Below are 57,671 nucleotides of genomic sequence, written 5' to 3' on the forward strand. Positions count from 1 at the left end.
CCGGTAGTCCAAGTTTTTCAGAAACATAAGCTGCCGTCGGTGCCGCCGGATCAGATGCATATGCTACGATACCATCTATTTTTAATCGCTTTGCCAATGCAAGCACTCCCTCTAGATCTGTGGTACTTACATTATAAAATTCATCAGAATATTGATGTCCCGGATTATCTGGAAGATAATCACATGTAATTACATAATGACCCATTTTTTTTGCCTGTTTAATTGCTGGAATTTGTTGCATGGACCCACCTAGCATTAGTAATCTCTTCATTATATTTCTCCATTTCTCGTATATTTTTTATTTTCACTATAAACTGTCTACAAATTGTTTTATTCTTCGAAGACCCTCTTTGATTTTATCTTCATGCATGGTATAAGCAATGCGCACATACCCTTCACTCGCCTCTCCATATGTAATTCCCGGAACAACAGCTACTTGAACAGATTGTAAAAGCTCATAAGCAAACTCTTCACTTTTCAATCCCGTCTTTTGGATATTCACCATTGCATAGAAAGTTCCCTTTGGATATTTACAACTAAGTTTATCAATCGAATTAATTCCCTCTACAAGAACATTACGGCGTAACTCATAGCCATTACGCATATCATCAGAAGCTTTATCATCTCCTGAAAGCGCTGTAATTGCAGCGTACTGTGATGGAAGAGGCGCACATGCCGCTATGTTCTCTTGCAATTTAGGTAAATTTGTAATCAGTTCTTCAGGTCCTGCAAGATATCCTAATCTCCACCCAGTCATAGAATATCTTTTGGAACAACTATTTACAATTACCGCATGTTCTTTCATTCCCGGACAATCCAAAATAGATACAAATTTTGCTCCATCATATAAAATGCTTTTATAACATTCATCAAATATTATCGTAATATCGTTTTCAATAGCTATCTGGCTGATTGCTAAAAGGGTGTCATAATCATAAACCGTTCCCGTCGGATTATTAGGCGAATTAATGATAATTACACGAGTTTTATCTGTTATAGCAGCTCTGACAGCATCAGCCGTTACAATAAAGTCATGTTCTTCATCCGCAGCTACAAACACTGGTACCCCATTTAATATTTCTGTCATATGTTTATAATTCACCCAATACGGTGTCGGAATGATGACTTCTTCTCCTGGATTAATCAGACAACATAGGGAAAGATATATTCCTTCCATTGCCCCTACTGTAATCTGAATCTCTTTCTCTGGATTATATACTATATTTGTTTCTTTTTTTATTCTATCTGAAATCACATTTCTTAATTCTTGCAGCCCAGCATTCGCAGAATATTTTGTTTTTCCACCTAGAATAGCCTCACATCCTGCTTTCTTTATATAATCCGGTGTCTCGTAATCAGGGTCACCCAAAGTAAAATCAATTACATCATCATATTGCTTTGCCATATCAAATAGTTTTCTTGTAAGCGAAGGCTGAATCCGATTCGCCATGTCTGATATTCTCATTATTTTTCTCCTAGTACTTCTCTATAATATTTCTCTGGAATATGATTAGAGTCCATAACTGTCCCATCTTCAAAATATCCCATAAATGTTCCCTCACTAAATCCATCTGCTCTAGTAGTCTTATCCTTTCCAAAAAGGGTTTCTCTAAAAAGTAACCATAACAACTTCATATCTGTCATAAAGCTAATATGTTCTGCATACCACGCATCATTTTCCAAACGATTCTCCCATGTCATAATCTTAGATGGATCACGTAATGGACAATCTAATCCAGGTTTTACCATATGCCGTGCCTCATGATAACGATTAAATCTTCCCTCATATACCAAAGGCAAAGGGCGTGGGCCAATAATTGACATATCACCTTTAAAAATATTTACGAAATTCAACAACTCATCCAAAGAAGTAGAACGTACAAAACGTCCCCACTTTGTTACTCGTAAATCAGCTCTCAACAGATTACCATTTTCATCTGTTTTGTTTGTCATATTACGAAATTTTATCATGGTAAATGGTTTTCCATTTTTTCCTATTCTTTTTTGTTTAAAGAAAATTGGAAATCCAACATCAAACATTGTAACAATGCCAATGAAAAGATTTATAGGGAAAAACACAAGTAATGCAATCCCTGAAATAAAAAGATCTATTAGTCTTTTTCCAAAACAGGTATAAAATGTGTTTTTCACATTAAGATTCGGATATTTTTCATTGGATTTTTGAAGATTATCCTGTTTAATTAAATTTGCAATCTCAAGTTTTTTTTCTTCAGAAAGTTTATCGTAATCAAAAAGTTTCATATTTCCCCCATTTTCTAACTCTTTTTAATAATTAATCTAAGATACAACAACAATAAAATAAATAAAGCACTACTCATAAATCCGATAAAACTGTAAACTATAATCATCGCAGAAAAGGCTTTTTCTTTAAGTACTAGAAGAATGCCTATTGCTAGGCAAATTACAATGGATGTCACACAAACCATCCTTCTATTTCTTTTAATCATTTCTTTATACGTTTCTATACCACAATCTCTCGCCGTAAAAAATATATATAATTTTTTCTGTAACCAATCTTCCTTTTTTGTATAAGGACTTTCTTCATAATCACAAATTAAAATATATGCTATAAAAAATCTAAGAATTGGATATGTCGTAACAGCAGTAATAAAATATAACAATAAATACAATGTTTCAAAAATAAATTCATTATATTCTCTTGTTTTAAATGCATGGATTCCGCTCATGATATATGGAATCACTATCAGACTTGTCATCAAAATACCACCACAGGCAATAAAATATACCAGTCCCATGCTCATTCCTTGCTTATATTCAGCAAAAGCCAACACTGCTTCTTGATTTTCAAACCCCACACCAATAATAGGGGAATCCAACCATGCTTTGAAGCATGCCATTATATGATCCGTTCGAACATTCATTGATCCCGCCCCTGATGGAGTCGTCAACTTATTCAATAAGATACCTACTACCAAAACAACTCCCAACAAAACTAAAAGCAAAAATGCAAGTTTATGAATAGATTTTTCCTTTTGAGAAAAAACTATTTTTGCTAAATATAAAACAAATACCGCGATGAGAAATACATAAGTTGTAGTTGAAAAAGTAGTTAATGCTGTAATTCCCAATAAAATCACTTTCCACCAATGTGTTTTTTGTAAAAGAAACATTTCACCTGCCAAAGCAACACATAAAACAAAATTATACATTGGTCCTTCCGGAAAAATACCGCAGTTTCTTGGTATATAAAGTGTTTCATTTAGATAAAGCTTTTGAGACTCATAATATATATTGTGAAACGTGCGTATATCCTCAGTCCAAGTTCCCCATATCAAAGAAGTTCGTCCACTTTCCGGAATAAGTGTTAGACATGTCCCTCCTAAATAAAAAATCAATGAAATTATAGCATATATCACAGCAATATTTATGAACGCTTTCCAAACAATATTGGAATCCTCTGCTTGATATAAAAAAAACATAAACCAAACAATTAATAAAAAGAAAAAAGAAAAATACCAATTAAAGTTTCCTTGAAACTGATATATATATGTAATACAACATATAAAAAATAAAAAAATCTTTTTCTTATTATTAATTGACAAATGATTTACTTTATTTGTATTTAGCAAGAACAATCCTAAACTTACAATAATCGTAGCAGCTAACAGCCACCAATAAAGTTGTTCTTGTTCTAATGATAATGAAACATCACATGCCCATGCCCCTCCAGTACTTACAAGCAGAAAAAAAGCAATCATGTACGCGCCAAAAACGGTAATTATTTTCTTGAAATTCAATTTATGTTTACTAAACGTCATCTAATTTCTCCTACTTCATATATGTAATATTATTTTTTAGACAAAATCACATCACAAATTTTATCCACATCTGTCAATTCTAAGTTTTCATATAACGGTAATGTCAAAATATTTAAAGAAACATCCCTTGCAATAGGTGTCTCATATTTACTATATTGATCTTTATAACAAGTCATATCATTTACAGCCGGATAAAAATATTTTCTTGCATATATTTCATTCTTTTTAAGCAATTCATCTACTTCATCTCTATTTTTCCCAAATTGTTCTTTCGAAAAATATACCGGAAAGTAAGCGTAATTGGGTTCTACATCTTCTTGAAGTGAACATAATTTAATTCCATCTATTCCTGATAGTCTTTCTATATATCTTTGATAAACTTGCTTTCTCTTTTCAATACAAATAGCAATTCTATTTAGATTACAAATACCCATTGCAGCACGAAACTCATCCAGTTTTGCATTTCCTCCAATACTGACTACATCATCTGGTCCATGGATCCCAAAATTTTTCAAATCATGTAAATTGATTCTGTAGGAAGAATCTTTAAATGCTACCGCACCACCTTCTATCGAATGAAAACATTTTGTCGCATGGAAAGAGAACATTGATGCATCACCAAAATTCCCAATTCCTATCCCCTTATAAGTACATCCAAAAGCATGTGCCGCATCATAAATAACCTTTAGATTATATTTTTTTGCAATTTGTTCTATCCTCTCTACATCACAAACATTTCCATACACATGCACTGGCATAATTGCCACAGTTTTATCTGTAATCAATTCTTCAATTTTATCTGGATCCATTGTATAATCATCCGGCTTAATATCACAGAATACAGGTGTTAACCCATTTCTTGAAATTGCATGTGTTGTGGAAACAAATGTAAAGGGTGTTGTAATCACTTCTCCCTCCGGAATATTTAATCCCATAGCTTGCATTCCCATCTCTAATGCCATGTGCCCATTCACAAATAAAGATAAATACGGAACCTTTAAATACTCAATTAATTGATGTTGAAACCTTTTATAGATTGGTCCCATGTTTGTTAAAATTTTACTTTCAAATATTGGTTTAATTTCTTTAATATAATCTTCTAAGTCAGGCATAGAAGATTGAGTCACATAAATAGCCATTTTTCCCTCCATCTTTTGTATTTACTTTATGCTCTTAACTTCCTCCATAATTTAATATATTAAGTCTGGTAAAACGGATACTTCAAGTCGAATATTTTACTCCTATAAGGGAATCAACTCTAAATATTTCGCACAAGAAAAGCACCCCATTCTTTCTGAATGCTGTACAATTGAACTATCAACAATAATCTACTCCCTCAAACAAGTGGTTACTTATTGAAACCATTATACCTCATTCCAATAATCTTTACAATTTATCCTCATTCTTCCTCATCCCCTATTTTCTCCATATTTTTTTAAATAATGACTCTACAGTATCAGATACAAAGTCTTCTTTTAATATCAGCAAAATGACCCCATATACTCCAAAAAATAAAATGGCTGATACACATAATGTTCCAAACACATTCATTGTTATTTTATTCTGGAATATTACTCCAACTATAGATGCGAACATAATTGCCACAACTATTTTCCACACTTGAACATGTCTTACCATTTCCCACAACTGCTTTCTCAAATATATACACTGCACAATCAATACAAGTAATTCTGCCATAGTTGTTGAAAATGCAGCTCCTGTTGAACCAAACTTCGGAATTAATACTAGATTTAAAACGAAATCTAATACTGCTCCCGCTGCAACTGAACATACAACGTTACTTTCTCTTCCTAGCGGTGTTAATATCTGAATTCCCGTTATATTAGACAATCCAATCAAAATCAATGTAGGCATTAAAATAATCATGGCTGCTGTCGCTGGCAAAAATGATTCTCCCGCAAGAAACAGTATAGATTCTTTTACATAAATAATAAAATATACTGTCATAGGAATTGAAACAACCAGTACGAACTGAAATGCTTTTGTAACCATTCTTTGAAATTCTTCTTTCTTCTTTTGTTGAATATAATAAGAAAGTCTCGGAAGAAGAACTGTTCCCAATGATGTTACACTTGTTACAAGGACTGTTTTTACTTTTATCCCTGCATTGTAATAACCTACTTCCACATCCCCCTTCATGAACCCAAGCATCACCAGATCTAAATTCAAATATACGCTTGTTGCAACAGAAAGTAAAAAGAATGTCAAAATCCCTTTTCCATGTTGTCTTAAATTATACTTATTCTGCTTTTTTAATGTAATAAACTTTCTCAAGCGCAAAAAATTAAGTATATAAGATCCAAAGCTTCCGACTACATGAATTGATCCATAAATAATATAGTCTTTGGGCTCTTTCACTAATAAAAACATTAGAATAAGACCTATGATTTTAAACAGAACCGCACAGACCGTAATATAAGAATATTGTTCCAGAGCACTATAAAACCACTGCACCCCTATTGTTGTTAACCCTATGCTTACTCCCATGACAATGAGAAGTTCTTTTTGTCCTGCAAATTGTGGTATAATAAATAAAAGAATAAAAAATATAGCATATGTGATTGCTGTTGTAATCCCACTAATGATTAATAACTCCTGCACAGTTTGCGAGAGTTTTTCCTTATCATCTCTCACTCGTGCACAAGCCCGAATTCCATAAGTCGGAATTCCCAATGTTGCAAACATTGTAAAATAAGAAACAACGGATGTCGCAAATGCCACTTTTCCACTTCCCTCTACAAGAAGAACTCTTGATATGTACGGAAATGTAATCAGCGGAAATAAAATGGACGAGACCGTCAAAATAGCATTCATAATGAAATTAAATTTTACTGTTCTGATTCTCATTTATTGTTCTTTTTCTCCTTACTCTTTGAAAAACGAAATTTCTCAAACTTCCATTTTTCATTAATATATACAGTGAATCCACCTCTGAATTTCACCTTCATTGTAACAAAAAACCAATACATAAGTGCAAGCAAAATCAGTGTTGTCACAAAAGTCTGGCTAACTCCCTGCAAATAGAAGTATCCATCGATTGGATGAAATACAATCGTATAAACTATGTAAGAATACAATACTAACCAAAATCCCGTATTCTTAAAAGTTCTATATTTTAATTTGTTGTAAAAAACACTCATTGTTCCTGCCATCACTCCCTGCAGGATCATCGCTCCGATATACCCAAAATCATAGATCCACCTGCGGTATGCTGTATAAATATTTCCAACCATGACATCCCCATAATATCTAAATTCCAAGTGAATCGGATAAAATTTATCTAAGTTCAATAAGCCTAAATTATACAATTTTAAATTTAAGTTATAAAAAGTTTCTTTTCCAAAGATTTCTGAAGCTGCGGGTGGATGTTTGAAAAACTGATTCAAACACTCAATAGAACAGCCACAGTAAAAGGTAATATACTCCAGCAATCCTTTTGTGTTAATTCTTCCTACGAGGCTGGCACTTAAATAGAAAAGAACCAATCCTCCACAAGCGGCAATTGCTAATATTCCTATTGTTTTGATAGAGATATATGCTTTCCCGGTATGGTATGACCAAATCAAAAAGTAAATAACAATTCCTCCAACTAGAATTTGAAGCATCTGTAATCTGTCTGAGACTAAAAATCCATTACAGAGATGCAGCAAAACCGGAAGAAGACACGCCCCTAACTTTAAAGCTTTTTCTTTTGTCATTCTTCTCCCTGTTGCAACAAGATTATTGACAAAAATATACAAGAAAATATACGCGCATAACATAGCGATTCGCTCTACCTGTCCAAGCCACCATGGCAATGATTCTTTTAAAGTAACTGAAGTTACTTCTTTAAAAATATTAAGTGCTTGCGAAAGTGTGTTGAATTTTCCATTTCTGCTTGCAATTTCAATCATGTTAAAATACAACAATGCAATATAAACCGCACAAAATGCACTTGCAGCTATAATTTTCCACCATGGAAGATCAATTTCTTTTACTGCGATTTTTTTTCTGGTACCCTCGTATCTTTTCTTATATTTCCTGTCAATCGCAACACCAATCACAACAAATTCCGCTGCTCCGATTAAAAGCACAAAAAATGTCATTGGAATCATAGAAATTCCCCATCGTTCTACATTAAATAATGCACATCCCACACTCACTATGTACGCCAACAAAAATAGCAGCGCCGGAGTAAATATGTCTTTATTCACTTTTACATAGAGTATTCCATATAAGACTACTAAGAGTCCAAATAATAAATAAATCAACATAGGTTCTTATTTCCTCCTATTCTAAGTTCTCTATCTCTCTCAGAACTTTTCTCAACATCTCTCCTTTTCGCAATTTTTCTCCCATAGCAGACACGTTCTGAAGCATCTCGTCATATGTTTCCCCAGTAAGCGCAGCCAGTTTCTCTGGAATCTCTCTTAAAGACCCCACCTGTATTCCCAGCTGATTCTCTCTGATAAATTCTGCTATCGCTGCTTTCTCCCATACAATAACCGGAAGCTTACTTGCCAAATATAGTGATGTTTTATGCGGATTATTGTACTGCATATATTGCCCAAATTCTCCGCCACACTCGTCAATACTTTTTCCATCCCACACAAGTCCAAATTTCCCGTGCAATACACGCGGAAGGTCATCTGGAGGGAAAGAACCTTTGTAAGTAATATTGCCTGTTCCAATCGCCTCTGTGTTCAGATTTGGGCCATATAAGCGAAAGTCTGCATTCACCTGATCCAGCTGATACACATATCCCGCTTTTTCTTCCGACAAGTTCCCTGCAATAATAACTGCATTTTGATTCTCTTTTGTTTCGGCTTTTTGGATACTTTCCGCTTCCACCAGATAATCAAATATCTCAAGAGCATGTATTCTCGTATCCAACCCTATTTTTTTGAGATATCCGATCATCTTTTTGTTATGAGCGATGACATCATCTGCCAGACACAGAAATGTCTTTTCTGCATGCTGATACCATTCTTTTTGCTTTTTATCTTGTGTCCTAAGACTTTCTATATCATGAATCAAGATAATAATCTTTACTTTTTTTCTTTTTAACTGTTTGATATATCTAAGCGCCAACATTGCAACCTTTGGATACATCTCCAATGGATACTGGATCAAAATCTGATCTTCTTCCTTAACTGTTTTTGTAACCTTCCTCCAGTCTTTCATCAGAACCAATCCCATCCGGATCCGCTCTGCATAACTTACATTCTCCTTTACGACCGGAGGGCTGACACGCAGAGGATTCCATCCTTCTTTGATCAGTGTATCTGCCACGTCATTTCTTGCTTTAGAACCTGCATGCTGTTCGTTTAATCCCTTTTCTACAATACAATATTTTTTCACACTGATACTCCCCATATCTTAAAATTTCTTTTTTAATTGCTCTATTTTTTTCTCCTGATGATTCAAGTCATATCCCGCACAGATGATCTCCTGCAGACGAGATTTTCTTTCTTTTCCCCGGCTTTCCAATATTGCATTTCTCCACAATCTAGTATCGCCAAGTTTCAAAAATTCCACAAGATCTGAAAGCTTTGTCTCCTCACTGATCTGATCTGAGAGAAAACACGGAAGACCTGCTGCCTGAGCTTCGACTGCAACAATCGGCAGACCTTCATAAAAGGACGGCAACAAAAAGCAATCTGCCGCCTGCATCAGTCTTCGAACATCTTTTCTGACTCCCAGAAATTTTACTTTGTCGGCAACCCTTTTTTGTGCTGCATAATTTTTTATTTCTTGTTCCAGTTCTCCTGTTCCGACATATAAAAGTACACAGTCTTTTTCTTCCTCCAGACAGCTGCTGAAAATATCGATCACACCTTTCGGATTTTTTTGATGTGCAATTCTCCCCACATGGCAGATTACAAAGTTCTCTTTGATCCCCAATTCTTGCCTGACTTCTTCCCGAACGATTGGATCATATGCATATGTTTCTGCTTCAATCGCATTTGGCATGATCAATACATCTTTGTGCTCCATAATTCTTTGTCCAAACATAAAACTTCCCGCAAGCTTTGAGCAGGCGACAAATTGTTTTGCAATACCATTGAGAAACGGTCTGCAAATTTTATGAAGTCTTTCATTATCTGCTGCCCCATTATGACTGTGAATCACAATCTTTCTTCTGTGGATCCATGGAATGATCAAAGTAAAGACAGCACCTGCATTCAAAATATTTCCATATACCGTCTGATACTCTGGATGTTCCCTTAGCAACTTTCTAAATTGCTTCCACTGTTTTAACAATCCCTGACTTTTGGCTCCAATATAATAAATCCTAGAGCCATAACTTTTCAACTCCTCTTCATATGCAACTCCCGGAAAATCTGTGACAAAATCCAGGACGATTTCCGGCGCAAGCTCTTTTGTCAGATTCCGCAGATAAGTCTCAATTCCTCCTGGATTATCTGACATTCCATATACCAATACTCTTTGCTTTTCACTCATCTTAACGCCCTGCCTTCACTTTGGAATAAAAAATCGGAAATTGATTTCTGGCAATATGAATTGCTCTTGCAAAACTCAGACAGAGAAATCTACTTTTTGTTCTCAGGATCCGTAACGCAATTTTTAACATTCTGCTGTCAGATGCCTTGGCATCCATCACTAAGTCCAAAAATAATGGATCTACAAATAACTTCCTACACCAGTCTTTTCGATCCCGATGCGACATCCCAGAACGTGGATCGCAGTTTCTCTCCATGGCAGATAAAATATACCTTCCATACAGGCTCCCAAGAATCTGTCTGTTTTCTTCTGTATCTGCTTTCCAGTAAGTGCATTGCTCATACAACTTCTGAATCCGCTTCCGCAAAAAATGATAGTAATCTGGAACAAATTCATTTGTCAGGCTGCCGTTCACTCTCTTTGCATAGTGATAAGGGGCAAAATCCAGCAAGTTCATACTGTCTATCTCCATACAAAATTCAATATTAAAACAGATATCCTCTATAAACTTTGCATTTCTATAATCGTCAAAAGTAATTCCCAGCTGCTTCAGGTATTGAAGATCATATACCTTATTCCACGGATATCCATACAGTGTCTCTCTCTCCATATAAATCAACTGCTGATGAATCTGTTCTGGATCTGTTAGATACATTTCTTCAGGAACCCTGATTTCATTGTAAGAAAAATTCCCCTGCCGGTCATAATATTCCACAACAATTCCAAACAGTACAAGCTTTGCCCGGTTCTTCTGCAACGATTGATATACTTTCTCAAGCAGGTCTTCATCGACCGTATCATCTGCATCTGCAAACCACAGATATTCTCCAGTAGCCTCTCGGATCCCTCGGTTTCTCGCCTCGCTGACCCCACAATTCTTTGGCTGTTCAATTAAGCGGATTCTGGAATCTTTTGTTGCGGCTTCTCTTACAATCTCTTTTGTACGGTCCGGAGAACCATCTTCTACCACAATACATTCCCAATCTGAAAAAGTCTGCTTTCCAATGGATGCTAACGTGTCTGCAATATATTTCTCGGCTTTATATGCCGGCATTACAATACTAAAAAATGGTTTCATACTTACTTCTCTGTCAACTCCCTAATTAACTCTACAATCTTCTTATAAGACTCTGGTCTGTCAAACTGCTCTTCGGCAATCTTTCTCGCTTGTTTTCCCATTTCTTTCCGCACATCTTCATTCTCGTAGAGCTTCTCGATCGCATCTGCCAGAACTTCTTCATCTTCCGGCATAATATTGACTCCAAATCCATCTGTCTCTACTTTCTTTCGGAACTCCGGACTCATGCAAGTATTGATCATCGGATGTCCGGAAGCAAGGTAATCACCGATTTTTGTGACGATACTCTGTGGCGCTTTCTTTACAAACGAATTGACAACAATATCTGACTTTGCAAGATATGCCGCCATCTTTTCGTATGGCATATAGCCGACAAACTCTACATTTTTGCAGTGATGCTCTTTAGCCAGCTGCTCCAGTTCTTCTTTCAGCGGGCCTCCGCCTAGAATTTTGATCTTGATATTCAGCCTTCTTCTTCGGATCAGTTCTTCTCCTGTCAGAACAAGTGTCCGGATATCATAACTTGTTCCGATCGTTCCCGCATAAGTCACCCAGAATTCGTCCTCTTCTTTTTCGATCTCCGGACTGTATTTTTCCACACCTGCATCAAACTCTTTGATTTCATTCCCGACATAAACGGTCACTTTTGGAACATCCAACTTCTGGTTTTTTAACGGGCGATCCCGGTATTCATCAGAAGTTCCCACGATTCCCGATACAAGCGAATATACTTTCTCCGCATCTCTCTGTAGCGGATGAAAGATCATGCTGCTCACAACCGGAATATCCAATACCATACGCATCGCTTCCGGCCAAAGATCATTGACATCCGGCACAAATGGAATTCCTTTTTTCTTTGCATAAGATGCCGCAGCAAGCGCCACATCGTTTGGAGGAATCTCACAGTAGATCAGGTCGTAGTCTCCTTCCTTCTCTAAAAGTGCTGTCAGATTCTTTGCCGCAACTCTGTGACTGTACACCCTTTTAAGATCAATGTTTTTCTTATATCCCGGTTCATAGATAAATTTTAAATGAAATTTATATTTTGTTTTCTGTATTTCGGAAATATTTCTCTGTGCCTTTTCCCAATGCTGAAACGTTGTCGTAATCAGATCGACCTCATATCCGGCATCCACAAGGAACTCTGATAAAAACTTAAACCTCGTGTATCCCTTCTCATTGTTCAGCTTCACTCCCATTGTAATCACTGCAATTTTCTTCATATTTCTGCTCCAATAAACTTTATTTTATTACTGCCATTGCTGTCCGCAGCATAATCTTCATATCACTGAAAAATCCAAATGTCTCTATGTACTTCAAATTGTATTTCATCTTTTCCGGAAGAATATAGTTGAGATAAATCTCATCTACATCTGTGATTCCTTTTGCCCGATAGGCATCCATGATTTCATCTTCATCTTTATATTCAATACTCGTATTCGATGTGATTCCTGCCGGAAGAAGAAGCGTCGCCTGCATCTCATCCGTATAGCAGTCCACATATTTTTTCACTTCCGGTCTTGTCCCTACAAAAGTCATATCCCCTGTCAAAATGTTAAACAACTGTGGAAGCTCATCCAAGCGCAGTTTGCGCAGTTTCTGTCCGACCTTTGTGATTCTGCTGTCACTCTTTTCCGTGACAAGAGGTCCTTTTTTATCGGCTCCTGTCACCATTGTACGAAACTTAAAAATACGATATGGTTTGCCATAACTGGTGATTCTTTCCTGACGGTAGAATACCGGTCCTTTGCTGTCTATTTTGATCCAACATGCAATAAAAATCATGACTGGGGACAATAAAATCATAAAAATAAAAGCAAGAAACACATCTGCTATGCGCTTGATGCGCAGGGCAGACTTTTTCTTGCTCAAAATTTTATAATATTTCTTTACCTCATCATTTCTCATCTTTTCTGGTAATTCCGACCAACTCTTTAGCATAATCCGTGTTCCCTCAATAACCTCTGAAAAGTATCTATTACATGTTGCTGCTGTTCATCTGTCAGACAAGAATGCAGCGGAAGTGAAATTTCATTTTCGTACATTCTGTAAGCATTTGGAAAATCCTCGATGGCAAATCCCATATTTTTGTATGCGGTCAAAAGCGGAAGTGGTTTGTAATGTACATTTGCCGCAATTTCTGCTTTTGCCAGTTCCTGGATGATCTGATTACATTCTTCCCTCTGTTTGCCATTCAGCCGCACAAGATACAGATGTCCATTTGACTGGCTTCCTTCTCCATAATGGTTAAGCACCTGCACTTGATATGGACGAAAAGCCTCATCGTATCTCTCGATCAACTGCCTTCTTCTCTGTAATATTTTCGCATAACGCTTCATCTGCGCAAGTCCGATAGACGCCGTAATATCTGTCATATTCGCTTTATAGTACGGTGCAACAATGTCGTATTCCCATCCCCCTGCTTTCATCTTCGCCAAAGCATCTTTTGATTGCCCATGCAATGTCAGCAACATATACTCTTTGTATAACGCTTCATCCTCTTCAGGCGTCAAAGACTTCCATGTCACAGCGCCTCCCTCCGCAGTTGTAAGGTTTTTCACTGCATGAAATGAAAAACAGGTAATATCTGCAATCTGTCCACACTTTTTCCCTTCACGCTCTGCGCCGAAAGCATGTGCCGCATCTGCAAGAATCAAGATCCTTCCCAGCTTCTCCTGTCTTTCGGATGACGGCTGAAACAATCCTTTCTTCTCTTCTACAATTTCAAACAGTCTGTCATAATACGGATAAATAATCCCTGCAAGATCAATCGTAAGAATTGCCTTCGTCTTCTCTGTGATAGCTTCCCGTACTTTCTCCGGATCCATATCGATGGAATCCGGCATCGTATCTACCAGCACAGGGGTTGCCCCCACATGGCAGATGACGCTACAGGTCGCTGTAAATGTATATGCTGAGGTGATCACCTCATCTCCCGGTCCAATTCCCATCGCCCGCAATGTCATCTCCATACAGGTTGTTGCAGAACTTAAACATGCCGCTTTAGTCGTTCCACAAAACTGTGCGATTTCCTGCTCAAACTTTTTTGTCTTCGGTCCTGTTGTAATCCATCCACTTTTTAAAGTATCGATCACCTCTGCAATTTCTTCCTCTGTAATATCCGGGGGCGAAAATTCTACTCTCATACTTACCTCTCTCCATGTTCTCTGTTTAAAAATTCACTCGGAAGTGTTGAGCGCGTATCTGAAAAATCTTTCATCAATTCACTCGCAATCTTCCTGTCTCTCTCCACATCTTCCTGTCTGATATGATAGGTTGGAACGATTTTGTGGACAATCTCTTTCATTCCCTCTTCTTCTGCGTAAGCTGCCCGGTACAAGTCTTCCAGGTCTTTCAGAAATTGATCTTCATCAAAATCAATCGGTTTTCCAATATGAATCAACTCATTCGCAGTACTTTGCAGACCTTCCTCGCTCATCAATAATTCTTCATAAAGCTTTTCTCCAGGTCTAAGTCCTGTAAATTTAATCTCAATATCTTCTCCTACCGTGTATCCGGATAAACGAATCAGATTTTTTGCCAGATCCAGAATTTTCACCGGCTCTCCCATATCCAGTACAAAGATCTCTCCTCCCTTTGCACTTGCTCCGGCCTGGAGCACAAGAGATACCGCCTCCGGAATTGTCATGAAATATCTGATAATATCCGGGTGCGTAATCGTTACCGGTCCGCCTGCTGCAATCTGCTTTTTGAAAAGCGGGATGACACTTCCATTGCTTCCAAGCACGTTTCCAAAACGTACTGCCACATATTCCGTCTTGCATCTGTGGCTGAAGGTCTGTATGATCATCTCACACATCCTTTTAGAAGCTCCCATGATGTTGGTCGGATTGACTGCCTTATCTGTAGAGATCAGAACAAACTTCTCAACTCCGTACATATCTGCCGCAAGTGCAGTCTTATATGTTCCAAATACATTGTTTTTAATCGCCTCGTTCGGACTGTCTTCCATCAGCGGTACATGCTTATGCGCAGCTGCATGATAGACAATATCCGGTCTGTATTTTGCAAAAACACTGTTGATTTTTCTACTGTTTCGCACGGAACCAATCAAAACAACCAAATCCAGATCCGGATATTTATGCTTCAGTTCCTGTTGGATATCGTATGCATTATTTTCATAGATATCAAAAATGATCAGTCTCTTTACTCCATTTGCTGCAATCTGACGGCACAGCTCACTTCCGATGCTTCCGCCTCCTCCAGTGACAAGGACAACTTTATCATACACATATCTTCCTATGGTCTCTGTCTTGATATCGATCGGTTCTCTGCCAAGCAAGTCTTCAATCTCCACATTGCGAAGCTTCTGAACGCTGACATCCCCATTCACAAGCTGATATACCCCAGGAAGAATCTTCAAATCTGCATCGGTATTCTTACAAATTCCAAGAATCGCCTGGATCTCTTTCTTTTTGGCACTTGGCATTGCCAAAATAATCTCATTAATCTTATATTTTTCTACATTTTCCAGAATTTTATCTCTGCCACCCACTACTTTTACACCGTGGATATAAGTTCCGGCTTTTCTCGGATCGTCATCGATGATACAGCAAATCTTTGCATCGAGCTGTTTACTCATTTCAAGTTCCTTCATCACAACATTGCACGCCTCTCCCGCACCGACGATCATCGTGCGCCGCACGTTCTCACTATGAACACTGCTTCGATAGATCATTCTGACAAATCGATAGGAAAATCTGCCAATACAAGTGCATAAGAACAGACCAATAGTGTAAATCACAAAGTAACTTCTGTAGATTTCTTTGTAAGTCAGAAAATAGGCTGCCGCATTAAAAAGAAAGGAACCTATACATGCCTCTCCAATATAGAGGAGCTCTTTCGCACTTGCAAATCTCCAAAGACTTCGATAAAGCCTGCATACGGTAAAAATCCCGATTGTCACGATCGTATTGGGAATCATCATACTTCGAACCGACTCCCAATATTCCACCGGAACTGCTGACAGTTCGAAGCGGACAAGCAATGCCGCAACGGAACACAGGTTAATAAAACATACATCTAAAATCACTAATGCAATCTGGTAGATTGCCGATAAATCCCATTTTTTTAAAAACTCTCTCATTTGCCCTTATCTCACTCTTTTCTCTATTGTGCAATCTCGGAGCCTTCCAATGTCTCCCCATTTTCTACACGGTCGATCAGTGATCGAATCGTATCAACCGATGCCTGATCCGGCTGCATCACATAAAGTGCTCCTCCGCCATAAGAGAAGCAGACCTGCTCATCTCCTGTTCCTGCAGCAGCCACAGAATAAATATTCCATGCTTTTCCCTGGGCGAGCTGATCTTTGATCAAATCCTGAATCTGATCCTGAGACATATTCGTCTCTACATTTCCACTGACACTGTTGATAATACCGTTGGCATTGACCAGCATCGCCGGTGAAATCATCTTTTTGATCAGACCTGTGATCACTGCCTGCTGATTTTTTCCCCTCTGATTGTCTCCGCCTTCGATATTCTGTCTTTCCCGCGAAAATGCCAGCGCCTGCTGCCCGTTAAAATGGTTTGTTCCCTGAGCAACATCCATGACAAGTCCAGAATCTTCACTGGTTGTAAATGCAAACTCGGACTCTACGTCAACCCCGCCAAGCTGATCTACGATCTCGATCAGGGACGTAAAGTTTACACGCGCATAGAACGGAATCTCTGTATCATAAAGCTGCGATAACGTTCTCATGGAAGCATCTACTCCGTAGATTCCTGCATGTGTAAGCTTATCTTTCTGTCCACCACTGATTCCCGGTATCTCCACATAGTAATCACGCGGTGTTGTCGTCAAAAGGATCTGATGTGTCGTCGGATTGATTGTCGCAACAATATTCACATCGCTTCGACTGTTTGTCTCAATTGGTCCAAACACATCAATTCCACTGATAAATACACTGAAAGTATCTTTCTTCACCTCTACCTGAGCTGCTGTATTGTCCAGTTCTTTTTTGATACTGTGCTGATAAATGACCTTCACGTTCTTTGAATAATTTTCAAATGCTTCTTCCAGAATTCCGGTATATCCTTCATTATAAATAATCGCCTGTACCTGTCCATCGTGCAGTGCCTGCGCCTGCTCACTTAAACTTCGATACTCCACGGTCTGGATCTCTGTTCCCAGCTTTTCATTGATATCTGCAACTGCTGATCGGACATCGTCTCCACTCATCGCATACTGAACACCAAAGGTATACGATGCCGCATCTTCAATCTTGTCTGCTCCGTCGTCTGCCAGCACTGCAACTACCATATTATCTACTTTATAAGAACCACCTGAGATTTTACCCAGTGCTCCATTTGCCTTTCCTATATAATATGTCGCAAATAACAGTAGAATCATAATGAAAAAGCTAAAGATCTTTCCTCCGATATGCCTTCCCTTCTTCCGGAGCTGGGTTGCTAGCGTAATTCCAAAAAGAAGCAGTAATATCACAGCAATGATTCCGAGATATTCTATCGGCAGCATATCCAGAATAAATAACATGACCATAAATACTACTGAGACCAGTCCCTGCAGTCCTGCCAGAATCAAGCCAAGCACATCCTTTTTCTTACCTTTTCTTACAGTTTCTTTCCGGTTTCCCGATGATTTTTTGTTAGTTCCTGATCCTCTTCTATCTCCTGCCATGGATTTTGCCGGATTATAGTAAACTTCCTCCAGCTCCTCCCGGCTTTTTTCCGGTCTTCTATTTCCCTGTGGTTTTCTACTATCTTGCATCCGCCTGCTGTCCCGAGGTCTTCTGTTATCTTGAGATTTCCTGCTATCCTGAGGCCTTCTTTGTGTTCTATGCTCTTTTGCGGGCATTTCTCTTTTTCCCATAATCCATCCTTTCTTCCAAATTTCCTTTTTTCATCATCACTCTGTTTTCTTCTAACACATCTAATATCGTGTAATCTATTGCTATCCTATGAGGGTTTCTATCTAACCCCATATCCAAATGAGTATAGCATAAACTATAGTAAACTTCAAATTCTTTCCAAAAAGCTCAGACCTTGTACCTGCCTTTCATTTTTCAAAAAAAGTGGTCTTCTTTTCGGTCTTAAACTCTCAGACTTCTCTATTCTGCCTCTACCGAAATAAACTGGAATGTTGTCACATCAAACAATCCCATATCTGTCAGTTTGAGCTCCGGGATCACTGCAAGTGACATAAAGCAAAGTGTCATGACCGGCTCGACTTCCCCACAGATTCCAAGTTCTGCATAAGCTTTCTCATGAATCTCTGTCAGTTTCTGGTCCACCCATTCCCCACTTCTGTCACTCATCAGTCCTGCGATCGGCATAGGCATTTCTTCGATGATTTTGCCTTCTTTTACAAGGACAATGCCGCCTTCCTGTTTGATCAGACTTTCTACCGCAAATGTAATCTCCTCATCACTGACACCGACTGCAATAATGTTATGGGAATCGTGGGCCACAGAAAGCGCCACCGCTCCTTCTTTGATCCCGTATCCTTTTAAGAAACCACATGCGACGTTTCCGGTTCCCTGATGTCTCTCCACAACCGCAATCTTCACGAGATCTTTTTGAGGATCCCGGATAAATTCTCCGTTTTCATCTACTTTGATCTCCTCAACTGTCTTCTTTGTGACAACACCACCCGGCTGTATCTCAATGACATTTACCCGGTCCGACTTCAAGTGCATTTTTAATTTCTCTTTCGAAAAATCTTTGACGATCACACTTCCTCTGACTGGCGCAATATCTGCATACGATGTCTCCGGAAGATATCTGCCGTCTTCTGCGGTCAGTTTCCCGCCAATCCACACTTTTTCTGTCTCAAATTGTTCCAGATCCTTCATCAGAACAATATCCGCCTGATAGCCAGGTGCAATCGCTCCCTTTTCACGCAGCCCAAAGCATTCTGCGGCATTTAATGTTGCCATACGGATTGCCGTAATCGCATCTATTCCCTCTTCGCGACAGATCCGCAAATGATTGTCCAGATGTCCCTCTTGCAGAATTGTCTTTGGCTGGCGGTCATCCGAGCATAGCAGACATCGTCTGCTGTTCTGCCCTGTTACCCCGCGAAGAAGCGTCCTCAGATTATGACATGCAGAGCCCTGTCTGAGTAAAATGTACATCCCTCTTGCCAGTCTGTCATCCATCTCTTCCACCGTAGAGCATTCATGATCTGCAAGAATCCTTGCCGCCGCATAAGCATTCAGCTCCTTGCCACTGATTCCAGGTCCATGTCCATCGATCACCTTTCCGGCCCGCTTTGCTACAAGCAGTTTCTCAAGGACACTATCGTCTGCCCCAATGACTCCCGGAAAATTCATAAATTCTCCAAGCCCCAGGATCCCCTCTCTCTGAATTGGCTCCTCCATCTCTGCTGCACCGATCACAGCGCCTGCATGCTCAAATGGCGTCGCCGGAACACAAGACGGAACCACATACTGAATATCCAATGCAGTCCTCTCCGCCGCCTCCATCATATAATCCAGCCCTCGGATCCCACAGACGTTTACAATCTCATGTGGGTCCGCAATGATTGTTGTCGTTCCATGAGGTACTAAAAGCCGCCCGATCTCCTCCGGTGTAACATAAGAAGATTCAATGTGAATATGACTGTCAATCAGACCCGGAACCGCATAAGAGCCTTCTGCATCCACAACCTCTCGCCCTTCATATTCTCCAATTCCCGCAATCTTAGACCCACTGACTGCAATGTCTCCGCTGATAATTTCTCCCGAAAATACATTTACCACTTTACAGTTTTTGATCACAAGATCCGCCGGAATCCTTCCTGCTGCTGTATCAATCAATTTTTTCAATTCTTGCTTGTCCATGTTTTCTTCCTTTTCTATCTATTTTGCTGTTTTTTGCATGCCTCTGCGTAAATTATAGCATATCCTTATTTCACCCTCAACCGTTGGCAGATAACGGTTATTTCTTTTCACAACTACTTTTTACATATCTCTGATTTTTACTCTTCGGCGCATTCGGGATCGTCATTTGGATCTGCCCACTCTCAAGCGCCGGATTCAGATAATTTTTTCTCAGAGCATCTTTGGATTTCAAGTGAAGCAACTCTAAAATTTCATTCGCTGTATAAGGAATATCTTCTTCCATCGCTTCCAGGAGTTTCTTTACATATTTTGAAAGACTTTCCACCGGTTCCTTCGGTTCCTTTTTGATCTCATCCAGTGCAATCTCAATCTGTTCCAACATAAACTCAATAAAACCCGTAATGGTTCTCTCCATCTGGCAGATAGAAATCGCCTCATAATATCCTCCCTGCACCCTCTCCATCTGGGTTTCCAACGGAAGATAGGAAAAGAAAGGTCTCCACTTTGCCAAAATCGCTGTCTGCCACAACTGTGCCAGTCTGCTGTTACCGTCCGTAAATGGGTGAAGAAACAGGACTTCATAATGGAAGATGGAAGACAGAATCAGCGGATGGATTTTTTCCCTCTGACTTTCCACCCATGCAAAAAGCTCCTGCATCTGCCCCTCAATAAACCTCGCCGGCGGTGCCATAAAAAACTGATTGTGATTAAACACACCTTTTTCCGTCTGGCGAAATTCTCCGGATTCGCTTGCAATATCCTTCGTCAGAATTCCGTGAGCCTTCTTAAAGTCCGCAATACTATAAGTCTCCACTTCCTGCATGTATTCATAAACCGCGTACATGTTCTGAACTTCCCGGATCACTCTTTCACTCACCGATACCGACCGACCCTCTACAATCTCCTTGATCTCCGGAACCGAAAGCTGATTCCCTTCCATCCTTAAAGAAGCGTGGATTGCACGAATTCTTCTTTCCCGGTTTGTTCCCGACATCCCTACTTTATAATATTCCATAATCCTTCCGGATTTCTCCGCAATCGATGCCACCAGCATTACTATTTTATCTGTAATTTCATATGGCGGATTGTAATTTCCCATAAAATCTCTCCTTTATCTTACATCTTTTCTTACGCATTATCTTACATGTTTTTAAGTTTTCTTTTTGTAATATAATATGCGCTTTTTCTGTTTTTCTAATTCTGATTTTTCTCATAAACATAGATGTAATGTTACTTATTGTTTCTATTTATCTTGCATGTTTTAAGTTGATTTAGCACAAAAAATAACAGGTATCGTATTCCTGTATTTTGTTTCAAACACTTTTCATTCATCTATGTAAACCGCTGTAATCATTGGTATTTCCATCTTTTCTACTTCTTTTCAATGGTGAGAAAATCTAACCTATTACTTTCATTAACTTTTTAAGAAAGCAAAAAAGCACCTCATCTTACGCACTTATCATACCACACTTCACCTCATCTGTCTAAGGCTAAAGAAACCTGTCACATGCCATTTGCATCATACATACTTTTTAGCAGATTACTTTTATACCTTCATAGACGTTTCAAATTCAGCAGCAACATTGTGCAACAAATTTCAGACCATTTTGCAAAGCGGCAATACGAGTTTTCTTTCAGATCAGGCAGGTTTTTAAATCGACTTTCAGATAGTGCCTGCGCCTTTAAAATAATATCTGTATAATGCCTGTATAATGTCTGTGCGAAATTTTCGCAAAAAAACGCCCGGCAAAGACTCTCTCTTCTTTCAAAAAAGTTTTCCCACTTTCTTTTCAAAGAGTTTCTTTCTGCCAAGGCGTATTTTCTATGTTTTTTGCCAAGTATATTTTTATCACGCTGTCAAACGCCGTATTTTGCGATATAAGCAATTTTATCGTTTCAGGTAAGATTTATATGCCTATCCTTATCAAAACCTCTTATATCGCATTTTATTGCATTGTTTTTTACTTAAATTCTACCTTTTCGAATCGATACTTCTGTTTCACCTCGGGATATTTTTCCCGGTCCACCTCACTCATAAACATCCCATAGGGTCTTGCGCAGATCTTAAAAGGCGGATACATCGCCTGATAGATCACCAGCTTCTCTCCCGTCTCTGTGTGCTGGGCAAACGCAAGTACCTTATACAGATATTCTGCTGTATGCTCTGATACCCATTCCCGCTTAAAGTGCTGTACAAGATCCCCCTCTCTGATATCCCTCCGCACAGTTTCCTCCTCTTCCGGCTCCGGTTCTGTATCGAGTTCCATATATTCTTCCCGATCCAGCGAAACCGGGATTCCTGATTTTCCTACAATGTGAACCCCGCCATACCATGTCCCGGTGATCTGAAAAATGTCTCCAACTTGATATTCCGAAGTATATTCATCGTTTTTCTTAATAATCCTTACTCTGCTCATCCTTTTTCCTTTCATTAATTCTGACTGCGCTCGCAGTATAGAAACAGACAACCTTGTCATCCGGTTTATATATCGTATTTATGCTAGTATTATGCCATTATTCCCTGCCTGATACAAGACACTATTTTGATTCTACTTCTATTTTTAATTTTTTACAATTCCCCTCTTGACTGTACAGTTACTGTACATTTTACAATGTGCCATGTTGATCATAGAATCCATTCAACAAAGATTCTGTTGAATATTACCTCGTGTGATACAAAGTAAAAATACAGATTTAAAAAATATCGAACTATGAAAGGAGAATGAAATTGAGATGAAAACGATTTTAAAACATGTAAAATTCAAAAGCAAACAACTGGTAGCGCTGTTTTTTCTGATACTACTATCCGCTTTTGGTCAAATGCTATTACCCGCATTACTATCAAAAATGATTAGCTTAGGAGTGGTCACAGGAGAAAACAGAACCATTTGGATGTTCGCTGCAATTATGGCCGGGGTTGCCGTCTTTTCTTGTCTTATCAGCTTTGGATCCGTAAAAATTGCCTCCGGTATTTCCACCAGTTTTGCCGCACAGCTGCGAGACAAAGTTTTCTCTACTGTTCAAAGCTTTTCAGCAGCTGACTTAGATCAATTTGGCACAGCCAGCTTAATCACCCGAAGCACATCCGACATCACAAATGTTCAAAACTTTTTGACATTGTTGCTCCGCGTAGGACTTCTCGCTCCTATGATGGCAATTGCAGGATTGATTTTCTCAGCATCTACAGGAGGAAAAGTTAGTTTCGTACTTCTATTTGCGATTCCTGTTCTATTGATTGTACTGACGATCATTATGATCTTTGCATCTCGTTATTCGATACGCCTGCGCCGCAAGCTCGACCATATCAATCATTTATTTTTAGAAACTTTAGAAGGCGTGCGTGTCATCAGAGCTTTTAACAAACAAAAAACAGAATGCGAACGATTTGAAAATTCTAACGAAGATTATGCTATGACCGCAATGACCGCCGGAAGAATTACAAGCATATTAATGCCGGCAATCAGTGTTATTTTCGGTGTCACAACTGCTGCAGTGCTCGGAGTCGGATCCTATTATGTTGAACTAGGTGCCATGGAAGTCGGTTCTTTAGTAGCCAACAGTCAATACATTAGTATGGTTCTCACTTCGGTGATGATGTTATCCATGGTGATCATGATGTTTCCTACCAGTTATGCCTGCGCCAAACGCATTGCCGAAGTATTGAACACCAAAAGCACAATTGTAGATGGTTCCTTTTCTTTGGAAAAAAGACCTTTGCGCTCCACTGTGGAATTCCGCAATGTGACATTTGCTTATCCGGGAGCAGATGAGCCAGTTTTAAAAGATATCAACTTTATTTCAAATCCTGGTGAAATTACTGCAATTATCGGCGGTACAGGAAGAGGAAAGTCCAGCATTGTAAAGTTGATCCCAAGATTATATGATCCATTGTTTGGGGAAATCTTGATTGATGGCGTAAATATCAAAGATTATTCCTTAAAGGATCTGCGTTCTTTGATTGGATATGTACCACAGAAAAACAAATTATTTTCTGGAAATATCGCAGAGAACTTAAACTTCGGAAATGAAAATGGAAATGAAAAAGATTGGAGAGAAGCAGCAAAAATAGCCTGTGCAAATGAATTTATCGAAAAGAAGCAATCCGGATTTTTCGATCCAATCGCTCAGGGCGGAACGAATTTGTCCGGTGGTCAGCGCCAGCGAATGGCGATCGCCCGTGCTATTATGAAGAAACCGGAAATTTATGTTTTTGATGATAGTTTTTCAGCTTTAGATATGAAAACAGATCGTCAATTACGTCAAAACCTGAAAGAAAGTATTGGCGATGCCACTATGATTATTGTAGCGCAACGCATCAGTTCGATCTTGAATGCAGATCGTATTCTAGTGATTGATGATGGAAGGATTATAGGCAATGGCACACACAAAGAATTATTAGAAAGCTGTTCTTTATATAGAGAAATTGCCGAAATCCAATTAGGAAAGGAGAATTTATAATATGGGGAACTTTAAAACTTTTCAAAGATTATTCTCTTATCTAAAAGAGCACCGCCTGAAACTTCTTTTCGTAATCCTATCAGCTATCATCAGCACAGGATTTATGGTTCTTGCTCCATTTTTGATTGGAAAAGTGACAACCACCTTATTTGCAAGTGTTACAGATGGTGTATTTTACTGGAACACCATTCTCTCCCTATTAGTAAGTTTAGTTGCTTTATATTTCATATCACAACTATTTACTTTTTTACAAGGTTTCATAATGTCTAAAATTACGGCTAAAGTGATGCAAACACTTCGCCGGGAGATCGACGAAAAAATGCACAGAATCAAATTGAATTATTACGATACTCATACCCATGGTGATATTCTGAGCATCATTACCAATGACGTAGATACCATCAACAACACACTTAGTCAGAATTTAACTTCTATTGTTACTCAGGTCACTACTGCCATCGGTGTTTTACTAATGATGATTGCCATCAGTCCTACGTTATCGATCATTCCGATTGTAATGGTTCCCCTTTCGCTTTTCAGTGCAGCCGGAGTTATGAAAGCAAGCGAAAAGTATTATCAGCAACAGCAAGGACTATTAGGAGAACTAAATGGATATATCGAAGAAATATATAATGGACAAGATGTCGTACAAACTTTTAATTATCAAGAACGAGCAAAAAATCACTTCTCAAAATTAAATGAAAAATTAAAGATCAGTTCCCAAAAAGCAGAAACAACTGCAGGTGCGATCTCACCAATCACAACATTGGTCAACGATTTAGGATATGTATTGTGTGCAGCAATCGGCTGTCTTTGGGCAATTGTAGGGAAAATTACCGTTGGTAACGTTCAGGCAATGTTAGAATATACTTGGCGTTTTGCAGAACCATTTTCTACTATTGCAGGAATGGTTGGTAGCTTTAGCGCTGCAAATGCTGCGGGAAATAGAATATTCGCATTATTAGATGCAGAGGAAGATATAGCAGATAAAGAAAACTGTATCGTTCCGAAATCCAACAAAGGATCTGTATCTTTTGAAAATGTTAGTTTTGGGTATTCCCCAGATCACCTTTTGATGAAGCGTATTCATTTAAATGTACTTCCTGGACAGAAAGTTGCCATTGTCGGTCCAACCGGTGCAGGGAAAACAACCTTGATCAATCTGTTAATGCGATTTTATGAGGTAAATTCCGGTTCCATCCTAGTTGATGGTGTCAAAACATCTGACATGACTCGCGAGGAACTGAGAAATCGTTTTGGAATGGTATTACAGGACACCTGGCTTTTCGAAGGCACGATTCGTGATAATATTGGATATGCCGAGGATGATATGCCTATGGAAAGGATTGTTGCATCAGCAAAATCAGCCTGTGCCCATAATTTTATCAAGACATTGCCTGGCGGATATGAAATGATGCTAAGCAAAGGCGCAGAAAATCTTTCTCAGGGCGAGAGACAATTGCTTACAATTGCAAGAGCCCTGGCTTCTGATCCTGAAATTATGATTTTAGATGAGGCGACAAGTAATGTTGATACACATACGGAACTGTTAATTCAACGAGCAATGGCAGAATTGATGAAAGGAAGAACAAGTTTTGTAATTGCACATCGTCTTTCTACTATCCGCGATGCAGATATGATCCTTTATATGGAGGACGGTGATATCAAAGAGGTCGGTACTCATGAAGAATTAATAAAAAAACAGGGGAAATATGCAAATCTGTATTTTAGCCAGTTTGAATAAAAGAAACTATGGCTATAAACGAAAAGGAGTAACTAGTCACTAGATTTTATGAAGAAGAATGGGCGGAAATTTTCCGCCCGTTCTCGTTATCAATTTGTAACTGTTATAAAAAGTATAATCTCTCTATCACACATTATACTTAGATTTATATACAATTCGAATATCTTTATATGGGAACACTTTCACTTCCTCTCCATTTTTAGGACTATCAATCCCACATAATGTACCATCTACAATCTTCTTAGTAGCTTCATAAAATTGATAAATAATCTCCTTTTCAACTGGCCATTTATGATGTCCCGGCCATGTTTTATCATACTGTGATTCTCGTTCAATCAGTTTATTTATAGACTTTAAATAGACTTCCGGTGACTGACTATATTCAATCTGCAACAAAACATCTGCTTGACAGCAAGTATCTCCTGTAAAGAGCCACCTATGTTCTCGATCCAATATACTCACCGAACCTGGTGAATGTCCTGGTGTCTCGATGATTTCCAATGTTCTATTTCCCAGATCAAAAACATCTCCTTCCTCCATAAAACAGATTTCCTTCTTTACCTCTTGAACTTCCGCTCCTATTATTCCTGACCGAAACTTTTTATCACCATGATACTCATATACATTTTTTTCATTTTTCTGTAAATAAACATGTGTAAAAAATGCTGATCCTCCAATATGATCAAAATGTCCATGTGTTAAAATACCAACTATCGGCTTATCTGTTAGGGACTGAGTTATTTCCCCCAATGGAATCATTCCCATCCCTGTGTCAATAAGAGCAGCTGTCTTTTCGCCTTCTAAAAGATACATATATACCGCCGATGTTCCCTGACCTTCCTGTATCATCCACGAATGTTCATCTAATTGAAATATCTGATAATCCATTGTATTCCTCTTGACCTTTACTACTAATCCTTTTATTGTTCTCTAAATATCATCTGTGCAAAATCTCGAAGGCTCTGTCTCCAAACGTTCCAGTCATGAGCCCCTTTATAGATCTTACGGATCTGAGGTATCCCTTTTTGTTCCAAAATTTTATCATCACGAACAAAATATTCCCAAAATGGGTCTTCATCCCCCATAGATCTAAAAAATATCGGAAATAGTTCTCCAAATTTATGCGCATTCTCAAATATTTTCAAATGTTCATTATCACTTAATGGTCGTTCTACCATATCCAACTCAGTACCCTGTATTATATCTGTGACAAAACCGCTAAATATTCCCAAAGCAGAAAAAATTTCAGGATGATGAAAACCAACAATACTTGTCTGAAGAGATCCCATAGACAACCCTGCCATCGCTCGCATTTCCTTTTTCTTTCCAATTCGAAACTTGCTTTCCACAAAAGGTATACATTCTTGCACTAACTCTTGTTCCAATAATTTAAAATCTACAATTCTTTTTTTCTTCTGGTTTACTCTTTGCACCATTCCATTACACATCACTACCACAAACGGAACAGCTTTTTTCTCTGCAATCAAATTGTCCAAAATAAAATTTACCTTCCCTGCGGTAGTCCAACTTATCTCATTTTCACCATGACCATGTTGAAGATATAATACAGGAAAAATTTTATCACAATTTTCTTCATATTCTGCCGGTGTATATACAATACATCTTTCCCACTCTTCCGTTACCTTGGAATAAAAATATTCATTTCTGACACTCCCATGCGGCACATTTTTTAATTGATAAAAATCATCTTGTGGAAGTTCTATGTAATTATATGGACGGCTATACCCATATCCTATCGGAAACAATGGAGAAAGTATCTCCATTCCATTTATTTTTACTTGAACATAATGGTGTCCCGTTCGATAAGGAAATGTTCCTTCCCATACACCATTTTCATTCTCCACACAGAGATATTCTTTATCACCAACTAAAAAAGTTACACTCTCCGCTTGCGGAGCCATAATTTTAATAACTACTTTTCCATCCTCCTGTACTTCCCAGGCGGGAATCTGCCCCGCCCACGGAAGCACCTCATTAAAAGCCAGCGCCTGCTCTGAAAGATTATAGTTCATTTGTTATCTCTCCATTTATCTTACCTATGATATGATACGTCATTTTTTGCAAATCTGCATAAAGCTCAGCTGTATAGTTCTCCTTTTTCCACATAAAATGAATTTCATGCTTCCACGCCTCAACTATAAGGCTACTATCATAAGAGAATGCCGGAAATTCTGTCCGAAACCTTAGTAATTTGAGCTGTTGCTGTACCACTTTATCTAAAAAATGTTTCTCTACATATTCCTTTGTTAAATTCGTTCTGTTAATCTCCTTATGTCCGCCAACCCCTGCACGCCGTACTGCCTCATAATCATTTTTCCCGGCAAAAAGATCTAAATACCATATCTGTGGTTTTCCCGGCATAAAAAGCTGAATTGCCCGCGCCATAAGCATCTTTCTTTCATCTTCTCCCAAAGCACTGTAATAAGTAGCATTTACCTGATAATATATGCTCTTCTGTCCATGTAAATCCTTCACATATCCCCCCCTTGACACAATCGTATCAATAAGACTTTGAATCCTCTCTTCTGAAAGTAATCCCTTCAAATCTAAAAGTGGAATCCCATCATGACACCCCAACATATTTACAGTCCGGATCCTTTTTCCCATCAATTCCTCTGCCCATTTTTTCAGATAATCCCCATTTGCGCTTTCCAATGCGTCAATGATTAACCCCGGAAGAAAAAAATCATATGTCATGTATCCTTTCTCTGCAATCTTTTCATAAATACCATCTGCATAGCTTGCATGAATCTCCGGTAAAAGTTCCAATCCAAATTTATCTGCAAGTTCTCTGACTTTCTCCAGAAGTTCCCACGTTCCCGGTTCATTCAAAAAGTTTTTCTCACCTGGCTTTTTAGGAGCATATGCAAAAGCATCCAGCCTCACAATTCCCGCACCATAATCAGCAAGTTTTTTCAGAGTCTCTTCATAAAATTCCCATACAAGCGGAGATTTTATATTTAAATCCATCTGTCCTAGATACCTTCGTCTGGATTCTGCCATATCAATGATTGCCTTTGCCTGTTCTTTACTCAGCTTTTTAATAGCACGAACAACTTGCTTCTCTTCTACATTTACTCCATCTGCTATTTCGGATAAAACAGATTTTAGACTTTTGCCGGATGCTGTTTTTTCATTGATTGACTCTGCAACATATTTTGCCGTTCTAAACTGAACTCCCGCAGCATCCATAATATCTTGTGCGTCGATCGGTGGATACTTTACTTCTTGATAAAAGGTATTCCAATAGGGAACCTCCTTCCCATTAGGAAAACGAACCATTAAAATTGGTAATCCTGGCTTCCTAAAAAACATACCCTTGATCCATTCGGAATCCGGCTGAATATATCCTTCCTCTGTCATCGTTCCATACCCATCCCAAAATTGATTCCAATCAATAAAAAAATCCCGGTATTCTGATTGCTCCCCCTTTTTCAAAATGTCCTGAAACTGTTCTGACAAAACTGAAGCATGATTTAATATAAAATCCAGTTTTAGTTGAATACCAAGTTTTCTCAGTTTTTCCAAATCCTGTTCTGATGCGAGCATCTCATCCAGTTGATAATCAATTACAGAAAATCCCCGGTCTAAATCCGTATGAAATAGACTAGGTAAAATATAAAAGGATGTAAATGCTCTGTTTCGTTCCGGGTTTTCTAAAAATTCTACAATATCCGCCAAAGTCCCTCCTATGCTGTCTGGATATGCATTCAACATCGGTCCATTATCAACTTTTACTCTTCTTTTTCCCGTTCCCATATTCTACCACCTGCATTATTTTCCCATTTGCTTTTCATATTCCTCATAAGTCAGCAGTTCGCCTTTCTTTGAAACAATCATTTTCGCTTTATATGCCTGTCTTTTTAGCAACTCCTGCTCCAACTCCAGTACCATCATAGTAAACGGACTGTCCACAGCACTATCCCTGTTTCTTGTTCTTCTGTGCTCCAGCGTTTCCTGCGGTGTACTATTCAGCAAAATCGGAATATCCACCCCTTGATAACACCCGCTGTTTCCATGTGTCCATTCTATGATCAATACCTGTACATTGGAAAAATCCTTTTTCTCATACCAAAGATCCGTGTCTGTTCTTCCCATACGTCTAAGCCAGATATTCTGAGAACCCGTCTTAAACTGACGTACAATCTCTTCCACTTCCTGAAAATCAATTTCTCGTGAAGTACCGAGGTATTCTGCCAATCCTTCACGTCCTCCCCGCAAATATGTCTGATACCAGTTATATATTTCTCCATGTGCAGAATCTGCATCGGTTCCCTCTTTCTGCCACTTTCGGATCTGTTCCATCCGCTCCGGATCCAGAAGATTCTTCACCGTCATTGCACGCAATCCTTTTTCTCTAAAAATCCGCAACCTTTCTGCATCATTATACTGTGGAATCCGATGCGGATAATTATCTCCTGACAACGTATAACTTCCTATTCCCGCCTGCGTAAAATACCAGGACAACAAAGATGCAATCTCTGATTTTCCCACTCCTGATCCACCGCATACGGTAATCACCGCTCTAGGAGACTCTTCTGCTTCAAAAACAGGTAAAAGCTGTTCTAATAATTCCGGAAAAATCTTTGTTGCTTTCTGAATATGTTCTTCACGAATTTCAATCTTATCTCCCGGCATATCGCCATGAGGGATGTCTCCTGAAACAACTGGCGCTTTCCAGTTATATTTTATTTCTAATAAGTTCATTTTTCCATCTCCTTCCCTTATTCCATTAGTCTGGGATCACTAATTTATCTTTTGTCTTTTCCTCTATTCCAGCCAGAAAAGAAAATACTGAATCCATCATTTGTTCCCAATAATAGATTTCATGATCTCCATGTCCTTCCTTGTATACATGAGAAACTCCAGCTTTTTTTAATACATTTTCAAACTTTTCCACAGCATTCCCTACCGCTCTGTCCTCTGTCCCACAACACAGAAAAAGTTCCGGACGATTTTCCAAAGACAATTTTGTCCACATGTTCTCCATATCCCATTCACTTCCATAAAACATCTTTCTACTTCCGAAAATTCCCTCAAATTGTTTCCATGAAAAGCCATACGCTTCCACATTCTCACCTGACATTAAAACACATGGATCCGATGCCGGAGAGATAGCGGCTACTTTTGAAAAAGTATGCCTGTATCTCATCCCATTATAGAGTGCGCCATACCCTCCCATAGAAATACCCGCAATATAGGTATCTTCTCTTCTATGGGAAAGCGGAAACAATTTGCGTGTCACTTCTACCAGTTCTTTTCCTACATAAGTACTGTAAAATGTCATCCTTTGTGGAAGATCCTGATAAAATAAATTTTCTCCATCCGGAAGAACAATCGCAATTCCTTTTAATTCCGCTTGCTTTCTTAAATTTAAGTAGGTAATTAGTTCCATTGCTGTTGTACTATATCCCGGCAAAAAATAAACTGTTTGAAATGGAGGCTCCCACTTTCCGGACATACCATCTGTAGGAAGAATTACCTTTATTGAAGTCCCCCGCAACAATGCTTCCGATTTATATTCCATCTGTATAAAAGCCATCTGTTATCCTCCTAGTATTTATGCAGTCTAATAGTTCTCATCTTCTTTTTCTTCTACTTTCTCTTCAAGTCCCCAACAAATTGCTGGCTCAAGATACTGATTCCAAAACTTCCAGTCATGAATTCCCTCACTTTCATAATATGTAAGATCCACGTTCTGACTGTTTAAAAAATCTCTGAATACTCGATTGTTTTTTAAAATAAAATCTTCGGTTCCACAAGCCATAAAAACCGGCTGTATCTTTTCTCCTCTTTTTTTCTTCTCTCGAATCAGATAATCTGGATTATTTTCACTTGTATCCAAATGTTCAAGATTACCAAATACTTGCAGATAATAATCATAGTCTGCAATCTCATTTTTCTCTCCCGGCTTCATCCCAGCAATATCATATTGAATCATTGCAGACGAAAGACCAAACATCTTTCCAAATCTCTTAGGATATTTCAAAGCTGTATGAATCGCCCCAAATCCTCCCATAGAAAGGCCTCCAATGAAATTGTCTTCCGGTTTATCTGAAAAACCAAATGTCTTTGTACAATAATCTGGCAGTTCCACTCCTACAAACGTCTCATATGCACGTCCAGTTCCTTTTCCATTCAGATAAAAGCTATTTTCTCCAGACGGAAGTACAACAGCTAGATTATACTGCATCGCCAATTCTTGAATCCGACTACCATATAACCAATCCGTTGTGTTCCCTGAAAACCCATGAAGAAGATACAGTGTTTTAGGTTTTCTCTCATAATTTTTATTTCCTTCAATCATCATTGGTATTGCATCATCCGGCAAAATTACATGAAACGTAATTAACCTACTCAGTGCTATAGAATATTTATTAATTTGTAAAACAGACATATCTTTCTTCCTCTTTCTTTTTATGCAAACTGATATATATCTTCACTTGGAACATAATGTACTGGTATTTCATTATCCAAAAGTTCTAAAATCCAATCCACAGCATATTTCATTCCCAGTTCTTCCATATTAAAATGACCGATATTAAATGCTGCTTTTGCTTTTCCAAGTTGTACAGCATCTCTGATATAGGACATAACAGTCCAGTCAATCACTTCTCCTGGGATAATTGCATCTACACCTTGCTCCTCCATAAGACGGATTACCTCTGTTGCATATTCCGAACAATAATTATTTCCCGTCGTCGCCTGATGTTCAAAAATATTAGGCAATAAATGTCCTACAAGTGCAACCTTTGTTATTTGATCCTCTGCTTTCCCTATATAACGTATTCCATTTAACAAAAGTTTTTCTTTGAGCATTTTATTCATTTTCTCCACTGTCATATCCGAAAATTCAAAAATCTTTGCCATACCATCTTCTCCGGTTTGATTATCTTGCCATCCAAGGTATTTTATTACCCCTGTAAAAATGCTGTCTGGTTTATGGGCATGTGAATGATCGTGGTCTCTCCATATAACAATTCCATTCTCTTCTAGCAGATTCCGCTTCTCCTCATAAATTTTATTTTCAAATCCAGCTCTCCAATCTGGATAATCCGGAGTAGAATAGTACGATGGCTCATGCACATAAAGTAGGTTACAACCTAATTTCGCTGTCTTTCTAATCACCTCTACCGTCGGAACAAGCGCACATACAATCCCGGTACATTCTACTTCAGGATCTCCTGATTTATATCCATCGCATCCATCATATTCTTCTGGAAATTTTGGATGATATTCCAGAATTTTTTCAATCACTTCTCTTATTTTCATTTTCCAGTTCTCCTTTTCCCGACACTTTACCTTTTCTGTATTTTTTTCATATAAATAAAATCCCGGAGTCCCAGAACTTAGGCTTTCACACTTTCCTGGTACCCCGGGTATCTCATTTCCGTATCATACTATATCATTTCATTCCCTATCCTTTGACGGCCCCTACTACAACGCCTTTTACAAGGTATTTCTGTACAAACGGATAGATAAGTAAAATTGGAAGAATTCCGATCACTGCCATCGCCATACGAATCGATGTACCTGGCAGTTCCACAGCTCCGGTTCCAAGAAGCGATGCGGTGGAATTCGACCTCAATGCCTGAATATTATCCATAATCTTCATCAAGAGCTGCTGAATACTATACAGCTTTTCATTATTGATATAATACAATCCATTCGTCCAGTCATTCCAATAAGTAATTCCCGTAAAAAGACCGATTGTTGCTACTGCCGGCTTAGAAAGTGGTAGCATAACCTTATAAAAAATTTTTAGTTCGGATGCCCCATCAAGCTGCGCCGCTTCAATCAGCGAATCAGGAACACTGTTTTGATAATAATTTCTTACCAGAATTACATTAAATGCTGTTACCAAATAATTCGGAATCATTAACGCCCATACTGTATCCTTAATATGAAAAATCTGTGTCCACATAATATACGAAGGCACGATTCCCCCATTAAATAGCATCGTAAAAAATACAAAAAATGCCAATACATTTCTTCCCCGAAAGGATTTTCTTGCCATTGGATATGCCAGCATCGTCGTAATAAGTACACTTATCGCTGTGCCGCCTATCGTTACAAGAAATGATATTCCATAAGATCTTAATATCACAACTCCTTGTTTTATCATATAGTAGTAAGAATCCAGACTCCACTCAGCCGGAAAGTAAGTATATCCATCTCGTATCAATACATCCTCTGCCGAGAAAGATGCGATTACAATCAGAAGGATCGGAAGAATCACCACTATGACAAGAGCTGTAAGGATTACCGTCGATACCCGATTAAAACTTTTACTTTCTGTCATTTCCTTTTCCTCCTAGAATAATGCATTATCTGAATCTACTTTACGAACGATTGCATTTGCAATCAGTACAAGCACAAATCCTACCAGTGACTGATATAAGCCTGCTGCCGCGGACATTCCTACATCATTTAGTTCCATAAGGCCACGGTACACATAAGTATCAATCGTCTGCGTCACATTGAAAAGTGCCCCTGAATTCTGTGGTACCTGATAGAACAGTCCAAAATCTGAATAAAAGATTCGCCCTATGGACATCAATGTCAATGTAATCACAGTCGGCTTTAACATCGGCAATGTCACGTAGAAAATCTGCTTCAGTTTTGTCGCACCGTCAATAGCTGCCGCTTCATAAATTGATTTATCAATACCTGAAATGCTCGCCATATAGACAATAGACTGGTATCCCATGTTTTTCCAAAGATTTACAATTACTAAAATCACCGGCCATGCACCTGCATAAGAATACCATGAAACCGGATTAACCCCCATTCCTGCAAGAATCGTATTGTTGATAAATCCTGTATCCGCATTCAAAAATGCATATGCTACAAATCCAATGACCACCCAGGAAAGAAGATTTGGCAAAAGAAGTGTAGCCTGAAAAAATTTCACCCTTCTTTTCTTTCCCAGTTCACACATCATAATCGCAATAGCGATTGCTACAATTGTTCCGATCACGATAAATGTCAAATTATATGCAAGTGTATTTCTGGTCATAATCCATGCATCTTTTGTTTTAAATAAAAATTCAAAATTCTCAAAACCGCACCAATCACTGCCAAAAATTCCCTTCATTAGACTGTAATCTTTAAAAGCAAGAAATACGCCAAACATCGGGATATAATTATTGATAATCAGGTACAAAATTCCCGGCAGTGCAATAAGTAATAAAGGCAGGTTCTTAAATCGCTTTTTCTTTCTGGCTGTAACTATTTTTTTCATACTGCCTCCTCAACTCCCTTTATTTTTGACCTTCTGCCCATGTATCCAGCTGTTCTTGTTTTGCCTTCAAAATTTCCTGGTACCCCGCATCATTTAATGCCTGTACAAATTTATCAACCTCTGTATCCGGATCAAGACTTCCACAGATCAGTCCCGGCAAATACTGTGAAATTACATTCTTCACTGCTGTATACTGTGTCTTCACACTGTCGGAATCAAAAGTAAATCCCATCGCAGGAGACGTCTTTGCAGTCTCGTTCTGCTCCTTTTCCCATTCAAGGGAATCCGGGTTTGTTCCTTCCATTGGATGCATGAGGAAGAAATTTCCCAATGTTCCACAGCTTAACTGAGCTGTATATGGCACAGTAGATGCATCCTCACCTTCCGGATAAGAAACTGTTCCATCATCATTCATTACGTAGTCTCTGCCTTCAATACCATAAATCAACAGATTAATCACATCTTTATCTGTATATGTAAGGTCAAGAAATTTCATCGCTGCTTCCGGCACGTCTGTCGTAGAAGCAATCATCCAGCTCAACCCATTCAAATCTGCAGTTGAAAGATATGCATCACCAATAATCTTTGCCCCGATTGGATATGTACCACATTGTTGCTGTAAAGAAGCCGCTGTATCCTCTTCTGGATAACTATATGCAGCAATATAGCAGAAATAATTTCCGGAGCTCATCAATTCTGCAGCCATACTTGTTGTTGTCGCTGCATCTTTCATCACCAGCCCATCTTCATACCATCCTCTGACTAACTCGCATTTTTCACGGAACACATCAGAAGAATACAGATCTTCGACTTCTAACTGATCTCCTTCAAGAACACCTACCGGGGAGTATCTGTCATCTGTCAGAAAGTCAATTTCACCATAATTAACTGAAACCCCAATCTCTCCTGTTTGTACTGGTGCTACCGGTGTCATATTCGGATACGACTCTTTTACTTTCTTTAATATATCTGTCATGTCTTCCATGGAAGAAACTGCTGACATATCAATTCCCATTTCTTCTGCAATGTCCTCACGATAAATTACCATTGGTGTCAAAGCAACTGGTTTCATCGTCGGAACGCCATAAGTGTGTCCCTCTTTCGAACAGGCCGCCAGCCAGTCCTCTCCTACCGTGTCAACAATTCCCTCTCCTTCTTCTTTCAGTAAATCAGTAATATCATAAGCCATATCTGTCGATACATAATTATTAAAATCTCCCATCGACTGATAAACGTCAATTTTTTCTCCACCCTGAAGCGCAAGACTGACTTTATTAGAATAATCAGCAATCGCGATTGGCATCAATGTTACCTCTGTATGAATCTTCTTTCTTGTAATCTCATTGATTGCTTCTTCAACAGTATCAAGATCTTCCTCCGCCGGAATATTATTGAAGGTCGCATAAGCATATGTTACTTGATCATATCCTTCATTTTTCTCCTTTTTAGATTGCGATTTTGATTCCCCACCACAAGCTGTAAGCCCCAATGTCATGGCTGCTGTCAGTAAACATACCAGAACTTTTTTGTTTTTCATAACCTTTTACCTCCTTGTTTCTTCTGATACTCTTACTTTAGCAGAATGTTTTTCCCATTTCTTTTAAAACAAAGAGTCTTCCTTTCAAAAACAAGAGATTCTTCTATATTCATTTGGAGTCATTCCCGTCATCTTTTTAAATACAGTCGAAAAATAAGTGAAATTATCGAATCCGACTGTTGTGGCTACTTCACTGACTCTATTCCCTCTCTCCAGAAGCTTCTTTGCCTCATTAATTCTACATTCCGTAATAAAGTCTTTTAAAGATTTCCCCGTTTCCTGCTTGTAAATTTTCGCTATATACTCTGCCGAAAGATGAAATTGCCGTGCAACTTCATTTCTGCCAATATCCTCGTGATAATGTTCTATGATATAACGGTCAATCTGTTCACTCAGAGTATACTGTCGTTTCACTTCCTCCTCATATTCAATCACACAGTCCATTAAAAAACTGGCCCAGCGCATGAGATCCGCTGCAGATCGAGAGGTATTTTTCTCCAGTTCCCTTAGATCCTCATTAGAAAAAAGGGGTGTCGTCCGTATCCCTTTTTTGCCAAAATAAGCATAAATCGCCTGGAGGATTTCTTCTTTTCCCCTTTTCAATTCTTCTGCCTTAAGTTTTCTTCCACAGTCCCCATCAGAAATGCAACTTTTCAAGTAACTTAAAAATCTCATCTTTTGTTTCGTTTCCAGCAAACTTTCTATCTGCTCAGGATTAAAAAGATTTTGCAACATCTTTCTTTCCCTCACATCTTCTTCGTGAAATATCATTCCACAATATCCTACGTTTTCCTCAAGAATTTTCTTATTCTTTTTATAAGTTTCATACAATTGTTCCAAAACGATTTCCCGGCTGATACAGATTGTAATCTCTGTACCAAACATATTTTGAATGTCCCTTCGAAGCTCCCTACACTGTCTGTTTACATCATATGAGGCATGTACCTTATATATTGTTGTAATCACATAACAGTCCCCTTCCGGATAGGAAAGTATACATTCATTTTCTGGATTCCCACATAATATTTCGGAATGAATATTCTCTATAATAAACAACATTAATCCCTGATTCATCTTCTCCTGATCTGGTCTGGCAATTTTGGAAATCACCAGTCGATAACTGGCGCCTGCATCAATATTTAGCTGCTTTTCTGCAATAGATTCTGCAGCTCCCCTTCCTGTCAAATGCCCGGAAATCATTTGATTCCAAAATGCAAGCTTCATTTGTCTCGAATTGCGTTTTGCCCATTTCCCATATTCACTCTCAGCAATTAATTGCTGTCTTTCCTTAATCTTCAGGACAATCTTTTTAAGCGCCACCTCCATAACATTGATATCAAAAGGTTTTAATAAATACTCTGACGCATGATTTTTCAATGCTTTTGCAGCATAATCAAATTTTTCATAACAAGTTAAAAATAAAAACTCTCCTGGAATTTCATTTTCCCTGATCCATTCCAGCAAATCAATTCCCGAACCCTTTGGCATTTCAATATCACTTATAATAATATCAACATTCCGTTCAGAAAGAATTTCCTTCGCACGACTGATATTATAAGCTGTAAATATCTCTGTAACTCCCAGACTCTTCCAGTCTATTGAATTTTCTACTACATCCACTGTTGCAATATCATCATCAACAATCAAAGCCTGCATTTTTCGTCATTCCTTTCGTACTTTTATCCAATACTATCTGTCTTAAGATTCTTTTATTTCCTGAATCGGCTGCTTTGGAATCCAAAAATAATTACAGCACCCATGAGGTACTGTGTTCCCGATTTCAAACAGATCATCCCTCTCATACATCAGTTCCAACATTCTTTTTATACTGATAAGACCAATTCGTTCCCCATTCTGAGGCTTCTCATGTCTTTCACCTGTTTCATATAGAAAATTTTCAAGGACTTCCTGCGGATATCCACCCCCATCATCTTCTATCGACAGACATAACATCTCCTCTCCCTTTTCTTCCCGTACTTCTGCTTTGATCAGAATTGTCAGAACCTGATCTACTTCGACCGCATATTTATATTCATTTTCAATCACCGTATGTATCAGCATCTGAGGTATCTTCCACATTTCCAGTTCTTTTGGTATATCAATATAATAAAATACACAATCCGGATAATTTAGTTCCTGCATCTCAAAATAATTTTCAATATGGCGTATTTCTTCACCAAGAGTCACCGTATGGAGACCTGATTGAAACATATACCGGATATTTTTTGAAAGTGCATCAATATATCTCTGTATTTCTCGATTCTTTTCTCTCTGACTTAGACTAGAAATCGTTGTCATAGCATTCAAAAAGAAATGTGGTCTTATTTGCAATCTGACACACTTTAATTCTGTCTCCTGCAAATCAATTTGTTTTTCATAACTCTGAATCCGTAAATTCACTATCTCATCTGCCAATTCATTAAAGGTGTCTTTTAAAAGTATAAATTCACTGCTTGTAAACTCATCCCGAATTCTCAACGTATATTCCCCATCCCTCATTCGTATCATCGTTTCCTGCATACGCCTAGTTGGAAGAATCAGTTCTCTTCGAATAAATCGCAACATTACAATCGAATACACAGTCAATGTTAAAATTACAATCATCACTAAGACCATATTCACTTGAATCTGTCCCCAAATAGCAGACATACTAACATACGCACATATTTTCATTCTTCCATCTGCTAGTTCGTAGCTTGCTTTCTGTGCCAACTTTCCCAATACCTCTTCGGGATTTTTCCCAATTTTCATACCTGGTATATTCTCCCCCAAAGTACTCTGGATTCGCTTTTCATTATCAAGCAATACTACTGTCATATCATTTAGCTCATCGTCATGTACATTGTCCATAAATCTATCAACAGAAATAAAAGCTCCTACTGCACGCCCCTGCCAAATGTACATCTTATAGAGATATCTAGTCGTTCCTATTACCTCTATGCTCCACTGAGCCTCCCCTCTTTCCTTTTTTGCACCTCTGCTCACAAAATCTCTAAGACTTGTTTTATTCTCTAAAGAAATTTGTCTGTTTTCATAGTCTAAACATACTCCATATATGCTATCTGCCATAACAACCGCATCCACATAGTCATCATAAGCGGTCTGTTCCTCTATCAAATTCTTAAGTCTTACCGATGCATAGTATCGAATCGCTTCATTCTCACTCTGCAAAAGTGTATAGTCATCATTTGCATAGATAAGACGCTCCAAAAGCATATCTGCATTATTAATCTTATTTTCCAGCTCCCGCCCATAGATCTGGATTAAATTTTCCATACCATCTCTCAGATTTCCTACTGCTGTATGATAAGAAAAAAACAAATAGGAAAAGAATACCACCAACAGCAAAATAAAATGTACTGTCATCATAAAAAATGCCTTTCTGATCACAGATTTCTTTTTCATAATCTCATCACCTCAAATCCACATACTTGTCTCTATTTTATAATACACTAACCTACCTGAATACACATTCAACAATAAGACATTTTCTTTCAATTTAAAAGTTTTCTCTCTTTTTTCACAAAAAATCAGGGAGCATATCACATTTCTGATGCTCCCTTTTCACTATTTCAATACAACTTCTTTCATTATCCCTGATTTCAGCAAAAATCCCATATTTTTTGCACATTGTATTCCAACTATTTTCGCTTTTCCAAGTACTTCTATACACCCTTCCCCATAGGTACTTCCAGCTGGTATATCTATATCTGCAAGTTCTGCTTTCTCTGTCCCAAGAAGCGCAAATGTTGTTTTCGGACAAAGCATCAAAAGTGTATGTTCATCTGAGTACTCCTGTGCTTCTTTCAAAAAATCATAAGTAAATCCTTCTACCATCTGCTCTGCCATCTTCGGGCCAAGTATATTCACTCCTCCAGCTGAGTCTGCATAACTGATGAAATCTACCCCATATTTTTTTGCTTCTTTTATATATCTCAAAATTTGCGTACCAACTTTTTGGAATACAGATTTCATAAATTCGAAATCTTTACGCATTCCTTTAAAAATTTGTTTAATATCAATCAACACATTGAGAATTGTAATGGGGCCTGAAACTTCAAGCATCACATGTTCTCCTTGTTCGTGCAGAATCTGACAGGCCTGAAGAACTTCCTGAATTCTTCCTTTTGTAAAATCAATTTCATTGATTTCCCCAAGCTCCTTATAATCTGTATAAAGATATTCCTTTGCCCGGGGTCCTGCAACTTCATTGCCGAGTGTGATGATTCCTCCCATAGCTTCTCCTTCTACGGTATGGCAAAAAGGCAGAACACAGATCGAATTTCCTTGTTTTTCTTTTTGCCTTTTGGAAAGCGCAGCCATCTTGTCGGCATGTAAATATACATCAGGAAATGTAAACCCCAGTTCTTCCACGATTTTGGAATGCTCTAATACACCATTATCGTAGGTACATTTAAAATCTTTAATGCTGCTCATAGTTCTTACTCCTACTCTATTTCACATTAGGGAAAATCAAACATTCAGAAAACAAGCGTTCATAATTTTCTGTTGCCCCTAACTCCATATAATCCATCTGTCCGGCCAGTTCTTCCATTTCTCGTTTTACTTTTGCGGACATCAGAGCCATATAGGCCCCTGTCTTTGAAGAGTTTCCTACATAAACAAGCTTTTCTTGTACTTCTTTTGGAATGATTCCGGTTCCCACCAAACTATCCGCAGGAAGATGTGCTCCAAACTGCCCCGCAATCATAACTTTATCCAAATCTTCCATTTGGATTCCAGCTTTCTTAAGAAGCGCTAAAAATCCTGATAGAATGGCTCCTTTTGCAAGTTGTACCTGCCGAATATCTCCTTGCGTAATCAAGAGTTTTTGTTCTTCCGATAAAATAAATTCTCTTTTTTTCCCATTTTCCTGCAGCATGTGAAAACGATAATCCGATTCTTCTAATTTATTTAGCTTGATAAATGCTCCTTCTTTTCTGACAAGACCGACTCTCAGCAATTCCCTTACAACTGCTAAAATCCCACTTCCACAAATGCCGATTGGCTTTTCATTTCCAATTACTTTCCATTCTATTCCGGATTCTGTGATCGTCACATCTTCAATAGCACCTTCTGCTGCCCGCATCCCTGAACTGATATTCATGCCTTCCAATGCCGGACCTGCTGCACAAGAACAGCAAAGCAATCTGCCATGACTGGATAATACGATTTCCCCATTCGTTCCTATATCTATAAATAGCACATTCCCAGATTCTTTTTGAAGCTGACATACATAAGCTCCTGCTACAATGTCGGCTCCAATATAAGCGGATACCGATGGCAAACAATACAGTCTCGCCCCTTCTGCTGCACATAATCCAATTTCTTTTGCCCTGATGTCTTTTCCACGTACAAACACAGGCGCATACGGAGATCTTCCAAGTGATGTTGCAGGAACCCCAAGTAACATATGCATCATTGTACAGTTCGCTCCAACAGCAATTTCATAAATCCACTCTTTGGATACTTCTGACTGGCAACAAATATCCTCTATCATCTCATTAATAGAATTTACCAATGCCTTTTGCAATTTTTCTACGCCATCTTCAGGATGCTCTAACTCATAAGTAATACGGGTCAACACATCCAGTCCAAAATGCTTCTGTGCGTTAATCATGGATGCATGTGCAAGTTCCTTGCCGGTAAGCATATCAATCAACGTGCAGACAACTGTCGTTGTTCCAATATCAACCGCAACCCCATACATTTTTTCCGTCGTATTGCCCTCTTCTATTTGAATCACTTGATTTCCATGGAGTACAACCGTCACCTGTCCCGGAACAAACTGCCTCATCTGGAGGCATCCCAGCTCTAGACTTGCTTTCGGGATCTGACGCAGAATCTGATCCTCAAAAGATGTTTGATCTTCCAAAGTTGGTTTTTGAATTTCCACCACAATTTTTTGAATATCCTGATCGAACGCAAAGGAAGGGATATAGCCTCCCGTCAGCACTTGATGCTTCCTTTCCTTCTGCATAAGCTCTATCTCCAAATCTGTTTCCGGTTTTACAAGGCAGGAAAGTCTGACTCCATTTTCCATCTCCTCTTGCTTTAATAACTTCCGTTCGGTATCTTCCGGTTCCGATAATTCTCCTTCCAGAATTCGCACTTTACACTTCCCACAAAGTCCTTTTCCATTACAAGGATTATCTACGAATATACCTTCTTCTAAGAGAACTTCTAAAAGAGTTTTTCCTACTTCATATTCATATATGTTACCAGAAGGCTGTACTTTGATATTAGGCATTTTTCATCTCCTCTTCTTTCCACTCTTCCATCGTTTCCATTTTTTCAAATGCTTCTTCGTCCATCTTTAACGTTTTTAAAATCGCCTGAATATTTGCAAGAGGTGACTTTGTCCCCAGTCCACATGCTGGAGAAATGATATCAGAACCGCTTTGCACACAAAATTTTGTCAGCTTTTGAACTCTTTCTTCATCTCCAAACTCTAATGCGAATGTACTTACATTTCCCATCAATACTCGATCTTGGAGATTCTTTCTGGCTTCTTTCAATGGAACGATCGCATCAAAGCTCAACGCATCTGAATGCACTTTATCAATCTGCTCATATACACTTCTCATCTGCCCACAAATATGTACAATCGTACCTTTTTCTTGATCTTTGATTCCATCCAAAAGCATATTCAGATATTTTACCGCATACTCCTCAAAAAATTTGGGTCCGAGAATCTCTCCCGTTCCGCTTGGATCAGAAATTGCGATCACATCTGCGCCGTTTTCAATCATCGCATTTGCAAAGGCAATCAATTGTTCTGTCACAAAAGTCATAAACTGATGTGCTTCTTCTTTGTGTCTTCTCAAATCTTTATAAAATCCCACTGGATCGATCACAGAACTGGCCACACTTACCGGTCCTACTAAGTTTCCAATGATCGGAACATCTAAATTCTTTTCTTTTAAAATACGGATTGCATCCAATACTACTTTTGCTCTCCCGCATTCCAAATTGATCGGAGATGATTTTTCCCATTCTGTTACAGATGTTCCCGCATATTCCGTTACATGTGGTTCAAAAATCTTAGATCCTAACGTTACTTTTGCACCCAGTTCTTCTGCTTCTATTGTCATACAAAAAGGAACTCCTACGTTTTCAAAGCAACCATGTTGATAACTTGCCAATGCCAAATCTGCCATCATCTGTGCATCTGTATGCGCTTCCGGCCATGTAACTCCACAAGCATCCATGAGATCTGTCGTGATCATATTCATCATTCCCCCAGGACAGATACATGGCGGACGATCCACTTCTTCCTGTCTCAAAGCGCGTTCCAAACGTTCTTTTTCCGTAAACATACATTTTCCTCCCATTACTTACGCAAGATCTAATAATCTTTTTGCCAGTTTTACAGCTTCCACTGCATTCACGGAATATCCGTCCGCTCCTATTTCATTCGCAAACTTCTGTGAAACCGGACTTCCACCAACCATGACTTTTACTTGATCACGAATCCCTTGTTCCTTTAATTGCTCAATCACCGTTTTCATTCCAATCATTGTAGTTGTCATTAGCGTAGAAATACAGATTAACGGTGCTTGGATTTCTATTGCTTTTTTTACAAATGCTTCCGGTGGAACATCTCGTCCTAAGTCATACATCTCAAATCCAGCTGTATCCATCATGATCTTCACCAGATTTTTCCCAATATCATGAGTATCTCCCTCTACAACTCCAATTACCGCCTTCGGTTTTTCTCCGCTTTGTGCACTTTCAGGAAGGTGTGGACGCAGCACTTCCAATCCAGCATACATAGCATCCGAACAAAGAAGAATATCTGTTACAAAATACTCTTCTTCATCATAAAGATCCGAAGCTTTATTCATACCATCTACAAGACCATCCATAATCCCGTCAAATGCCGGATAACCTGCTGCAATATATTCTTCAGCAACGTCGACTACCTCTTCCTCTTCCATCTCCAATACACATTCCGACAGTTTTTCTAATAATTCTTCTTTTGACTTTGCCATTTTCATTTCCTCCAAATTCCATTCCCTTTTCATAAAATATAAGCTTATCTTTTCTTCCCGTATAATCTAGCTGCTTCCATAAACCAATCTACTTTTTCAGGTGAAGTTCCGTCCGGAATATCACAACCAGTAGTAAGATGAAATCCCTTCTCAGCAGAACTTCCAAGTTCTATGCATTTTTGAACATCTGCAAAAATCTCTTCTTTTGTACCATTCAGCATGCTCTGTACAGGATCTACATTGCCGGCAATTGGTACTTTTTTTCCTAATTCTCGCGCAGCCCTGTCCAAATCCACAATATTGTCTAAGCTAATTTCATTTAACTGATATTGTTCGATATACTTCCAAATACTATAGGTAGCCCCACACATATGAAGAGATACTTTCTTTCCAGTTCTCTCCAGTGCATAGTCTGTCAATTCTTTTGTATAAGGAAAAACGAATTTCTCATATAATTTTGGTCCGATCAGCGCCGGATTTGCCACAGGATCTGCCATCGCAATTCCTACGCCATATTGTGCAAATGCATCAATACAGCTCTTTTGGGAATCCACAATAATGCGAAGTAATTTCTGCACTTTATCGCCATTTCTTCTACAATCGCGTAAAAGCAGCTCAATCTCTCGCAAAAATGATGCAATTGTAAGGGGACCTCCAATGCTTATCTCAACAGGAACAATCTCTCCTGCAGATTCTTGGAGCATCTCTGCTGCCTGTAAAAATCTTTGAATTACCAAATCATTTCTTGCATTTACAGGTTCTAAGTATTCTAATTTACTGTAATCATCCAAAACAAGACTTCCTTGTTTCTTATCCGGAACCTGATCTGCTAACGCATCTGATATCCCTCTTGTATTCGGTCCGATTCCTAATCTGTCAAAGCCGAATCTCTGATAAGACATCAGTTCTGCTTTTACCATATTTTCTGCAGAATCCCAATATTCTTCCGGTGTCATTCCCCCTACTTTACATCTGACATTGCCTATAAATGGTACACTCGGTATTCTGTCATAGGATAAGCCATGCTCGTATGCATAGATACGTTCCAATGGAGTCATTTCATCCGCATTATGTTTTTCCAATCTCATAATTACCCCCTGCCTTTCTCTTAAAGATTATCATGATTTTCAAACAGTATCAATCGTTTCCTATTTTCATTTATAGATTTTTTCTATATGTAGTAACTTCTTATTGCTTTTATCAATTTTACTTTGTCTAAAAATACTTCTACAATAGAAAGTGTGAAACTTATTTCTATAGGAGGAAAAACTAATGAAAAAGAAACTTTTAAGCTTGTTGCTTTGTACTTCCATGCTTGCAACACTTGCAGCTGGCTGTGGAAGCAAAGCCAAGGAAGCAGACAAACCAAAAGAAGGAGAGCCTACTACACTTACTATGTGGCTGCCTCCTCTCGATGAAGACACAGAAGGAAACTTTAAGAAGCTTCTTGCCGGATGGGAGAAAGAAAATAATTGTACTGTAGAAATGGAAATCATTCCATGGGGTTCTTATGAAGAAAGATGGTCTACAGGAGTTGCAGGTGGAGAAACACCTGATATCGGTTATATGTATGTGGAAATGTATCCTACTTATATCTCTTCCGGACTTGTAACAGACTTATCCGACATGGTTGAAGAAGAAGATTACAAAGAATATCTCTTCCTGGATCGTGGTGAAATGATGGGTGGATTATACGGTGTTCCTATCGTAACCGGTGTACCATTCGTCCTTTATTATAATCAGGATATTTTAGATTCTATCGGGGAAAAAGCTCCTGAGACATGGGAAGACTTTGCTCGTATCTGTGAAAAAGCTACAAAAGACACAGATGGCGATGGTAAGATTGATCAGTACGGATATGCTGTAGGTCTTAATAGTGGAAGTATGAGTAACCTTTATGTTTTAAATTCTTATATGTATAGCTTATTATGGCAGGCTGGCGGAGATATCTACACAGATGATCTGAAAGAAGTAGCTTTCAATGGAAAAGCTGGTGTAGAAGCCTTAGAATTTTTCAAGAGTTTACAGCCATATATGCCAGAAAATGCAATGTCACTTTCTGGTCAAGATGCATTCTCTACAGTATTTGCAGAAGGCAAAGCCGCTTTTGGTGTAACTCGCTCCTCTGCTTCTAATGAAACAACCTTTGCAAAAGATTACCCAAATCTTAAAAACTGGGACTACGTAACTTCTTTGAAACATAAAGAGTATGGTACATTCGGTGCTGCTGACTGTCTCTCTGTAATGTCTACATCCAAACAGCCTGAGCTTGCACTTGATTTGATCAAATACATTACAGGTCCTGAGTTTATGACAGAATATCACAAAGTAGCTCCAGGTGCCCCTCTTACAGCAAGCGAAGAATATGTAGGAGATCCTAAAATGGAACGTATCGTTACAGAAGATCGTGATAAATGGCGTCCATTACAGGCTGGTCCTTGCGGAAGCGAAATTCTTGAAAACTACGCAGCTCACATTCAGGCTGTCATGGAAGGAAAACAAGATGTAAAGGCAGCATTAGATGAATCTGCATCCTATGCAAACGACTTGTTAAAAGAGTACTACGCGGAAAACGAATAAAAAGAATCGAGGCACTTATGAAAAAAAAGAAAGGACTATCCGTCCTTGCGCCTTATCTTTATATCGCACCAATTGCAATGATCCTGCTTACTTTTGTAGCGGGGTCATTGATTCTTGCAATATATTTTAGTTTTACAAAATATAATATCATCACACCGGCGCAATTTAACGGATTATTTAATTATCAAAGACTATTTCGTGACTCCAAATTACATCTTTGCATTATCAATACTTTAAAGATTGCTGCAATCATCGTGCCATTTGAAATCGTAAGTTCTACTCTTTTTGCAATACTAATTTCTTCTCGTAAAGATACCGTGCTTGGAAAAATTGCAAAGGCAGCCCTTTTCGTTCCTGTGCTTTCTTCCAGCGCTGTTATCGGTACTGTTTGGAACACAATTTTAAATGGTGGACATCCGGCAGTAAAAGCAATCTTTGGTGTATTTGGAATTGATCCCACACTTCTTCTTGGCAGCAGTAAAACTGCTTTTATTGCCGTCGCCTTTATCATTGTATGGAAAGGTATGGGCTATTATATGGTAATCACGCTTGCTTCTCTTACCTCTATTTCGGATACTTTTTACGAGGCAGCCAAAGTAGACGGCGCTACAAAATGGGATTGTTTAACCAAAATTACATTACCACTTTTGAAACCTACTATTATCATGAACATTTTTTTATCAACGATAAGTGCTATGCAAGTGTTTGATATGGTCTATACTATGACCGGAGGCGGTCCATCAATGTCTACTACAACATTAAGTATGTACGCATATCAACTCACTTTCAAAGGAAACAAAGCCGGATATGCTATGGCCGTTTCCAATGTACTGATGTTGATTGTTTTAATCATCGTATTATTCCAACAACGCTTTATTAAACACGAGAATTCAGAAATATAAAAAGGAGAACATGAAATGAAAAAGACATCTCGTTTACTAGTTGATATTTTTCTAATCATCACAATCTTACTGTGCATTCTTCCTTTTTTATACATGATTCTCATGTCATTAAAAAGTACTGTGAATGCATATGATTTTGATTTTGCTTTATCAAAACTCACCTTAAAACATTATAAAAATATTTTTACAAACTCAACATTCCTACGCTATTTTTTCAATAGTGTATTTGTTGCAATATCCGGTGTGCTTCTTACATTATTTACAAGCTGTACTGCTGGTTTTGCATTTGCGAAATTAAAATTCCGTGGAAATGATAAACTTTTCTTTCTGCTGATTTTATCGATGTTAGTTCCATCGGGTGCCATACTTGTTCCACTTTACTTAGTCGTACGTGGTCTTGGCTGGGTCAATACGTTCCGCGCTCTTATTTTACCTCTGCCAACTGCTTTTGGTGTATTTGTTATGAGAAATGCTATTATGGCTATTCCAGAAGAACTCGTTGAATCTGCAAAAATAGATGGAGCTACTACCAGTAAAATTTTACGGACTGTCATTTTGCCTTTGGTAAAATCTTCTATGCTGACAGTCGCAATTTTCACATTTATTGGCGCCTGGAATAACTTTACATGGCCACTCATTATCACTACTGATGATGCTTATCGTACACTTCCACTTGCTTTAAAAGCAATGCAGACACAATACGATACGGATATCGGACTTACAATGGCTTGTGCAACCTGTACGTTCCTTCCTCCATTTATTTTCTATTTGTTCTTACAATCCAAATTTGAAGAAGGAATGTCCATGAGTGGACTCAAAGGATAAAAAAAATGTTGGAATCATGATGACAACTCATGTTCCAACATTTTTAATTTTTTAGGAAGCAGAACTTAATCTTGCTATTTCTTTATTTACTTTATTTCGTAATGCAATCAAATACATATCTGATTTTGGATATCGCTTAAATGTAAGTGGTTCATCCAGATCTTCTTCGATTAATTCCATTACATATTCTTTACTTGTTAGGCTTTCTAACAATTCCAATGCTCGCAAATCTGTTAATGCTTCGTAATGAACCATCATGCGAATGGATTCTTCCGGATGCCCGTCTGCTCCCGGATATACAAGGAATGGATCACCTGCCGGGAATCCATTGGCTGCATCTGTCACCTGATATGGATTAATGTGTTCATAAGAATGCTGACTATTGTAGAAATTATACCCCCAATGTAAAATGCCAATAATGTCATATTTATACAGCTGAATTCCATAAATGCGGTTTCTGGCAGATGGCATTGACATAAACCGGTTACTTACTTCGTAAAACTGTCCTGTACAATAATATGTCCACATGTCTGTAAGACCATGTTCTAAAAATTCTTCAATCTCGTTATTTCCCGGAATTGGTTTGCTGATCAAACCGTACTTATAAAATTCATAGCTGGAAAGTGCATCAAATGTATGGAATCCATCTAACATATTGCCAAGAGATTCTTTTGCAGCTTTAAAAGTCTCCAAGTGTTCTTCTCTTGGTTCATCTGAAATATGGAAGTATGTCACTTCTGCAATTCCCCACTCTTTTAACTTCTCAACCAGTCTCGGAAGAAATGCCTGTAAAAATCTTGTATATTCCCCAACTGCCGGTGTGTGCCATCCAAAAATCCGCTCTTCTTTTCCATCTACGAGAGCCATAACTTTTGGTGCATACTTTGCTCCCCATTGTGAGAATAGATGAGACATTTCATAGTATTCGATCCCACACTTTTTACAAAGGTCTACCCAGCGTTTCATTTTATCAAACCCAAAATGATATTCGCCATTCTTCACTTCCACCTCGATGAGCTGAGTCGTTGTACGATCATTGCCCACTTCCATATCTAACGGATAGGTAAACAATGGAACCATCATCATATTACATCCTCGATCTACATACTCATGGAAGTAATTTTCCAGTATCTCCCAATGCTTTTCTGAAAAAACATCCACATGATAATAGTCTGCAAGGCAATCTGCGTGGAACCATTCCGTATGCATAATTTTCTGTTTTGGAAGATGAACGCCGATCACTGTAATTTTTCTTTTTGCAGAACATATTACAGCATCATCTTTCACAAGCTGAATTTCAATCTCATAGTCTCCTGCCGGAATTTCATCCGTCAGTTTCACATCGATCCACAAACTACTCCACTGATGAGAGCGGATAATTACTTTTCCATCTTTGATGTCCTTCAACAAATCCGGATAGAGTCCTGATGTCGTTTTTAAATAATTATCATCTACAATTCCATTTGTAGCACGTCCCACTGGAACCTGTTCTACCGTTCGAACACGTACATACTCAGCGATTGGTGAAATGACTTTTACATCTACGCGTTCTCTCAGAAAATGATTTCCGGTATATGCAACCTGATAGGATACGGTCTCGTCCCAAAGTCCACTTAATTTTACACATTCTGGCCGATACACCGGTTCTTCATCCGGAAATACCTTCACCAAGGAGCTTAACACTTTCATCTGATACTTTACTTCTCTTTTTTCTCTCATTGTTTTATTTTCTCCTTTTTTCTTCTCATCCTATTAAAAGTATAGCATTATTTTTTTAAGAAGTATAATTGATACATCCTATATAAATATAGTTATTATAGTCTTTTTCTATATATTTAACTATTTTATATAAAATGAAACTTCACTTCCCTGTGATCTAAATCCAAGATCTGCTGATGCTTGCTAAAGTCGTTTCTTTTTCTTATATTACTTCCTATATTTTTGTCAGGTTCCCCCATTCGTTTTCCTTCTAAAATATAATAAAAAAGAGCAAAAATGATGTCTATTTTCTTCATCATTTTCACTCTTTCTCTAATATTCCCTGCGGGAATCAAACTCACAACTAGTGCTTAGGAGTGACAGTCACCCTTGTTTTTTGATACACGCTTTTGTCAGCTTGTGGTTCGAAATCCTCTGCATTTCCTAGCTTTATTAGCTATGGGAATGCTATCGTTGTTAGCCTAAAATCGACCTCTGCCACCTTAAGTTGAGGATGATTTATTAGAAAAAAATTAGATTTTTCTAATCGAGGTGATAGTACTGAATTGCAGCTTTTTGCAACGTCTTGTAGCCAACAACTATATTCAGGCTATCAATTCCACATTTTCGCTGCGGAATTGATAATATATTCAATTGTAAATTTCAGTAACACGAGAATCTCGTATTGGTATCATTATACACCATTTCTCATGCTTTGTGGAAAAAACTTTCAGCCACCGGCAAGCATGATTCCTAGTTTGTTACAGTAGACGTTGACACATCTTCAAAAAGAGTGTTGCGTAGTCTAAATGACTCATTTTTAATCCAGAATGAAAGTGTAAAAAAATTAAAATTCCAAACTATCTGCATTCAAAAGGAAATACTTCATACCCATAATAACAAAACCCTCATCATTTCTCCAAGGTTTCTTGCTACCATTCACAATGACAATCTTCTTGAAAGAATCTGGGATATTACGCAGAGAATTGAATTCCTGAGTCTGCTTTTCTTCCGAAGTCATGTCATAAGCAACCTGGATGTAATATCTCTGGTTACCTTGGTTTACCACAAAGTCAACCTCCAGCTGCTTGCGGACACGCTTACCTTCTTTATTCTTATCAAAGATCTCCACAACACCCACATCAACATTGTAGCCACGGATCAGCAGCTCGTTATAAACAATGTTCTCCATAATATGAGTAGGCTCCTGCTGTCTGAAATTTAGACGGGCATTTCTCAGTCCCAGATCAGTAAAGTAGTATTTCAGATTCGCACCAATATACTTTCTTCCCTTAATATCGTAACGACTTGCCTTGGAAATCAAAAAGGCATCCGCTAAATGGTCAATATGGTTGGAGATAGTTTTATTGGCATAAGTCATCTGGCGCTCACTGGCGAAGGTGTTGGCAATCTTCGATGGATTGGTCGGTGCGCCGATTGCAGATGCAAGTATATCAACCAGAATGCCAATCTCATCTACGCTCTGAATCTTGTTTCTTTCAATTACATCTTTCAGATAGACATTGGCAAAGATGTTCTTCAGATAATCTGCTTTCTGTCGCTCGCTCTGGAAGCCTACAACCTGCGGCAATCCTCCATAGATCATGTAGTCATCCCAAGCATCGTCGTAATCACCGTCATAGACAGAATAAAACTCTGCAAAGGAGAGGGGATAGATTCTGATCTCATCACCTCTGCCACGGAACTCGGTCACAATGTCGCTGGACAGGAACTTAGAGTTACTTCCGGTAACATACACATCAATATTGCTCAAGCGAAGCAGGCTATTCAGCACTTCCTCAAATCTTGGCATGAACTGTACTTCATCCAGAAGGAGATAATACTTCCCATCGTCTTTCATAGTATCTTTGATGTACTTGAAGCACACCTTGGGATCTCTTAATTCCTCATTTTCGATACCATCCAATGCAATCTCAATAATATGGTCAGTATCAATTCCGTTCTCCAGTAAATATCTCTTGAAGATAGTAAACAGCAAGAAGGATTTACCACATCTACGAATGCCGGTAATCACCTTTATCATTCCATTATCTTTTCGCTCAATCAGCTGCTGTAGATAAGCGTCTCTTTCAATTTCCATTATTACGCTCCCCATTTCTGTGTATTTGCACATTTTTTAGTAATGATATTCTATCACAAAGCAAGTTGAATTTCAATAACCATTACTATTTTATGTACATCTGCACACTTTTATGTACTGAATTTAGATGTTTTTATATTTTTCGATTGAAGTGTCCAAAATTGATACTCTAAATGAATGTATAATCTGATGACCACTCTGCAAATGTAGTATTAAACAATTCTCGCTGAAATGTCTGATCTCCTCTATAAACTTGATTTCTGAAATATCGAAAAGAAGATTTGGAACGGATTCTTTCTGACGAAGGGATTCTCCTAAGACTAAACAGAAGGATCCAAGCAGAAGGATCTTTTGGTGAACTGAAACAGGATATGCAGTTTCGTAGATATTTAAGTCGTGGTACATCAAATGTTCTTGCGGAAAGTGTATTGCTTGCAATGGCAAAAAACGTGAACAAACTTCATAACAAAATCCAAAACGAGAAAACAGGAAGACATTTATTTCCATTGAAGAGTGCGTAAATTTTAAAACTCTAAATATTTTTATAAAACTGTTTTAGAGCTGTATTAAAGTACGGCTTTTTTGTATTCTCTAATCTTTTTCACTAGAAAAAAGATAGATATATAGCCCAAAACATCAAAAGGGAAGCTGCCGCTTCACGATTTGTTAAGAGTACGATGATCTGTATTTAGACGAAGATGAGGAATATGTGTATGAAGAAGAGTAAAACAAAAAATACCTATTATTCAAATTGATATTGTTCTGCTTGAGGATTATAATTAGTATACTGAAGATAAAGGAGATTTATATGGACCAGACAATTAATTATTACAATCTTAATGCAAAAAATTTTATAGAGAACACACAAAATGCGGACATGCATATACCACAGAATCGTTTTATACGACTATTAGATGAAGGTGCATCTATCCTTGATTTTGGTTGTGGTTCTGGTCGAGATACGAAATATTTCCTTGAAAAAGGCTATGATGTAACGGCGACGGATGGATCAGCAGAGCTTTGCAAATTGGCCAGTGCCTTTTCTGGGGTTGATGTAAAGGAAATGTTATTTCAAGATCTTGATGCCATAAATGTGTATGATGGAATCTGGGCGTGCTCTTCCATCTTGCATTTGCCAAAGAAAGATCTATCTTCTGTATTTTGGAAGATGTGCAGTGCGCTGAAGGATAACGGCATCATTTATACCTCCTTTAAATATGGTGATTTTAAAGGGAAACGTAATGGTCGTTATTTTACGGATTTTAGAGAAGATACGTTTCAAGAATTCATAAAAGAAATACCTGAGCTTATTGTTGAGGAACAGTGGATTACTTCCGATGTCCGTCCAGGAAGGAGTGAAGAGAAGTGGCTGAATTTAATTCTTTGCAAGGGGAATATTTGTTAAATGTTGATGGTAAATATTACAACACCTTGGATATTTCAGGCTTTTCTCAGATGATGAAGAATCCCTCGTACTGTTATAAGTTTTACTGGTTGGAAGCGATTGTCAATATTCTCTCTGAAGGGACGCAAGATACAACATTTGGAGAAATTATTGATGAGATGATTTGCAATGCATGGTATTCCGTAAGAGAATTTCATATTCATCTTAGCGGACTGCAGGCAGATGGATTTGTAAGAGATGGTTTGGAGAGAGCAATAAACTACCGAAATGGGACCTATTTTTTGCAATCTTTGCAGAAAACCAATACGATATGTACAGTTTAATTCATGAGAAAGAGGAATTGCATAAGCGGTTTGAGGCTTGCTATCGAGACAACTTGCATTCCATTTGGGCGGGACAGGAGTTATATCGACCAGGAAATTCCAAGAAAGAGTTCCTCTTTTTTACCATACAACATTTTTCATTTTCTTTTTACTATGTCGCCAGACGAATATTACATTACGAAAGCGAATCTTTTATTCGGGCTGTTTGTCCAGCCAGTCATCAAAACTCTTTTTGGAAATTCTGTATTTTCCTCCATCCAGCTGGATCCAGCGGAACTCATTTCGTTTCAGAAGGTTATAGACTGGCGGACGGCTGACTCCAAGTATCTCCTGTAATTCCTGTACGATATAACATCTTTTTTCTGCCATGATAAATTCCTCTTTTCTAATCAGATTTGAAAGGAATTATTTTCCCCTTCACTTAACGTAACTAGGGGAGCATTTTTCACATGGTCTAAAAATAACTTTTCTTGATTATTTTTGACAAATAAAAATACAGCCATCAGAATACATCGTTTCCTAATGGCTGTATCAAATCATTTTAAATATTTATAATCACGCTGTTATTTCCGGTAGGATAGAACTTGTTCAGTTTTTCATACATATCAATACAGCTGTACCCGACAGCTGCCGCTTTTATCGTCTGATTCATCTTCTGTCTTCCTCCTCTCAATACATTTTTATGTCAGTATTTTCGCAAGAAATTCCTTCGTCCGTTCACTCTCCGGCCGCTCAAACAGTTCTCCCGGCGGCCGGTCCTCCAGAATCACGCCCTGGTCAATAAACAGCACCCTGTCGCTTACTTCTCTGGCAAATCCCATTTCATGTGTTACAACGATCATCGTCATTCCGCCTTCAGCCAGTTCTTTCATAACGTGAAGCACCTCCCCGACCATCTCCGGATCGAGTGCAGACGTCGGCTCGTCAAAAAGCAGGACTTTGGGATTCATTGCCAGCGCACGTGCAATGGCCACACGCTGCTTCTGTCCGCCGGACAGCTTATTCGGATAGGTGTCCGCCTTGGACTCCAGCCCGACCTGCCTCAGCAGTTTCAGTGCTTTCCCGGAGCTTTCCTCCTCGGACAGTCCCAGCACGCGCATCGGAGCCAGCATGATATTGCGTTTTACCGTCATATTCGGAAAGAGGTTAAAATGCTGGAATACCATTCCCACTTCCTTGCGGTAATCATCAATCTTCAGCCCCGGATCCAGGATATCCCTGCCGTCCACTTCTATACTTCCGCCGTCCGGCTGTTCCAGGAGATTGATGCATCTCAGGAAGGTGGATTTTCCGGATCCGGACGGTCCGATCACGCAGACGCACTCGCCTTTTCTGATTTCCGTACTGATATCTTTCAGTACCTGTACCTGCCCGAAACTTTTCTGCAGATGTCTGATCTTAATCACTGTCCCTCAGCCTCCTTTCAAACTTCCCGAGCAGGATCGTCAGAAGTTTTACAATAACATAATAAATCACTCCCGCGGCGACAAGCGGGATAAACATCTGATACGTTCTGGAGGACACATAGCTGGCCGCTTTCGTAAGATCCAGAATGCCCACATAACCAAGAATAGATGTTTCTTTGATCAGCTGGACGAACTCATTTCCGAGCGCCGGGAGGATATTTTTCACCGCCTGGGGCAGAATTACAAATGACATGGTATCCGTATATGACATTCCAAGAGATCTTCCCGCCTCCATCTGTCCTTTATCCACTGCAAGAATACCGCCCCGGATCACCTCGGAAACATAAGCTCCGCTGTTAATGCCGAAGCTGACCACGGCCGCCACATATCCCAGCCGGCTGTGAAACACTGCAAAATAAATGATCATCAGCTGCAGTACGGACGGAGTTCCGCGGATAATGTCCACATACAGTGCCGCAATGTCTGCCGCGATACTCTTCCGTTTCATCCGGTCGGCGCGGAGTCTCACGATCGCTACAAACAGACCAATCACCGTCCCGACCAAGGTGGAAAGTATTGAGATCAGGATCGTAATCTCCACACCGCTCACATAATACTGCCAGCGGTTTTCATCAAGGAAAATAAATTTGAGTTTTCCCAGGAAGCCCTGTTCTTCATCTGCGGCAGCCGTATCTTCTCCCTCTCCGGAGAAATATTTTTCATACAGTTCATCATATGTACCGTTTTCTCTTACCTTCGCCAGACCTTCATTGATCAGTTCAGTAAGTGCGGTATTGCCTTTCTGGATGCAGAATACGGTATCTTCTTCTGTTCCCGGCACCTCCGTATATGTAATGCCGGTCGTCTGGGCGCAGTAAATCTCGGCCATGATCGTATCTATCACGACGGCGTCCGCTCCCTGGTTCATCAGTTCCATAACTGCGCTGGATGCCGTCTTAAAACGGGTCACATCAGCATCTTCCACCACACCGTAATCTGTATTTTCACCAGATACGATCAGATCGCTCATAGAACCTTCCAGAACCGCCACGGTCTTTCCCGTCAGATCCGCAAATTCCGTAATGTCCCCACCTTCACTGCAGATAATGCTCTGGGAACCAGTATAATAAACATCTGAAAAATCTACACTTCTCGCACGTTCCTCCGTCGGTCCCACCGCAGCTGCGATAATCTGTATATCTCCTGCTTCCATTGATCCCATCAGCGAATCAAAGGGCAGGTCGTTCCAGACCAGTTCAATCC

48 protein-coding genes and 1 pseudogene (2 of these 49 running past the window's edge) are annotated in these 57,671 nt (G+C 38.7%); 8 read left to right on the plus strand and 41 right to left on the minus strand.

Features of this window, described 5'->3' with window-relative positions; genetic code table 11:
* The 18 genes from ACGG81_RS13320 to ACGG81_RS13405 form a co-directional block, all read right to left on the minus strand.
* A protein-coding gene (locus tag ACGG81_RS13320) for an acetyl-CoA carboxylase biotin carboxylase subunit family protein (RefSeq protein ID WP_390108788.1) crosses the window boundary here: on the minus strand, nucleotides 1-241 show its start. It extends 929 nt beyond the left edge of the window; 241 of the gene's 1,170 nt are visible here — the first part of the coding sequence; the start codon lies at nucleotides 239-241; the stop codon falls past the left edge of the window.
* Between the two features lie 66 nt (nucleotides 242-307).
* On the minus strand, nucleotides 308-1,465 hold the full coding sequence (locus ACGG81_RS13325; RefSeq protein ID WP_390108790.1) for a pyridoxal phosphate-dependent aminotransferase: 1,158 nt from the start codon (nucleotides 1,463-1,465) through the stop codon (nucleotides 308-310).
* Nucleotides 1,465-2,262 carry a sugar transferase gene (locus ACGG81_RS13330; protein ID WP_390108793.1) on the minus strand — a complete coding sequence of 266 codons (798 nt, stop codon included), beginning with the start codon at nucleotides 2,260-2,262 and terminating at the stop codon, nucleotides 1,465-1,467. The genes ACGG81_RS13325 and ACGG81_RS13330 overlap by 1 nt, the downstream gene beginning before the upstream one ends.
* A 14-nt stretch (nucleotides 2,263-2,276) precedes the next feature.
* On the minus strand, nucleotides 2,277-3,800 hold the full coding sequence (locus ACGG81_RS13335) for an O-antigen ligase family protein (RefSeq protein ID WP_390108794.1): 1,524 nt from the start codon (nucleotides 3,798-3,800) through the stop codon (nucleotides 2,277-2,279).
* Nucleotides 3,801-3,829: 29 nt separating this feature from the next.
* Nucleotides 3,830-4,939: a DegT/DnrJ/EryC1/StrS aminotransferase family protein gene (locus ACGG81_RS13340; RefSeq protein ID WP_116441386.1), complete on the minus strand. Its 1,110-nt coding sequence runs from the start codon at nucleotides 4,937-4,939 to the stop codon at nucleotides 3,830-3,832.
* Between the two features lie 277 nt (nucleotides 4,940-5,216).
* Nucleotides 5,217-6,668: a flippase gene (locus tag ACGG81_RS13345; protein ID WP_390108797.1), complete on the minus strand. Its 1,452-nt coding sequence runs from the start codon at nucleotides 6,666-6,668 to the stop codon at nucleotides 5,217-5,219.
* On the minus strand, nucleotides 6,665-8,074 hold the full coding sequence (locus ACGG81_RS13350) for an O-antigen polymerase (RefSeq protein ID WP_008977244.1): 1,410 nt from the start codon (nucleotides 8,072-8,074) through the stop codon (nucleotides 6,665-6,667). Before ACGG81_RS13350 ends, ACGG81_RS13345 begins: the two co-directional genes overlap by 4 nt.
* 16 nt (nucleotides 8,075-8,090) lie before the next feature.
* Entirely contained in the window at nucleotides 8,091-9,161 is a 1,071-nt protein-coding gene (locus ACGG81_RS13355; RefSeq protein WP_270457429.1) for a hypothetical protein, read from the minus strand.
* A gap of 18 nt (nucleotides 9,162-9,179) precedes the next feature.
* Nucleotides 9,180-10,265 (minus strand): glycosyltransferase, encoded by a 1,086-nt coding sequence (locus tag ACGG81_RS13360; RefSeq protein ID WP_390108800.1) that lies wholly within the window; start codon nucleotides 10,263-10,265, stop codon nucleotides 9,180-9,182.
* Nucleotide 10,266: 1 nt separating this feature from the next.
* Nucleotides 10,267-11,343 carry a glycosyltransferase family 2 protein gene (locus ACGG81_RS13365; RefSeq protein WP_390108802.1) on the minus strand — a complete coding sequence of 359 codons (1,077 nt, stop codon included), beginning with the start codon at nucleotides 11,341-11,343 and terminating at the stop codon, nucleotides 10,267-10,269.
* A gap of 2 nt (nucleotides 11,344-11,345) precedes the next feature.
* Nucleotides 11,346-12,566, minus strand: coding sequence for a glycosyltransferase family 4 protein (locus ACGG81_RS13370; RefSeq protein WP_117577509.1), 1,221 nt, complete (start codon nucleotides 12,564-12,566; stop codon nucleotides 11,346-11,348).
* Nucleotides 12,567-12,585: 19 nt separating this feature from the next.
* Nucleotides 12,586-13,284, minus strand: coding sequence for a sugar transferase (locus tag ACGG81_RS13375; protein WP_390108805.1), 699 nt, complete (start codon nucleotides 13,282-13,284; stop codon nucleotides 12,586-12,588).
* The gene (locus ACGG81_RS13380) at nucleotides 13,278-14,489 is read right to left on the minus strand and encodes a DegT/DnrJ/EryC1/StrS family aminotransferase (protein WP_008977250.1); all 1,212 of its coding nucleotides are present in this window, start codon (nucleotides 14,487-14,489) and stop codon (nucleotides 13,278-13,280) included. Before ACGG81_RS13380 ends, ACGG81_RS13375 begins: the two co-directional genes overlap by 7 nt.
* Before the next feature lie 2 nt (nucleotides 14,490-14,491).
* On the minus strand, nucleotides 14,492-16,450 hold the full coding sequence (locus tag ACGG81_RS13385; protein ID WP_278887768.1) for a nucleoside-diphosphate sugar epimerase/dehydratase: 1,959 nt from the start codon (nucleotides 16,448-16,450) through the stop codon (nucleotides 14,492-14,494).
* A 23-nt stretch (nucleotides 16,451-16,473) separates the two neighbouring features.
* Nucleotides 16,474-18,198, minus strand: a complete 1,725-nt coding sequence (locus ACGG81_RS13390; protein ID WP_039861696.1) for an LCP family protein — start codon at nucleotides 18,196-18,198, stop codon at nucleotides 16,474-16,476.
* 238 nt (nucleotides 18,199-18,436) lie between these two features.
* Complete coding sequence (gene ade, locus ACGG81_RS13395; RefSeq protein WP_117577515.1) at nucleotides 18,437-20,170, minus strand: adenine deaminase; 1,734 nt, start codon at nucleotides 20,168-20,170, stop codon at nucleotides 18,437-18,439.
* 97 nt (nucleotides 20,171-20,267) lie between these two features.
* Nucleotides 20,268-21,269, minus strand: a complete 1,002-nt coding sequence (locus ACGG81_RS13400) for a Fic family protein (RefSeq protein WP_390108809.1) — start codon at nucleotides 21,267-21,269, stop codon at nucleotides 20,268-20,270.
* Nucleotides 21,270-22,131: 862 nt separating this feature from the next.
* Nucleotides 22,132-22,587: a DUF1653 domain-containing protein gene (locus tag ACGG81_RS13405; RefSeq protein ID WP_009263488.1), complete on the minus strand. Its 456-nt coding sequence runs from the start codon at nucleotides 22,585-22,587 to the stop codon at nucleotides 22,132-22,134.
* Nucleotides 22,588-22,903: 316 nt separating this feature from the next.
* Here ACGG81_RS13405 and ACGG81_RS13410 point away from each other — a divergent pair, with 316 nt between their 5' ends.
* Entirely contained in the window at nucleotides 22,904-24,628 is a 1,725-nt protein-coding gene (locus ACGG81_RS13410; RefSeq protein ID WP_390108812.1) for an ABC transporter ATP-binding protein, read from the plus strand.
* Nucleotide 24,629: 1 nt separating this feature from the next.
* Entirely contained in the window at nucleotides 24,630-26,372 is a 1,743-nt protein-coding gene (locus ACGG81_RS13415) for an ABC transporter ATP-binding protein (protein WP_320619027.1), read from the plus strand.
* Between the two features lie 126 nt (nucleotides 26,373-26,498).
* Here ACGG81_RS13415 and ACGG81_RS13420 read toward each other — a convergent pair whose 3' ends face one another.
* The 17 genes from ACGG81_RS13420 to ACGG81_RS13500 form a co-directional block, all read right to left on the minus strand.
* A complete protein-coding gene (locus ACGG81_RS13420; protein ID WP_349160554.1) occupies nucleotides 26,499-27,260 on the minus strand; it encodes an MBL fold metallo-hydrolase in 762 nt (253 codons plus the stop codon).
* Nucleotides 27,261-27,292: 32 nt separating this feature from the next.
* On the minus strand, nucleotides 27,293-28,294 hold the full coding sequence (locus ACGG81_RS13425; RefSeq protein WP_158547673.1) for an alpha/beta hydrolase-fold protein: 1,002 nt from the start codon (nucleotides 28,292-28,294) through the stop codon (nucleotides 27,293-27,295).
* Between the two features lie 100 nt (nucleotides 28,295-28,394).
* Nucleotides 28,395-30,152 carry an alpha-amylase family glycosyl hydrolase gene (locus tag ACGG81_RS13430; protein ID WP_349160553.1) on the minus strand — a complete coding sequence of 586 codons (1,758 nt, stop codon included), beginning with the start codon at nucleotides 30,150-30,152 and terminating at the stop codon, nucleotides 28,395-28,397.
* A gap of 15 nt (nucleotides 30,153-30,167) precedes the next feature.
* Nucleotides 30,168-31,100 carry an adenylylsulfate kinase gene (locus ACGG81_RS13435; protein WP_390108817.1) on the minus strand — a complete coding sequence of 311 codons (933 nt, stop codon included), beginning with the start codon at nucleotides 31,098-31,100 and terminating at the stop codon, nucleotides 30,168-30,170.
* A 25-nt stretch (nucleotides 31,101-31,125) separates the two neighbouring features.
* Entirely contained in the window at nucleotides 31,126-31,935 is an 810-nt protein-coding gene (locus ACGG81_RS13440) for an alpha/beta hydrolase (RefSeq protein ID WP_390108820.1), read from the minus strand.
* A 27-nt stretch (nucleotides 31,936-31,962) separates the two neighbouring features.
* Nucleotides 31,963-32,790, minus strand: coding sequence for an alpha/beta hydrolase family protein (locus tag ACGG81_RS13445; RefSeq protein ID WP_117500563.1), 828 nt, complete (start codon nucleotides 32,788-32,790; stop codon nucleotides 31,963-31,965).
* Between the two features lie 20 nt (nucleotides 32,791-32,810).
* Nucleotides 32,811-33,665: a Nif3-like dinuclear metal center hexameric protein gene (locus tag ACGG81_RS13450; protein ID WP_390108823.1), complete on the minus strand. Its 855-nt coding sequence runs from the start codon at nucleotides 33,663-33,665 to the stop codon at nucleotides 32,811-32,813.
* 145 nt (nucleotides 33,666-33,810) lie between these two features.
* Nucleotides 33,811-34,695, minus strand: a complete 885-nt coding sequence (locus ACGG81_RS13455) for a carbohydrate ABC transporter permease (RefSeq protein ID WP_117500561.1) — start codon at nucleotides 34,693-34,695, stop codon at nucleotides 33,811-33,813.
* A 12-nt stretch (nucleotides 34,696-34,707) separates the two neighbouring features.
* Nucleotides 34,708-35,637 carry a sugar ABC transporter permease gene (locus ACGG81_RS13460; RefSeq protein WP_117500560.1) on the minus strand — a complete coding sequence of 310 codons (930 nt, stop codon included), beginning with the start codon at nucleotides 35,635-35,637 and terminating at the stop codon, nucleotides 34,708-34,710.
* Between the two features lie 19 nt (nucleotides 35,638-35,656).
* On the minus strand, nucleotides 35,657-37,174 hold the full coding sequence (locus tag ACGG81_RS13465) for an ABC transporter substrate-binding protein (RefSeq protein ID WP_349160550.1): 1,518 nt from the start codon (nucleotides 37,172-37,174) through the stop codon (nucleotides 35,657-35,659).
* An 84-nt stretch (nucleotides 37,175-37,258) separates the two neighbouring features.
* Nucleotides 37,259-38,830 carry a helix-turn-helix domain-containing protein gene (locus ACGG81_RS13470; RefSeq protein ID WP_117500558.1) on the minus strand — a complete coding sequence of 524 codons (1,572 nt, stop codon included), beginning with the start codon at nucleotides 38,828-38,830 and terminating at the stop codon, nucleotides 37,259-37,261.
* 42 nt (nucleotides 38,831-38,872) lie between these two features.
* Nucleotides 38,873-40,579, minus strand: coding sequence for a sensor histidine kinase (locus ACGG81_RS13475; protein WP_349160549.1), 1,707 nt, complete (start codon nucleotides 40,577-40,579; stop codon nucleotides 38,873-38,875).
* Between the two features lie 162 nt (nucleotides 40,580-40,741).
* Nucleotides 40,742-41,611 carry a uroporphyrinogen decarboxylase family protein gene (locus ACGG81_RS13480; protein WP_117577526.1) on the minus strand — a complete coding sequence of 290 codons (870 nt, stop codon included), beginning with the start codon at nucleotides 41,609-41,611 and terminating at the stop codon, nucleotides 40,742-40,744.
* A gap of 16 nt (nucleotides 41,612-41,627) precedes the next feature.
* Nucleotides 41,628-43,424: an ASKHA domain-containing protein gene (locus ACGG81_RS13485; RefSeq protein ID WP_390108829.1), complete on the minus strand. Its 1,797-nt coding sequence runs from the start codon at nucleotides 43,422-43,424 to the stop codon at nucleotides 41,628-41,630.
* Nucleotides 43,417-44,493 (minus strand): methylcobamide:CoM methyltransferase MtbA, encoded by a 1,077-nt coding sequence (locus ACGG81_RS13490; RefSeq protein ID WP_008977260.1) that lies wholly within the window; start codon nucleotides 44,491-44,493, stop codon nucleotides 43,417-43,419. Before ACGG81_RS13490 ends, ACGG81_RS13485 begins: the two co-directional genes overlap by 8 nt.
* A gap of 18 nt (nucleotides 44,494-44,511) precedes the next feature.
* On the minus strand, nucleotides 44,512-45,168 hold the full coding sequence (locus ACGG81_RS13495) for a corrinoid protein (RefSeq protein ID WP_009263492.1): 657 nt from the start codon (nucleotides 45,166-45,168) through the stop codon (nucleotides 44,512-44,514).
* 44 nt (nucleotides 45,169-45,212) lie between these two features.
* Nucleotides 45,213-46,256, minus strand: coding sequence for a uroporphyrinogen decarboxylase family protein (locus ACGG81_RS13500; protein WP_008977263.1), 1,044 nt, complete (start codon nucleotides 46,254-46,256; stop codon nucleotides 45,213-45,215).
* Between the two features lie 184 nt (nucleotides 46,257-46,440).
* Between ACGG81_RS13500 and ACGG81_RS13505 the strand changes: the two genes are divergently transcribed.
* From ACGG81_RS13505 to ACGG81_RS13515, 3 genes are read left to right on the plus strand one after another with little or no spacing between them, the layout of a single operon-like run.
* Nucleotides 46,441-47,748, plus strand: a complete 1,308-nt coding sequence (locus ACGG81_RS13505; protein WP_009263493.1) for an ABC transporter substrate-binding protein — start codon at nucleotides 46,441-46,443, stop codon at nucleotides 47,746-47,748.
* A 17-nt stretch (nucleotides 47,749-47,765) separates the two neighbouring features.
* On the plus strand, nucleotides 47,766-48,650 hold the full coding sequence (locus ACGG81_RS13510) for a carbohydrate ABC transporter permease (RefSeq protein WP_116441003.1): 885 nt from the start codon (nucleotides 47,766-47,768) through the stop codon (nucleotides 48,648-48,650).
* A 15-nt stretch (nucleotides 48,651-48,665) separates the two neighbouring features.
* Nucleotides 48,666-49,475, plus strand: coding sequence for a carbohydrate ABC transporter permease (locus ACGG81_RS13515; protein ID WP_008977266.1), 810 nt, complete (start codon nucleotides 48,666-48,668; stop codon nucleotides 49,473-49,475).
* A 51-nt stretch (nucleotides 49,476-49,526) separates the two neighbouring features.
* Here the strand turns inward: ACGG81_RS13515 and ACGG81_RS13520 are convergent, their stop codons facing one another.
* From ACGG81_RS13520 to ACGG81_RS13530, 3 genes are all read right to left on the minus strand, one after another.
* Nucleotides 49,527-51,194 carry a DUF4091 domain-containing protein gene (locus tag ACGG81_RS13520; RefSeq protein ID WP_008977267.1) on the minus strand — a complete coding sequence of 556 codons (1,668 nt, stop codon included), beginning with the start codon at nucleotides 51,192-51,194 and terminating at the stop codon, nucleotides 49,527-49,529.
* 125 nt (nucleotides 51,195-51,319) lie between these two features.
* Nucleotides 51,320-51,493, minus strand: a complete 174-nt coding sequence (locus ACGG81_RS13525) for a hypothetical protein (RefSeq protein WP_156790846.1) — start codon at nucleotides 51,491-51,493, stop codon at nucleotides 51,320-51,322.
* Between the two features lie 527 nt (nucleotides 51,494-52,020).
* Nucleotides 52,021-53,274 (minus strand): ATP-binding protein, encoded by a 1,254-nt coding sequence (locus ACGG81_RS13530; RefSeq protein ID WP_270602112.1) that lies wholly within the window; start codon nucleotides 53,272-53,274, stop codon nucleotides 52,021-52,023.
* A 257-nt stretch (nucleotides 53,275-53,531) separates the two neighbouring features.
* Here ACGG81_RS13530 and ACGG81_RS13535 point away from each other — a divergent pair.
* From ACGG81_RS13535 to ACGG81_RS13545, 3 genes and pseudogenes are all read left to right on the plus strand, one after another.
* Nucleotides 53,532-53,795: pseudogene (locus ACGG81_RS13535) on the plus strand (transposase); the annotation flags it as partial.
* A 287-nt stretch (nucleotides 53,796-54,082) separates the two neighbouring features.
* Entirely contained in the window at nucleotides 54,083-54,679 is a 597-nt protein-coding gene (locus ACGG81_RS13540) for a bifunctional 2-polyprenyl-6-hydroxyphenol methylase/3-demethylubiquinol 3-O-methyltransferase UbiG (protein WP_270602111.1), read from the plus strand.
* Nucleotides 54,640-55,002 carry a hypothetical protein gene (locus ACGG81_RS13545; protein ID WP_270602110.1) on the plus strand — a complete coding sequence of 121 codons (363 nt, stop codon included), beginning with the start codon at nucleotides 54,640-54,642 and terminating at the stop codon, nucleotides 55,000-55,002. The genes ACGG81_RS13540 and ACGG81_RS13545 overlap by 40 nt, the downstream gene beginning before the upstream one ends.
* Nucleotides 55,003-55,194: 192 nt before the next feature.
* On the opposite strand, the gene ACGG81_RS13550 is transcribed toward ACGG81_RS13545, so the two are convergent.
* From ACGG81_RS13550 to ACGG81_RS13560, 3 genes are all read right to left on the minus strand, one after another.
* The gene (locus tag ACGG81_RS13550; RefSeq protein WP_270602109.1) at nucleotides 55,195-55,371 is read right to left on the minus strand and encodes a helix-turn-helix domain-containing protein; all 177 of its coding nucleotides are present in this window, start codon (nucleotides 55,369-55,371) and stop codon (nucleotides 55,195-55,197) included.
* Nucleotides 55,372-55,682: 311 nt separating this feature from the next.
* The gene (locus tag ACGG81_RS13555; protein WP_270602108.1) at nucleotides 55,683-56,408 is read right to left on the minus strand and encodes an amino acid ABC transporter ATP-binding protein; all 726 of its coding nucleotides are present in this window, start codon (nucleotides 56,406-56,408) and stop codon (nucleotides 55,683-55,685) included.
* Nucleotides 56,401-57,671 carry the 3' portion of an ABC transporter substrate-binding protein/permease gene (locus ACGG81_RS13560; protein ID WP_330678887.1) on the minus strand. The gene runs 241 nt beyond the window's last position, so the window shows 1,271 of its 1,512 coding nt (coding positions 242-1,512); the start codon falls outside the window, past its right edge — the gene reads right to left on this strand; its stop codon occupies nucleotides 56,401-56,403. Before ACGG81_RS13560 ends, ACGG81_RS13555 begins: the two co-directional genes overlap by 8 nt.

It is taken from the genome of Faecalimonas umbilicata (assembly GCF_042846195.1).
Taxonomy (GTDB): Bacteria; Bacillota; Clostridia; order Lachnospirales; family Lachnospiraceae; genus Faecalimonas; species Faecalimonas umbilicata.

Coding starts and splice junctions, on each gene's coding strand:
- ACGG81_RS13350 (WP_008977244.1), bottom strand. CDS start 8,074: ATGTTGATTTATTTATTATTTGGACTCTTAGTAGTCTTATATGGAATA.
- ACGG81_RS13360 (WP_390108800.1), bottom strand. CDS start 10,265: ATGAGTGAAAAGCAAAGAGTATTGGTATATGGAATGTCAGATAATCCA.
- ACGG81_RS13550 (WP_270602109.1), bottom strand. CDS start 55,371: ATGGCAGAAAAAAGATGTTATATCGTACAGGAATTACAGGAGATACTT.
- ACGG81_RS13500 (WP_008977263.1), bottom strand. CDS start 46,256: ATGAGATTGGAAAAACATAATGCGGATGAAATGACTCCATTGGAACGT.
- ACGG81_RS13410 (WP_390108812.1), top strand. CDS start 22,904: ATGAAAACGATTTTAAAACATGTAAAATTCAAAAGCAAACAACTGGTA.
- ACGG81_RS13490 (WP_008977260.1), bottom strand. CDS start 44,493: ATGTTTACGGAAAAAGAACGTTTGGAACGCGCTTTGAGACAGGAAGAA.
- ACGG81_RS13495 (WP_009263492.1), bottom strand. CDS start 45,168: ATGGCAAAGTCAAAAGAAGAATTATTAGAAAAACTGTCGGAATGTGTA.
- ACGG81_RS13325 (WP_390108790.1), bottom strand. CDS start 1,465: ATGAGAATATCAGACATGGCGAATCGGATTCAGCCTTCGCTTACAAGA.
- ACGG81_RS13425 (WP_158547673.1), bottom strand. CDS start 28,294: ATGGCTCCGCAAGCGGAGAGTGTAACTTTTTTAGTTGGTGATAAAGAA.
- ACGG81_RS13340 (WP_116441386.1), bottom strand. CDS start 4,939: ATGGCTATTTATGTGACTCAATCTTCTATGCCTGACTTAGAAGATTAT.
- ACGG81_RS13475 (WP_349160549.1), bottom strand. CDS start 40,579: ATGAAAAAGAAATCTGTGATCAGAAAGGCATTTTTTATGATGACAGTA.
- ACGG81_RS13480 (WP_117577526.1), bottom strand. CDS start 41,611: ATGAGCAGCATTAAAGATTTTAAATGTACCTACGATAATGGTGTATTA.
- ACGG81_RS13420 (WP_349160554.1), bottom strand. CDS start 27,260: ATGGATTATCAGATATTTCAATTAGATGAACATTCGTGGATGATACAG.
- ACGG81_RS13470 (WP_117500558.1), bottom strand. CDS start 38,830: ATGCAGGCTTTGATTGTTGATGATGATATTGCAACAGTGGATGTAGTA.
- ACGG81_RS13375 (WP_390108805.1), bottom strand. CDS start 13,284: ATGCTAAAGAGTTGGTCGGAATTACCAGAAAAGATGAGAAATGATGAG.
- ACGG81_RS13400 (WP_390108809.1), bottom strand. CDS start 21,269: ATGGGAAATTACAATCCGCCATATGAAATTACAGATAAAATAGTAATG.
- ACGG81_RS13450 (WP_390108823.1), bottom strand. CDS start 33,665: ATGAAAATAAGAGAAGTGATTGAAAAAATTCTGGAATATCATCCAAAA.
- ACGG81_RS13540 (WP_270602111.1), top strand. CDS start 54,083: ATGGACCAGACAATTAATTATTACAATCTTAATGCAAAAAATTTTATA.
- ACGG81_RS13385 (WP_278887768.1), bottom strand. CDS start 16,450: ATGAGAGAGTTTTTAAAAAAATGGGATTTATCGGCAATCTACCAGATT.
- ACGG81_RS13520 (WP_008977267.1), bottom strand. CDS start 51,194: ATGAGAGAAAAAAGAGAAGTAAAGTATCAGATGAAAGTGTTAAGCTCC.
- ACGG81_RS13365 (WP_390108802.1), bottom strand. CDS start 11,343: ATGAAACCATTTTTTAGTATTGTAATGCCGGCATATAAAGCCGAGAAA.
- ACGG81_RS13330 (WP_390108793.1), bottom strand. CDS start 2,262: ATGAAACTTTTTGATTACGATAAACTTTCTGAAGAAAAAAAACTTGAG.
- ACGG81_RS13370 (WP_117577509.1), bottom strand. CDS start 12,566: ATGAAGAAAATTGCAGTGATTACAATGGGAGTGAAGCTGAACAATGAG.
- ACGG81_RS13440 (WP_390108820.1), bottom strand. CDS start 31,935: ATGGCTTTTATACAGATGGAATATAAATCGGAAGCATTGTTGCGGGGG.
- ACGG81_RS13415 (WP_320619027.1), top strand. CDS start 24,630: ATGGGGAACTTTAAAACTTTTCAAAGATTATTCTCTTATCTAAAAGAG.
- ACGG81_RS13380 (WP_008977250.1), bottom strand. CDS start 14,489: ATGAGAGTAGAATTTTCGCCCCCGGATATTACAGAGGAAGAAATTGCA.
- ACGG81_RS13460 (WP_117500560.1), bottom strand. CDS start 35,637: ATGAAAAAAATAGTTACAGCCAGAAAGAAAAAGCGATTTAAGAACCTG.
- ACGG81_RS13505 (WP_009263493.1), top strand. CDS start 46,441: ATGAAAAAGAAACTTTTAAGCTTGTTGCTTTGTACTTCCATGCTTGCA.
- ACGG81_RS13345 (WP_390108797.1), bottom strand. CDS start 6,668: ATGAGAATCAGAACAGTAAAATTTAATTTCATTATGAATGCTATTTTG.
- ACGG81_RS13515 (WP_008977266.1), top strand. CDS start 48,666: ATGAAAAAGACATCTCGTTTACTAGTTGATATTTTTCTAATCATCACA.
- ACGG81_RS13465 (WP_349160550.1), bottom strand. CDS start 37,174: ATGAAAAACAAAAAAGTTCTGGTATGTTTACTGACAGCAGCCATGACA.
- ACGG81_RS13430 (WP_349160553.1), bottom strand. CDS start 30,152: ATGGGAACGGGAAAAAGAAGAGTAAAAGTTGATAATGGACCGATGTTG.
- ACGG81_RS13525 (WP_156790846.1), bottom strand. CDS start 51,493: ATGATGAAGAAAATAGACATCATTTTTGCTCTTTTTTATTATATTTTA.
- ACGG81_RS13335 (WP_390108794.1), bottom strand. CDS start 3,800: ATGACGTTTAGTAAACATAAATTGAATTTCAAGAAAATAATTACCGTT.
- ACGG81_RS13530 (WP_270602112.1), bottom strand. CDS start 53,274: ATGGAAATTGAAAGAGACGCTTATCTACAGCAGCTGATTGAGCGAAAA.
- ACGG81_RS13435 (WP_390108817.1), bottom strand. CDS start 31,100: ATGAACTTATTAGAAATAAAATATAACTGGAAAGCGCCAGTTGTTTCA.
- ACGG81_RS13405 (WP_009263488.1), bottom strand. CDS start 22,587: ATGAGCAGAGTAAGGATTATTAAGAAAAACGATGAATATACTTCGGAA.
- ade (WP_117577515.1), bottom strand. CDS start 20,170: ATGGACAAGCAAGAATTGAAAAAATTGATTGATACAGCAGCAGGAAGG.
- ACGG81_RS13510 (WP_116441003.1), top strand. CDS start 47,766: ATGAAAAAAAAGAAAGGACTATCCGTCCTTGCGCCTTATCTTTATATC.
- ACGG81_RS13445 (WP_117500563.1), bottom strand. CDS start 32,790: ATGTCTGTTTTACAAATTAATAAATATTCTATAGCACTGAGTAGGTTA.
- ACGG81_RS13485 (WP_390108829.1), bottom strand. CDS start 43,424: ATGCCTAATATCAAAGTACAGCCTTCTGGTAACATATATGAATATGAA.
- ACGG81_RS13390 (WP_039861696.1), bottom strand. CDS start 18,198: ATGGGAAAAAGAGAAATGCCCGCAAAAGAGCATAGAACACAAAGAAGG.
- ACGG81_RS13455 (WP_117500561.1), bottom strand. CDS start 34,695: ATGACAGAAAGTAAAAGTTTTAATCGGGTATCGACGGTAATCCTTACA.